This window comes from Xanthomonas hortorum (genome assembly GCF_024339125.1).
GTDB lineage: Bacteria > Pseudomonadota > Gammaproteobacteria > Xanthomonadales > Xanthomonadaceae > Xanthomonas > Xanthomonas hortorum.
Genome location: NZ_CP101417.1, coordinates 1494177 through 1550815, shown reverse-complemented (window position 1 = coordinate 1550815; position 56639 = coordinate 1494177). Strand labels below are relative to the sequence as shown.

Genomic DNA, 56639 nt, shown 5'->3' with positions numbered 1-56639 from the left:
GTCCCAGTCGCGCTCCACCAGGGTGTGCGCGGCCAGCTGCCGTTCCTGGTCCTGCTCGCGCTGCTTGCGCAGCGCGGCCACGTCGGCATCGCAGCCGGCGATGCGCTGGGCCAGCGTCTGCGCCTCGCGCTCGAACACCTTGAGCTTGTCGCGGTTGTCGTGACCCAGCAACCAGCGTTTGCGGTCGTTGACCGCATGGCGGTCGTCCTTTTCGTAGCGATCGCCGGGATGCTTGACCTGCCCCTCGCGAGTGATGGCGCGGTCGGCATTGCGCAGCGCGGCGGCGTTGTCGACGCATTCGTAATCGAAGCGACGCATCAACTCGTTGCGCAGCCACTCGGTGAAGGCATGCTCGCGCAGTTGCAGCTTGCCCGGCAATGCGCGCGCATCCGGCGTGCGCGCATGCAGCGCGTCGTTGCGGCGTACCCGGAAATACACCAGCCGCGTGCCGATGTGGGTGCGGTTGACCCATTCGCTGACCTGCGCGTAATGCCGCTCGTCCACCAGCAGCGACTGCGCAAAACCGCTCAGCACGCGCTCGATCGCGCCGCGCCAGGCCGCCTGATCCTCGCGCACCTGCACCAGTTCGCCAACGAACGGCAGCGCGGCTTCGGCAATACCGGTGTCCTCGCACAGGCGCGCACGCAAGGCCTGCATCGGTGCCGGCATGCTCGACGGGGCGCGCTTCAACGCATCCAGTTCGGCGCGGATCTCGGCAAAGCGCCGCTCATCGTCGCGGCGCGCACCCATGCGCTCGGCGATCGCCTCATCCAGCGCGCTGGCGTCGTGCTTGCCGTTCTCCAGCACGGTCTGGGCATGCGCGATCTGCTCGGCAAAGCCGCTGGCGCCTGCGGCCAGGGCGGTGCCGAGCTGGCGGCAGGCCTGTTCGATCTGCACGCGACGCCGCAGACGCTCGTCGCGCTCGCGCTCGACCCGGGCGCGCTCGCGTTCGAGCTCCTCGATCTGTTCGCCACCGGCGGCGCGTTGTTCGCGTTCCAGCCCGGCGAGTTTCTGTTCCTGATTGTCCAGCGACTCACGCCGCTGGCCTTCTTCGCCGGCCAGCCCGCGGTCCTGGCTGTCGAGCTCGTGCAGGCGCGTCTCCAGCAAGGCCAGACGCTGCTGTTCGCGATAGCTGTCCACGCCCAGCTGCAGCTCGCGCAACTCGCCGACGCTGTGGCGCAGAGCCATCAGCGCCGCATGGTGTTCACGTGCCGGGCTCAGCGTTTCCACCTGGCGGCGTGCGGTGACCACCGCATGATGGGCGCCGTCGAGTTCGGCGAAGTCTTCCACCAGCCGGTCGGCCGCTTCGAACGTGCGCGGCTCGTCCAGCATGAAGCCGCGCAGGAACACATTGAGATCGCCCAGATTCTTGGCCGACTGGGTCTTGTGCAACAACCGCAACGCCATCTCGTTGCCGATGCCCAGCACATGCCGGAAGCGCTCTGCGTAGCCGGCAAAGCCATCGAAATGCGCGACCTCCTCGCCGAGACGCGCCTTGAGCTTGCGCAGATCCAGATCGAAGCCATCCAGCTCGCTGGCCACATCGAAGCTGCGCGGCGCGACCATGTAATGGCGGCGCACATCGGCCGCGGCATTGCCGCTGCCGGCGATCCAGAACAGGCGAATCAGACTGACCGTCTCGCCATGCGCGTTGCGGTATTCCAGCACCAGCGCAGACCAGGTGGCACCCTTGCGCAGGTATTGGGTGGCGATTTCGCCCGAGGCGCTGTCCTGCTGATCGGCCCAGGCCCCACGCACATACGACACCAGGCTGCGATCGCGCCCACTGCGCTCGGCCTCGCGTGCGGCGGCATTGAAGTCGACGATGCTGGGCGGGGTCAGCAGTGCCGACATCGCATCCAGCAAGGTCGACTTGCCGGACCCGGAGCGGCCGACGAACAGGAAGCCTTTCTCCGCGATCGGCACCTCGGTCAAGCCGTTGAACGTGCCCCAGTTGTGCACCTGCAACCGCCGCATGCGGAACTGCTGCGCGCGCTGCTCGGCAAGCGAATCAGTGAACAGGGACGCGCCCGGCTGCGCCGGCGACAGGTTGGACTGGGAATTCATGGCTCACTCACCAAAACGGGATGACAGGTAACGCTGAAGACGAATCACATCACGCATGTTTGAAGCAGGGGGGCGTGTTGCGATCGGCCGTCCCCTCATCCGCCCTTCGGGCACCTTCTTCCGATGGGAGAAGGCACTCAGTCGAGCGCAACGTCTCCCTCGCGCAAGCCGCGATACGCCACCACCAAGGCCTGCATGTCCTCTGCCGAGAACAACAACTTCAGCACCGGCGAGACCTCATACCGCTCCTCGCTGCCGCGCAACCGCGACAGCAACTGGTTCTCGCGCATCTTGCCGATCGCCGTCATCACCCGTCGCGCGAATCCCGCGCGGTCGGTGGACACGTTCTTCTCGTAGACCGACAAGGCCTCCACCAACTGCGCCTCGTCCACCACCGCACGCTCGCCGCGCGTATCGGCTTCGGCCAGTTGCTGACGCAGGAACAGCAGCAACACCGACTCGATAAATGTCAGTGGCGCGCTGCGCAGCAGGGTTGGCGATTCCAGCTCGGCGGTATCGGCCTGACGAGTGAAGGCCACCCCGCCCTCGCGGTCCAGCACCAGCTCCAGGAACAGCTCGCACAACACCTGGCGGATCGCCGCTTCGTTGCGCAACAGCGCAGGCCACAACGCACCGTGGCGTTGCGCGTCGATGCTGGGGCCGGCCAGCAGCTGGCACAGCGCACGCCGCGCGTCGAATGGCAGCGTGCCGGTGTCGCCCAGAAACAGTTCGCCACGCGGTTGTGCAGGCGATGTCTCCGTCAGCGGCATGCGGCCGGCATCGGCCGACGCGCCGGTGTCCTCATCCGCATCCAGGCGGGTGTCCTCAGACCAGTTCATTGCGTTTCTCCCGGGTGAACCACACCAGCGGAATGCGTGCGCGCCGCAGGGCGCCGTCGCCGCCTTCCCATTGCACCGTTTCCATCTGTCCATCGATCACCACGCCGTGGCGCGTGCCCAGCGACAGGTAACCGATCACGCTGCCCAGGCCCTGCGCGGCCGGGCGCTGCTGCAGCGCATCGCCGATGGTCAGGCGCGGGCGCTGGCCGAGCAGCTCGTGCAGATCGCGGCGCAGGCTGCGCACGTCGATCTCCGATTGCGCGACCAGATCGCCCACGCTGTCGAGCGAGATGTCTGCCGCATCGGCGGCCTGCACGCGGCCATCGACCTGGGTCAGGCGCGGGTCGTGCAGGCGCCATTGCGACAGCGAACGCAGGCGGGCAGCGCTCAACGCCTGGGTGTAACCGGTGGCGGTGGTGGCGTGCAGGCTGTCGCGCAGCTGCAAGGCTTCGCCCTGCGCCTGCTTGAGCAATTGATTGAGCCGGCGCTGTTCCAGATAGCCGCGGCTCTGCACGAAACCGCGCAGGCTGCGCGCGAAGTGCTGCATCACCGTGTGCACCTCGCCGCCGCGCTCCAGCAGCGTGCCGGTCAACCCGCGCAGGAAGGCGCGTTCGCGACGATCGAGCTTGCGGGCGAAGCCGCGTGCCAGCAGCGCATCCAGTGCCTGATCGAGCTGGCTGCTCTGCTGGGTGTCGTTGAGCAGGCTCCAGAACGCCTCGAAGGTGCGCCCGGCCTCGCTGTCGGCGATCACGTCCACGCCGTTGAACAGCTGCTCCAGCACATCGCCGCGCGCGCCTTCGTCGTCGATGATGCGCTCGCGGAACTGGCGGTTGAGCTGTTCGAAATCATCGCGCACGCGATGGAAATCCTCGGCCAGCTCGTCGGAGAGATGGATCAGGTCTCGGGCGCGCTCCAGTGCGCGCTTGCCATCCAGCGCGGCCACGCGCCCGGAGGCCACGCGCTCGATCTCGGCATCGATGCGCGCGCGTTCTTCGCGCAGGGCGGCCAGACGCAGCTCCGGGTCGGCTTCGGTCTGGCCAGCCAATTGCACCAGCTGCTGGATCACCAGCGACAGCCGGCTTTCGGTGGCGCTGCTGCTGCTCTCGCGCAGGCCGACGATGAAACGGATGGCCTGGGTGGCCGCACGCGACAGTTCGTACTCTTCTTCGGCCGCGCCTTCGGGCAGGCGGCGTTCCAGCCAGCCCTGCGCCAGCCAATGCGCCAGATAGGCCTGCGCAGTGCGCGGCAACTCGCGCGAGAGTTCGTCGGCGCGCAGCACATCGAGCTGGCGCTGCAGACGCTCATGCAGCACGGCCGAGGGCAGGCGGCGTTCGCCATCCATCAATACCGTCTGCAGCAGGCCGATCAGCTCCGGCGCGTGGTCGGCGGCGAGCAGTTTCCACACCGGCTGCTCGCGCAATTGGCGATAGCCGGCGATGCGTGCCTGGTGCTTCATGGCGACGGCAACGGCTGCCTCAACGCTTGCCGCCCACTTCGATGAACTGCAGGAATTCGGCGCGGGTGCGGGCGTCTTCGCGGAAGCTGCCGAGCATCTTGGAGGTCACCATGCTGACGCCGCGCTTGTGGATGCCGCGGGTGGTCATGCACTCGTGCGAGCCTTCCACCACCACGCCCACGCCGCGCGGTTGCAGCACGTCCTGGATGCACTGGGCGATCTGCGCGGTCATCTTTTCCTGCACCTGGAAGCGGCGCGCGTAGCTTTCCACCACGCGGGCGAGCTTGCTGATGCCGACCACCTTGCCGCGCGGCAGATAGCCCACGTGCACCTTGCCGATGATCGGCGCCATGTGGTGCTCGCAATGGCTTTCGTAGGAGATGTCGCGCAGCACGATCAGCTCGTCGTAGCCGGCCACCTCTTCGAAGGTGCGCTCCAGGTACGCGCGCGGTTCTTCGCGGTAGCCGCTGAACCAGTCGCCATAGGCCTCGGCGACCCGGCGCGGGGTGTCGAGCAGGCCCTCGCGGGCCGGGTCTTCGCCGGCCCAGCGCAGCAGGGTGCGCACGGCTTCTTCGGCCTGGGCCTGGGTGACGGAGGAATCGGGCTGGTCGGACTGGCTCATGCGCAGGTGCACCCAAAGGGGGCGAGCATGGTACCCGAGGACAGGCCAGCCGCCCCAGTGGCGGTTGCGCCGGCTTGGACGGGTTCAGCAGCTATTGATTCATTATTGAATTGATAGCATCCTATCTATTATGACGAATCCCCCTCTGTCCTCCCGTGCGCAGCTCAGTTCCGGGCTGCTGGTCGCCGCCCGTCAATGGCAGCGGCTGGCCGACCAGGCACTTGGCGAATTTGGCCTGTCCAGCGCCTGCACCGGGCCGTTGCTGATGATCGGCCGCTCCGGCGGCGGTATCCGCCAGGTGACGCTGGCTCAGCAACTGGGCATGGAAGGCCCCTCCCTGGTACGGCTGCTGGACAAGCTGTGCGCGCAGACGCTGGTGCGCCGCGAGGCCGACAGCAGCGACCGTCGCGCCAATCAGTTGTGGCTCACCGACGCAGGCCAGGCGCTGGTCGGTCGCATCGAACTCCGCCTGGATGCGCTGCGCGCCGAGGTGTTCGGCACGCTCAGCGAGGCGCAGGTGCAGGTAGTGCTGACCTTGTGGGAGCAGATCGCTCAGGCGCATGCGCGGCTGGGCCAGCCCGACTAAGCCCCATGCGCGGCCCATGCGGCGCGCGATGACAGTGCAGATGGCCGGCGCGCGCCATGCCGCGGGGCGTCTTTTTCTCTTCAGGAAGTAAGCGATGTACGGCGAATTCAGTCTCTACGGTGTGTTCGTACCCACCCTGCTGGCGTTGATGACGCTGGCCTACCTGCTCAACAGCGCCATCGGCGCGCTGCTGACCCGCGCCGGTGCGTACCGGCATGTCTGGCACCCGGCGCTGTTCAACCTGGCGCTGTACATCGCGCTGCTGGGCGGCCTGTTTTTCCTTACCCGTTGGATGCAATCGTGAACAAGCTGATCAAAAGTGCGGGGCCGGCGCTGCTGACCCTGGCGATGGTGGTGGTGGCCGCGTTGATGCTGCAGCACCTGTGGCGTTACTACATGGAGGCGCCGTGGACGCGCGATGCGCACGTGGGCGCCGATGTGGTGCAGGTGGCGCCGGATGTGTCCGGGCTGGTGGAATCGGTGGCGGTGGCCGACAACCAGGCGGTCAAGCGCGGCCAGCTGCTGTTTGTGGTGGACCGCGCGCGCTATGCGATCGCGCTGGAACAGGCGCGCGCCGCGCTGGCCGAGCGCCAGGCCACGTTGAGCCAGCTGCGCCGCGAAATTGCGCGCGACCGCAGCCTGCAGGACCTGGTCGCCGCCGAGGATGCCGAGGTGCGCCGCTCCAATGTGCTCAAGGCGCAGGCCGCCGTGGCCACCGCGCAATCGGCGGTGGACCTGGCCCAGCTCAATCTGGACCGCACGCAGGTGCGCAGCCCCGCCGATGGCCATGTCAGCGACCGCACCGTGCGTGTGGGCGATTACGTCAGCGCCGGGCGCCCGGTGGTGGCGGTGCTGGATACCGGCTCGTTCCGTGTCGATGGCTATTTCGAAGAAACCCGCCTGCACGGCGTGCATGCCGGCCAGCGCGTAGACGTGCGCCTGATGGGCGAGCCGGTGACCTTGCATGGGCATGTGCAGAGCATCGCTGCCGGTATCGAAGACCGTTACCGCAGCGGCAGCGCCGGCGCGTTGCCCAACGTCACCCCGGCGTTCGACTGGGTGCGGCTGGCGCAGCGCATCCCGGTACGTATCGTGCTGGATCAGGTGCCCAAGCACGTGCAGCTGATTGCCGGGCGCACCGCCACCGTGACCATCCTGCCGGATGCCATGCGCGACGCCGCCGCCACCGCGCCCGCCCGCGTGCAGGCCGAGGCCGCGCCATGAACCGCGCCGTATTGCGTCCCCTGGGACTGGCCACGCTGCTGGCCGCATTGAGCGCATGCACCACGGTCGGCCCGAACTACGCCGTGCCGGACGATTCGGCCTACCAGCGCCCGGCCGCCAATGCCGCGTTTCTCGACACCGGCAACGACCAGGTGCACCCCGGGGCACCGCTGCCGGCACGCTGGTGGGCGCTGTATCAGGACCCGATGCTGGACGAAATGATCGAACAGGCGCTGCGCGACAACGTCGAGTTGAAGGTCGCAGGTGCCAACCTGCGCCGCGCCGCTGCGGTCTACGAACAGGCGCTGGACGCGGGCGGCTTCGATTACGAAGTGGAAGCCGGCGTCAGCCGCGCGCAGGTCTCGGCCGAAGCCTTCCTGCAGCAGGAAAAGCTGCCGGTGTTCAACCTGGCCGACGGCAAGTTCGGGGTGTCGTACCAGTTCGATCTGTTCGGCAAGCTGCAACGCGGTGCCGAGGCCGCGCAGGCCGATACGCAAGTCGCCCAGGCCGCGATCGATCTGGCGCGCGTCAACGTGGCCGCGCAGGTCGCCGGCAGTTATGTGGAGATCTGCCACGCCAATCACGAGCTGCACGTGGCCGAGCATTCGCTGCAATTGCAACAGCGCAGCCGCGACATTACCCAACGCCTGATCGATGCCGGCCGTGGCACACCGCCCGATCTGGCCCGCGCCACCGCGCAGGTGGCGATGCTGGAAGCGGCGCTGCCGCCGCTGCGCGCGCGCCGCCAGGCGGCCGGTTACCAACTGGCCGCGCTGCTCGGCAAGACGCCTGGCGAAGTGCCTGCCGGTGTGGACCGCTGCGCGGATGCGCCGGCTTTGCAGCAACCCATTCCGATTGGCGATGGCCGCGCGCTGCTGGCGCGTCGCCCGGACGTGCGCCAGGCCGAGCGCCGGCTGGCGGCGGCCACTGCGCGCATCGGCGTGGCCACTGCCGAGCTGTATCCGGATATCCGCCTGGGTGGCTCGATCGGCGCCACCGGCCTGCTGGCCGACTTCGGTGAGCCGGCCACACATGCCTGGTCGTTTGGCCCGCTGATTTCCTGGACGCTGCCGTCCAGCGGTGCGCGAGCCCGCATCCGCGCCACCGAAGCCGGCGCGGACGCGGCGCTGGCGCAGTTCGACAACACCGTGCTGCAGGCGCTGCGCGAGGTGCAGACCACGCTGTCGCGCTACGCGCAGGATCTTGACCGCCTGCATCTGCTCGAACAGGCGCAGCAACAGGCCGAACTGGCCTCGTCGCAGAACCGGCGCTTGTATCAGGGCGGGCGCACGCCGTATCTGTCCAGCCTGGATGCCGAGCGCACGCTGGCCACCGCCGACATGACGCTGGCCAATGCGCAGGCGCAAGTCTCGCAGGATCAACTGCAGCTGTTCCTGGCGCTGGGCGGCGGTTGGGAAACCACCGCCGGCCACACCGATACGACGGCCGCACGATGAAGGCGCTGCTGCGCGATCGCCAGGCCTGGCTGTTTTCGGCCAAGACCTTCGCCGCCTCGATCGCGGCGTTGTATGTGGGGCTGGCCGGCAATCTGTCGCGGCCGTACTGGGCAATGGCCACGGTCTACATCGTCTCCCAACCGCTGCTCGGCCCCACCCGCGCCAAGGGCGTGTACCGCGTGCTCGGTACCTTGCTGGCCGGCGCGGCGACCCTGGTGATGTTGCCGAACCTGGTGGAGACGCCATTGCTGCTCAGCGCGGCGATGGCGTTGTGGCTGTCGGCCTGCTTGTTCTTGGCGCTGCTCAATCGCGGCCCGCGCGGTTATGCGTTCCTGCTGGCCGGCTATACCACCGCGTTCATCGGCTTCCCTGCGGTGACATCGCCGGAAGGCATCTTCGACACCGTGGTGGCACGCAGCGAGGAGATCATCCTGGGCACGGTGATGGCGGTGCTGTTCGCGTCGCTGGTGTTTCCCGCCTCGGTGCGACCGATGCTCACCGCGCGCATCGGCAACTGGATGCAGGACGCCGCGCAATGGTGCCGGCAGGTGCTGCAGCGCGGCCCATCGCAGGCGCCGCGCAATCGCCTGGCTGCAGACCTGGTGCAGTTCGAGGCCTTGATCGCCTTCGTGCGCCACGACGACCCGCGCCATGCCGGTGCCGCGCCCACGCTGGAACACCTGCGCGCACGCATGCTGTTGTTGCTGCCGGTGCTGTCGTCGATCGCCGACCGCCTGGATGCGGTGCAGCGCGACGGGTCTGCGTTGTCGCCCGATATCGCTGCGCTACTGGACGACGTCGCTGCCTGGGTGGATCAGGGTGACCGAGCGCGCAACGAAGATGATGTTGCCGCATTACGCGCACGTATCGCCGCGCACCACCCGGTGGTGGATCAGGACATCGAACATTTACTGCTGGCGAGCTTGCTGCTGCGGCTGGAAGAACTGCTAGACCTGTGGCAGGACTGCCGCGCGCTGGAGCATTCACTCTTACAAGGCACTGCGACTCCTGTGCTGCGTGCAACGCCCAGTGCGGCGAGACACCCTGCAACGGCGGAATCATCCAACCGGGCTGACACTGCGCAAAGCGATCCCCCTGTGCGTTCTCGCACGCGGCCTTCGTTGCTGCAGATTCTGGGCTGGTCGCGACGCCATGCTGTAACGACTGAATCAACCGAACGGGCTCAGGCTGCGCAAAGCGAAACCGCCGCGCGTTCGCGCATGCAGTCTTCGTTGCTACAGCGCCTGGGCTGGTCACGGCGCAATGCTGCAACCGCAGTTCCTCCAGAGCAGGCTGAGGCTGCATTGCTCGGGCACACTGGGCAGCTACGTCAGCGCTCCTCACTAGTGCAGCGACTTACCGGGTCACCGCGCGACACAGCCGATGCACCGGCACCTGCCAGCACCGCACGCCATATCGATTTCGGCATGGCCGCATTCTCCGCATTGAGCGCGGGCTTCGCATTGATGGCGTACTGCGTGCTATGGATCGGCATCGGGTGGGAAGGCGGCGGCAACGGCGCGATGATGGCCGCGGTCACAGCCGCGTTCTTCGCCGCACAGGACGACCCTGCGCCGAGCATGCTGTCGTTCCTGACCTGGGCGGTAGTGGCCAGCGTGGTCGCCGGCATCTATCTGTTCGGCATCTTCCCAGCCATCCACGATTTCCCCATGCTGGTGCTGGTGCTGGCGGCGGTGTTCCTGCCGATCGGCGCGTTGCTGCATCGCCCCAAGAGCATGTTGATCGCACTGCCGCTGGTGGTGAATCTCACCGCGTTGCTGAGTTTGCAGAACACCTATAACGCCAACATCCAGAGCTTCGTCAACGCGGCGGTGGCGATGGTGTTGGGCATTGGATTTGCCGTGGTGCTGACGCGGTTGTTTCGCTCGGTGGGTGCGGAATGGAGCGCGCGCCGCCTGGTGCGCCAGGGCTGGCGCACGCTGGCCGAGGCTGCGGAAGGCCACGGTGCACAAGACCGGCAACAGTTCGCCTCCCGCATGCTGGACTTGCTTGGCTTGCTCGCACCACGCTTGGCACTGACGCCGGAAGGCAGCGATCTGGCCTCGGTGGATATGCTCAACGAAGTGCGTGTGGGCTTGAACATCCTGCAGCTGCGCAGCGCGCGGCATGGTTTGCCGCAGCCGAGCATTGATGCTGTGGACGCGATCCTGGCCGAGGTTGCGGCGCACTACCGGCAGCAGGTTGCACACAAGCAGCCATTGCCTGGGCCGGATGCGCTACGCGATCGCCTGGATGCGTCGCTGGCGCGCGTCGGCAAAGTACCGGTGGGTACGCATCGCGATGAAGCGCTGCTGGGTTTGATTGGGCTGCGTTACAGCGTGTTTGCAAAGACAGTACAGCAGCCCAAAGAGATCACACAAAAACGGCCTGCTTTAGCCCCTCTCCCCTCGGGGCGATAAGGCACTGCTTGCGCGCCACTGGCGCGCGTGCCTTGGAGCGCCCGCGCCGCAAGCGCGGGCCGGGGCGCGGAGCGGGGGTTGGGGTGAGGGTACGGGGCGAAGTCACTGGCAATAGATCACACGAGGCTTCGCACGTACCCTCATCCGCCCTTCGGGCACCTTCTCCCGACGGGAGAAGGGAGCTAGCTATCAAGCTTGCGGTTGCATCAACACATCAGCGCTTGCGCTGATGCATCGCCGCTTCGTCGTCCAGCCAGTTGCTGCCCTTGTTGGTCAGGAAGAACATGTACACCACCAACGACACTGCGATCACCGCGGTTGCATAAATCACGAACTCGCTCACGTGGCCCGTCTTCAACGAGGCCTGATACAGCAACGGCGCAGTGCCGCCAAACGCAGAGTTCGCCAGCGCATAGCCCAGGCCGACGCCCAGCGCGCGCACGTGGGTCGGGAACAATTCCGCCTTCACCACCGCATTGATCGAGGTGTAGCCGGTCAGGATCACAAAGCCCACGGTGAGGATGGCGAACGCGGTCAACCAGTCGGTCTGCTTGGGCAGCTCCATCACCAGGAACCAGGTGTAGAGCACCCCACCGATGCCGAAGAACACCAGCAGGCTCTTGCGCCCGACGATGTCGGACAACCAACCGCCAATGGGCTGCATCAGCATCAACACCGTCAGCGCGACCAGGTTGATGATGGTGCCGGCCATCACGTCGCCACCGGCAAACGCGGTCTGGATCATCTTCGGCCCGGTCACCGAGTAGGTGTAGAACGCGATCGTGCCGCCGGCAGTGATCAGGAAGCACAGCAGCAGCGGACGCCACTGATTGACGAACAGCTCGCGCATCGAACCGGAGGCCTTGGCCTTGCCGGTGCGCGAATCGGCGATGGATTCGGAGCTCAGCGACTCGTCCATGCTCTGGCGCAGCCAGAACACCACCAACGCACCGATGCCACCCAGGCCGAACGCCACGCGCCAGCCCCACTCGGACACCTGCGGCACATCGAAGAAATGCAGCATCACCAGCAACGTGGTCTGCGCCAACACGTGGCCGCCAACCAGCGTCACGTAATGGAACGACGACAGAAACCCGCGCCGGCCCGGAATCGCCGCCTCGGACATATAGGTCGCGCTGGTGCCGTACTCGCCACCGGTGGCAAAGCCCTGCAGCAGACGCGCCAGTAGCAGGATGATCGGCGCGGCGATGCCGATCGTGGACACCGTCGGGGTGATCGCGATGACGAACGAGCACAGCGCCATCATCGACACCGAAATCGTCAACGCCAGGCGCCGGCCGTAACGGTCGGCAAAGCGGCCGAAGTACCACGCGCCGATCGGGCGCATCAGGAAGGTCATCGCAAAGATCGCCCACACGAACATCGTGGCGTTCTTGTCTTCCTTGGAGAAGAACTGCGATTCGAAATAGACCGCAAACACCGAATAGACGTAAACGTCGTACCACTCGACCAGATTGCCGGCCGAGCCCTTGAGCGTGTTGGACACCGAACGGCGAAGGCTACCGGGAGCTGCGCCAGAACCGGCGGCAATCGGGGACGTTGGGGGTGCGCTCATGCAGTCAGAACCTTGTGGGTGGGACACCCGGCAGTATAGGTGCGCGCTTGTGTGACGCATGTAAGCATTTCGGCGCATAGGCAGGCGCCACGCAAGCGGCTAGTGCGTCCGGTTTGCGAGCGGGCGGCAGCCAACGCGGAGCGTGCGCTTGTGTCGTTCCATAACGACGTCCACTAGTTGCGCTTATAGCGCTTCAGCCCGCTTTCGGCGTCGGCGCAGCAAGCGATTTGCCGCTTGGATACCGATCGATGACTAGGGCAACACCTGCTTGAGCGTATCGATAAACGCACGCAGGCCCGGTGGAATCTGGCGATGTCCCGGGTAATACAGCACCAGTCCCGGAATGGCCGGGCACCACTGCTCCAGCACGCGCACCAGCGTGCCGCGCGCCAGTGCAGGCATCGCCGCATGCTCGGGCACATAGGCGATGCCAAGGCCGGCCTCGGCCGCCTCGCCCATCATCAGAATCTGGTCCAGCGTCAGCCGTCCCGGCACATCGATCGCCACCTCCTGACCGCGCCGCTCGAACTCCCAGCGATACAGCCTGCCGCTGGGCATGCGATGACGAATGCACGCATGACGATGCAGATCGTCCGGCGTGTCCGGGCTACCGGCGCGCTGCAGATACGCAGGCGCAGCCACCGCGATGAAACGCGTCTGCCCGCCGAACGGAACCGCAATCATGTCCTGCGGCACCGACTCGCTCAGGCGAATGCCAGCGTCGAACCCGGCCGCCACGATATCCACCAGGCGGCCTTCGCTCACCAGGTCCACCGACAGCGCCGGATACCGCGCCAGCACCTCCGGCACCACCTGCTGCAGCAACAGCCGCACCACCACTTCGGGCGCGTTGATGCGCACCGTGCCGGTGGGCCCGCTACGGAAGGCGTCCAGTTCGCTCAACGCCTGCTCCACATCCTGCAGCGCCGGCACCAGCTTTGCGTACAGGCGCTCGCCCGCTTCGGTCAGCGAGACGCTGCGCGTGGTCCGATGCAGCAGGCGCACGCCAAGGTTGCGTTCCAACGCGCTGATCAGGTGGCTGAGCGAGGACGGCGCCAGCCCCAGCTCGGTGGCTGCACGCCGGAAGCTGCGGTGCACGGCCACACTGGTGAACGCGGCCAGGTCATTGAAGGTGGGCTTGGGCATTAGTGGTCAAAACGCATCAACGCATTCGAATTCTATGGCATAGACCCATCAGTTCCCCGCGCCTAGGGTGGTGTTCCTTCCCCACGCAAAGGCAATGCCCATGTCCAGGACCTGGCTTATCACAGGCGCATCTTCCGGCTTCGGCCGCGGCTTGGTCGAAACACTGCTGGCACGCGGCGAGCGCGTCGCGGCCACGGTGCGGCGCGCGGATGCGCTGGCCGATCTGCAGACACTGCACGGCGAGGCATTGCACGTGTTTCAGCTCGATCTGCGCGACAGCGCAGCAGTGCGCAACGTCGTGGCCCAGGCCTTTCAGATCCTGGGCAGGATCGACGTGATGATCAGCAACGCCGGCTACGGCACGCTCGGTGCGGCCGAGGCCGCCACCGATGCGCAGGTGCGCGCGGTCATCGACACCAACCTCATCGGCTCCATCACGCTGATCCAGGCCGCGCTACCGCACCTGCGTCGTCAAGGTGGCGGGCACGTGGTGCAGGTGTCCTCCGAAGGCGGCCAGATCGCCTATCCCGGTTTCAGCCTGTATCACGCCAGCAAATGGGGCATCGAAGGCTTTGTCGAAGCCGTCGCGCAGGAAGTGGCCGGCTTCGGGATCCACTTCACCCTGGCCGAACCCGGCCCGGCACGCACCAACTTCGGCGCTTCGCTGGTCAGAACCGACATCCCGTCCGACTACGCCGGCACACCGGTCGAGGCACTCAGCCGCGCACTGGACGACGGCAGCTGGGTCATCGTCGGCGACCCGGAGCGCATGGTCGCGGCGATGATCGCCTGCACCGAGCAATCGCCACCGCCGTTTCGCCTGGTCATGGGCGGCAGCGCGTACCACGCCATCCGCGATGCGTTGACCACGCGGCTGGCCGCGCTCGAAAACCAGCGCGACATCGCGTTTTCCACCGACTATCCGGAAGCAGTCGACTGATTCAAGGCCGACCCCGTCAGCGAGTTACCACCGGATCATTGGCACCGGTTCGCTAGAGCATGCCTCAGCCCTGCCCATCACAGGTTTCCACATGACGAGCGCTGACGGCAGCTGGACAGCTCAGCCTGTTGCGCAGGCAGCGGCCCACCGGGTCATTCGCACTGATGTTAGCCGCGGAGCCAATGCAAGAACCCTTTGGGCGATGGCTTATCGAGGCGCTTTGCTTGTCGCGCGACTCGTTGCTTGTTCACCTCGATCTCTACTGCCTCTTCGTATCGCGCCCGGGTGTTCTCCTGAAAACGATCCGACGTTGCCGATGTTGACCCGTTGGCGAACTCAAAATGCTCGAGATCTGGTGACGCCCGAGTTGACGCGTCCCGAAAATAATCCGGTGTTGGCGGAGCTGATATCGGCAAGCCCTCAGGCGACTCCGAACCTGACGCAGCAAGCCTTGACGCTTCTTGAAACCGGGACATGAGCGCCTTCAACGACGCAGACGGTTCCGGCGCCTTGCGAAGCTTGCGCAGATCGTGAGCCTGATAACGCTGCAACAAGTGACGCTCCATCTCTTCCAAGAATTCTATTTTCTTCAGAAAGTCTCTTCTTTCTGGGCTGACATCGACGTTGTGCTTTTCAGGATCTTGACTGACCGTTTCGCTAGCGCCTGAATTTTCATCATGCTCCATGCCCTGGATCTTTTCATAAAGTACGATGCCTTCCATGTCGTTGTTATCGGAAAATAAATTGAAGATATCCTGTTTGTGGGATTCATCGATTTTCTGCCAGAAAAGGTTTTTTGGGTTGGCGTCATGCGCCCAGGGTATCGAAAGCTCATTGTCTGGCTTGACGATGTCGTCTTGTTCTGCCTCGCTCAATCCTTCGTTGATTTTTTCCTCGATGGCCACACGTCCTTCTGGCGCAGCCGCGTTTTTTCTCGGCTCTTCGAGCTCTTCGATTTCGCTGTGCGTGCTGGTGCCGCCGACGTTTAGGAGATGCGCTTGAACGGATGAAGCGGGCTTGTTCATGGCATCGCTAAAAACACCAAGTGGCGCCTCAGCTTCGTGCATCTCTTTAGTTTCTTTGAAAAGTTGTGCCAGCGTTTTGCCTCTTCTGGGCACGTGCGCGGCTCTGACCGGGGCTTGGCCAAGCGTTGCCTGCGTAGCTGGCGCTTCCGCAGGCATTTCACTCGTCGGTCGGGATGCACTGACGCCAGCGGTGGGACTGGCGTCAGGCGATAGCCTGCCACCAGGCGTGAGGCTGTTTTTGCGTGATGTGCTTGCCCCAGAAGTGAAACACAATGTCTGAAGTAAATTTTTCTCGGAATTGACGCTGGGTTTCTGCGATGTCTTCCGACTGGGCGGCCTGCGCGCAAGCGGACTGCCGGGGTCAGGAGCTCGATTGCCCGGCGGCTGGTGCGCGTCCACTCTTGTGTCGCTCGGACCTTGGGCAGCAGATTGCGGCTGCTGTTTATGAAATTTTGGTATGGACAGCAATCTCAAGGGAGGACCTCATCCGATATAAGCGGCCCGCACTGTAGGTGCCTGTGCATTGACCAACGTTGCGGGCAGTCATCGGGGCAGATGTCGTGACTGAATCTATTGCTCAGGTCTGCGCGCGAACGCGTCATGGCTCCTGCAAATTGTTCTGACAAATCTATCGTTGCTCCAACGTCCCATGACCGCACCTCCAGTTCACGATAGAAGACGAAATACTAGAGCTTTGGGCGAACAATCCAGCGCCACATGCCAAGGAGTTAACACTAACTTTACGATTGGTTTGGAGCGGCTATTAAAAGGACTGCGCTTACCGCCAGGCGGGCGCGGCCGGTGTTTGGAATCGGCATGTGCCATTCGTACACTGCGGTTTTTCCGCGCTGTCCAGACCCACTGCATGGGGTCGCGTCAAACGCATTGAGATGATGACCGGACAATGCGCCTGCCCCAGCGCAGAACGACGCTGAGGGCAAAGGCGATATCCGATGGACAAGTCATGGCAATAAACCGCTTGGCATGCAGGATGCCCTGTCGATTCCCCGTAAAATTGATCCATCCATAACTAGAGGTCTCCGGGCACACTAGCCCCCAAGGAGACCAACGATACGCAAGAGCAAATTCACCGAGAGCCAGATCGTCGCCACGCTGAAGCAGGTTGAGGGCGGCCGCCAGGTCAAGGATGTGTGCCGTGAGCTGGTTATTTCCGACGCGACGTACTACGTCTGGAAGTCTAAGTACGGTGGCATGGAGGCAGCCGATGTGCAGCGCCTTCGCGACCTGGAGACCGAGCACAGCAAGCTCAAACGCATGTATGCCGAGCTCGCGATGGAAAACCATGCACTCAAGGATGTCATCGCAAAAAAGCTGTAGACCCGGCGCACAAGCGCCCGCTTCTTGCCTGGCTCGTCGAGCAGCATGGCTGGAGCGAGCGCCGGGCCTGTGCGGTCGTTGGCGTTGCTCGCTCGACAGCGCGCTATCGGCGTCGTCCCGATCGCGACGAGGAGGTCATTGCGCTGTTGTCCGAATTGGCCGAGCGTTTTCCCGAGCGTGGTTTTGGAAAGCTCTTTCAGATCATCCGCCGTCGCGGACATGTGTGGAATCACAAGAGGGTCTGGCGCGTGTATTGCCTGATGAAGCTTAATCAGCGTCGTCGCAGCAGGCGCCGGGTCCCGACGCGTCATCCACAACCGCTGACATGCGGAGCACGCCCCAATGCTGGATGGTCGATCGACTTTATGTCCGATGCGCTGTGGGATGGTCGACGCTTCCGCACGTTCAATGTCATCGACGACTTCAGCCGTGAAGCCTTGGCGATCGAAGTGGACTTGAATCTTCCGGCCGCCCGCGTCATCCGCACCTTGGAACGCATCGCAGCCTGGCGCGGCTATCCCGTCAAGCTTCGCTTGGACAATGGCCCGGAGTTTGTCGCATTAGCCTTGGCCGAGTGGGCCGAGCGCAAAGGCATCGCATTGGATTTCATTGAGCCGGGACGGCCGATGCAAAACGGTTTTATCGAACGCTTCAACGGCAGCTACCGGCGCGGCGTGCTGGACATGCACATCTTCCGCACGCTGAGCGAGGTTCGCGAACAGACCGAACACTGGCTGGCCGACTACAACCAGCAGATCCCGCACGACAGCCTGGGCGGGCTAACGCCCGCCGAGTTCCGTGATCAACATCAACCGCAGACCTCTAATTTTAGCTGGCATTGAATTACGGGGAGTCGACAGCCCACGTCGCGGCGGGTTACTCATGCCTCTTCATAATTCCCCTTCACAACCTGCATGACGCCAGCCTTGCCAGAATGCTGGCCGCTTGAGGCCGCGACGGCAGGGGAACGGGAGTTGGATGCATGACATGGATCATCGTGGCCGCAGTCGTCACCACCTTGCTGGTGGGGCTGCTGTTGCTCAACTTCGCCACGCCTGAGAAGAAGCTCGAGCACATTCCGAGCCATTGCTACGACGTGTCCGACCCGCAGTTCAAGCGCGAGATGTCGGTGTTGCTGGGCCCGGCGATCCTGCCCGGCAACAAGATCCAGGTGCTGCACAACGGGAGCGAGATCTTCCCGGCGATGCTGGCAACCATCCGCAGCGCGCAGTGCACCATCACCTTCGAAACCTATATCTACTGGTCGGGCGAGATCGGCCGCGAGTTCAGCCAGGCGCTGGCCGAGCGCGCCCGCGCCGGGGTCAAGGTGCGCGTCACCATCGACTGGGGCGGCAGCCTGAAGATGGATGCCGCGCTGGTCGATGACATGACCGACGCTGGGGTGGAGGTGCATCGCTACCGCCCGCTCACCTGGTACAACCTGCACCGCGTCAATAACCGCACCCATCGCAAGCTGCTGGTGATCGATGGCCGTATCGGCTTCACCGGTGGCGTGGGCGTGGCCGACCAGTGGATGGGCGATGCGCAGGACCCGGAGCACTGGCGCGATTCGCATTACCGCATCGAAGGCCCGGTGGTGGCGCAGGTGCAGGCCGCCTTCAACGACAACTGGATCAAGACCACCGGCCGCGTGCTCAACGGCGCCGAGTACTACCCCGAATTGGCGCCGGCCGGCGACAGCGACGCGCAGTTGTTCGTGGCCTCGCCGGCGGGCGGCAGCGAGAGCATGCATCTGATGTATCTGATCGCCATCGCTGCGGCGCGTACGTCGATCGATCTGGCCGCGGCGTATTTCGTGCCGGATGCGCTGATCACCCGCTCGCTGCTGGAAGCGCGCGCGCGCGGCGTGCGCATCCGCGTGCTGCTGCCCGGCAAACATATCGATGCCGTGTCCGTGCGGCTGGCATCCAAGGCCAGTTGGGAGCCGCTGCTGCAGGCCGGCATCGCCATCCACGAATTCCTGCCCACCATGCTGCATACCAAGCTGCTGATCATCGACAGCCTGCTGGTCTCGGTGGGCTCGACCAACTTCGACATCCGCTCGTTCCGCCTCAACGACGAGGCCAGCCTGAATGTCTACGACCGTGACCTGGCCGCGCAGATGACCGAGGTGTTCGAGCGCGACCTGCAACGGGCCGAGCTGTACACGCTGGAGCGCTGGCGCAAGCGGCCGCTGCGGCAGAAGCTGGGCGAGAAGCTGGTCATCCCGTTTCGCTCGCAGGTGTAGGCAACTGCCGCCTCCCGCCTGGTACTGAGCGCACCCGCGCTCAGCGCCGCACACTCGCGCAGGCGGTCACGCCTGCAAGCGAAGCTGCTGCAGCCGCCACCACAGCCCGCCAACGTGGACCAGCGAATACAGCACCAGCGCCGCGGCAATCCCCAACGTCAACGGGCTGGCCTGCGAGCCGGCCGCCGCCGCGCCCGCGCTGAAGGCGCCATCGGCCCAGCGCCAGGCCAGCCGCCCGAGCAGCACCAGCGTGAGCCCGCCGCCGATCCACGGATTGGGCGTGTACCAGCCACGGCCCTCTACCCATTCGGCATGCGTATAACGCAGCGACAGCGCGCCCAGCCCGATGCCCACCAGCGTTCCCACGGCGATCCCTGGCCGCACCTGCGGCAAGCCATAGACCGCGTACGCCAGCGCCGCCGTCGCAATGACCAGCACCACGGTCCGCACCGCCGTGCTCACCGGCTTCCATTGCTGGCGGCCGAAGCTGCGCCGGATGCGCCGGTAGTAGAGAAAGGCGATGGCCGCCATCGAGAGATACGGGGTCAGCGGTGCGATGGCAGCAGCGGGCATGGCGATTCCTTTCCAGGTGAGATGCAGGTGAGGTGACCGCCGCAGAATGAAACCAGCTGCCAACGCGAACAAGGTGCCAAGTGTCACTTTCTGCGCGCACAGGCGGGTTGCCCGGGCGGCCACCGCCGCGCACGGCAATGGCGACAGACAACCGACCTTCGCGCAGGACCGGCCTGCCTGCCACCGCCGGTGAACGCCCCAGCCGCGCGCCAGCCATTGCCACACGCGAACCAGAGCCGCACGGGTAGACTTGCCGGCAGAGCTCCCCCACCGCAGTGCCATGTCCGCCATCAAGCAAGAAGCCCACACGCTGATCGACACGCTGCCCGAGACGGCAGGATGGGACGACGTGGTCCGCGTCGTGGACACCGCCAGCTTCGAGGCCGCGGTGCTGGACGGCATTGCCGCAGCAGATCGGGGCGCCTTTACTGCGCCGGCACAGGTCACGGCACTGTTCGCCAAATGGGGCGTTGATGTTGCGGCGTGACTGGACCGTCCCGGCCGCCAAGCAACTTGCATACGCCCAGGATCACTACCACGCGCTCAACCCGACCGCCGCCGCCGCGATGGCGCGGCAGGTGCTGGAAGCCACCCGAACCCTAGCCGAGCAACCGGGCCGTGGCCGCGCCGGCCGGGTCGCCGGCACCCGCGAATGGGTGGTCAAGCAAACGCCCTACGTGCTGGTCTACCGCGTGCGCGACGACGCGCTGCAGCTGCTGCACGTTCAAGTCGACGCCAAAGACTGGCTGCCACGCACCGAGCCGAAAGGCGAACGCCTGGACCCGTGGATCGCCTCGCTGGTCAGCGCCCTGCTGCACGTGCTGATGCTGCTGATCCTGCTGTCGGCCTCCACCCCCACCATGACCCCGCCGCAGGGCTCGGCCAGCGGCGGCCGCACCAAGGTGGATTTCGTCGGCGACACCTCCACGCCCGACCAGCCGGTTCCGTCCCCGACGCCCACCCCGCCGTCGCCAACGCCGGCGCCCGTGCAGCCACCGCCGGCCGCCTCGCCGGTGCAGTCCACCCTGGTCAAGACCGCCAAGAATCCGATCCCGCCCGCAGGCAACACCCGCCGCGGTGGCCTGGTCGAGCAACGCCAGGCACAACCGGTGCAGCGCCCCACCCCGCCGCAACCGCCGGCAGAACCGTCATCGTCGCCGCAGCGCCGCCCCCAGACCTGGACCGGCCGCCCACCGGGCATGCTCGAAGAAGAAGCCGATGCCGCCGAAGACGGCATGTCCAACACGCCCACCATCAGCGAAGGCCGCCGCCGCGACCGCAACAACGCCCAACCCAGCATGGATGTGGGTGGCTACCAGGTGTATTACGAAGTGCGCAGCGAAACCCAGCTGCGCAACTGGCGCGACCAGGGCATGAAGGAAGTGGCCATCATCCTGCCCGGCACCCAGTACCGCATGGTCTGCCCGCTGGAGGTCGCGCTCAAACGCGGCTCGAGCAAATGCCGCCTGCTACCGCCGGACTCCCCCGAGCTGAAAGACATCGGCGATGCCCGCGAGGTCATCAACATGATGGAGGTCTACAAGCAGGGCGAGCCGGTATGGCGCGGGCCTGGGCCGTATCGGTGAGTGGTGGGCTAGGTCGGGCCCGGATTCTACTTACCTGCTAATGCGGAAATGACTGCATTCGATACCGTGCGTGGTGACGTTGCCTGAGTGCTTGCACTTCTCTAAAGTGCAAGCAACCTGATGTCACCGGGAGGGCCATATGCCTTCTTTCACCGTCCGCAATATCCCAGACGACGTGCATCGCGCGATCCGCGCGCGGGCTGCACGCCACGGCCGCAGCACCGAAGCGGAGATCCGCGCAATCCTTGAGTCGGCGGCCAAACCCGCAGACCGGGTCAAACTCGGCTCCCTGCTGGTGGACATCGGCCGCGACGCCGGCCTGACAGCAAAACAGGCCGACGCCTTCGACAAGCTGCGCGACAAGGCCGCGATCAAGCCAATCGATCTGACGTGATCCTGCTCGATACCAATGTCATCTCCGAGCTTTGGCGGCCTCGGCCCAACCCGCAGGTCGTCGCCTGGATCGATGCGCAGGCGGTTGAAACACTGTTCCTGTCGGTCGTGACGGTGGCTGAATTGCGTTTCGGCATTGCCGTGATGCCCGAGGGCCGCAAGCGATCCACGTTGCATGCTCGGTTGGAAGGCGAGGTATTGCCACTGTTCGACGGGCGCCTGCTCGCATTCGACCTGGACGCATCGCACGCATTTGCCACACTTGCATCGAAAGCCAGAACCGCAGGACTCACACTCGGGCGCGCCGATGCCTACATCGCTGCAACGGCAGCCGCGCAAGGCTTGGCCGTTGCCACTCGCGACACGGCACCCTTCGAGGCGATGGCGTTGGACGTCATTAACCCGTGGAGTTGATCTGGAGCGTGCGGTGATAAACCGCCATCTCGGCGCCGATCTCTAAAGCGCTGTTTTGCAAGCAGCAGCCGAACGAGCCGAAGATATCTTCAGCTCGTTCGGCGACTACGCGGCGGTCGCAGACATCAGCCGCCTTGGTCTTGTCCCAGCTTCGTGCTCAGTGCTCCTTTGAACGGCGCCGGATTGCTGGTCACCAGACAGTTGTAGTTTTTGTCGCTGTTGAGAACCAGCACGGACGACTGCGGCCCCTTGAAATCCAGCCCGACCGAGAACAGCACATAAGTGTTGGGCAGCGCGCTCGGGCGAAATGCACCGAAGCCATACTCCCCAGACAAGCCCAACGGCGCCAGCGGCACCGTGAGCATCAGCGGCTGTGTGGCCACAGGAGAGGGCAGCGACGAGGAAGCAGACATGATCTTGGACTGCACGTCGATGGAATACTTGGAGGTGACCACCACTCCCAGATACTTGGAACTCGGTGCCGACACCTGCTTGCGACACGCCGCGATGTCTTCGGGGTTCTGATCCTGCTGACCGTTCTGCAGCGTGGCAAAGACCTGCGTCAGCGTGACTCTTTCCGTTTTGGCGACGGGCGCGGCAACGGCCACTTCCATGCAGAACGCGCCGATCATGAGTGAGAGGCCGCACGCCGCAAGCGCACCGCGATAGCTGGTTTTACGTTTCATTTCGATCATTCCTTGGTGGGTGATGCAAGGTTTCGGCAGCGGCTGTTCGCGCGGCGGCGGCTTGCGCCTTGAATGGATAGTCGCAACGGCACCTGTGCATAACGCCACGCGGCAGATGATCAATTGCGTTCGATGACGACATGCGTCTGTGTAGAAGCACCACACCTACGCCACCCAGCTGGCCACGCCGCTGGTGTGTTCATCGTTGAAGACCAACGCCTTGCAAACCCGGCAAATCGTCTCAATGACTTCGTTGCGTGATGCAGTTTGAATTTCTGAAGCAAACACGGCGATGTCCACCGCTCACATCAAACATCGGTCGAGTCAGCGACTATACGAAGTGCTTGGGGGCTTGCAATTTCCAGTAATGCCACCGAAGTTTGGTCGCCTACTTGAATTGCAGGAATATCCCAATGCACACATTTTTGGACGTGGCGTAAAATGGTTATTGCCATGGCAGCACTGATGATCCAGCTCACCTATTCATCAACCATCAAGAGCTTGTAGTACGCTGGCATCGTCCGCATGGAAAGAGTGTTGATGTCCTAGTCTGCCTGGGAAAGCTCAAGACCTCGCGGACATTCTATTCAAGTGATTGGTTGTATCAGGAGATCGCCATGCCACGCATCGTGCTAAACGGTTGGGCTGCAACGCTCGTACTTACCGGGCTTGCCGTGCTCCCGCTTTCGTCCTGTGCTAATGCAGATACCGCGCGCACCGCTTCGACGCAGGAAGACCCCATGACTTCAGGAGCCAGCCCCATGCTTGACGAGATCTATGCGTCCAAAAAACCTGTTCGATTCGAACAGATCGATGTGAGCAGCATCGTTTCTAAATACGTTCCTTTGGGTACGCCGAAGGTGGCCGTGCTGGAGACATTCAGCAAATCGCCAACGTCAAAGATTGTTGAAGACACCACAGGCAAGGTGGTCGTCAGGGACAATAAGGGGCAGGCAATGCTTGATCCAGATGCACGTTCCGTCGTGATGACTTTTTCTTTGGATGCCGACGGCAAGGTGACACATGTCGACGCCGTCCACATCAAGAATCAGTAAGCCAACGGAGAATGTCATGGACGAGAAGATTGAGGTTGGATATCGCAATATTGGGGCTGCGCTGGGCAAGGAATATCATCACAAATTCCTTCTCTACACAGATAAAGAGGGCAACCAGCACACCATCAGCGGCTGGACCGGCGATGAGCAACCTGGATTGCCGTATGGCCGGATGCACGTTGAGACTAACCTGCCCTACAACCGGGCCAACCCCGATCATCGCGACAATCCGAATGCGGTTGGACAAAAGCAATATCGCGAAGAGATCACACACGGTGCGGACTTGTCGGGAACCTGGGCACGCATGGTCGCCAATGCCAAGAGTAAGGATGACAAGTATCCCTACGATCCCCAGTTGCAAAACTCCAACACACTGGCCGATAGCGTTCTGCGGGATGTACGCCTTCCGGAACCAAAGAACGATGGCGTTTTCGGCCACTGGGCGCCTGCATCGGGACGACAGCTCGACGAATCGATCCAGCCCTCGGTGCCAGGATTAGGTAACTCGGGACGTACCTTCAGTGCAGGTGGAGCCCCCCTCGATCCGCATCACGAAGCGCGGCTGCGCGACGACCCATTGTTCAAGCAAGCCTTGGCCGGGCTGGACAAGCTAGGCCCGGATGCAGGCGTCTACACCAACCAGCAAGACAAGGAACGCATTGCCGGTGCCCTGGCGGTCCAGGCCAAACTCAATCGCCCGCCGCTGCCTGAGATCCAGGACGTTATTCCCAATCACACAAACGGCAATATTTTCGCGACGTACAAGAATCCAGGAAATGACATGGATGTGTTGCGCACGCACGTGGATAAGGCCGAGGCCGTCAAGCAGCCCTTGGCCGAGAACCTGCAGAAACTCGAAGTTGCCAATCAACAGACCGTGCAGGCGTCTACGCAGGAGGCATCACGCGCAGTGGACCAACCAAGTCATGGTGCGCTTGGAATGCGGTGAACAGCAATTGGGAATACAGTCGTATCGCCTTGCTCCCGCAGCTCGCTGACACGACGCTGTTCCAGCCACAGTTTCAGGTTACGTGACGTGCCGGCGCTGGTTATTTGAGTCGCTTGTCCACCGGGGCAGGCAGCTCCAGCGGCAGGTCTAGCTGGACCGGGATGCCCAATTGCCGCAGCAGCTCGAACACCCGGCCCAGTTGCACGGTGTCCTTGCCGCGCTCGACATTGCCCAGCACCACATGGCTGGTGCCGGCCAGGGTGGCCAGGTCGCCCCGCCGCAAGCATTGCGGACTACGCGGACATAGGCGCCGAAGCAGACATTAGATTGGCTATTTCCCAGGTATACGCCAGGCCGAAACTAAAGCTGACTTTAGTTTTCGACTATCAAGCATTTGCTGTCGTGCAGGGCGGAAAAGCAGCCCGCGACCTGCTCAGTTGAATTGCCACACGACGCGAGATGCCTTGAACTGCCTCGACTGCACGTTGATCACTTGCGCTGCTCGCACCGCCCGCCGGAGATCCCACGGCAGGCAGATCGGATACGGTGACCAGACCTCGCGATTGCAGCACGCGACCAATCGGAACTGGCTACAGTCTGCGCAGGGCCATGCGCCCGCCTCATCCACCTGCGCTCCAAAGGATCTGAATGTCTCTGCATCGTCTTGCCCCCCGCCTGGGTCTGGCCGTTGGCCTGCTGTGCGTCTGCGCCGCACACGCCGCCGCACCGGCAGCCGCACATCGTCTGCTGCGTGTCACGCTGGACGGGGCGAGCGATCAGCCCGTGTCCGGGCGCCTGCTGGTCTTCGCCACCCTGGCCAAGGACGCCCAGGCCGCGGCCCAGGACGGAAAGGACGGCAAAGCCGGCAAGGTGGAAGAGGTGGACGTCAGCCCGTTCCGCCCAACGGCGGTGGCCGTGGCGGCGCAGGAGGTCACCGCGCTCGCGCCCGGTGCCAGTGTCGAGATCGACCTGGACAACATCGCCTTCCCCAGTGCGTTTTCCGCGCTGCCGGCCGGCGAGTATCTGTTCCAGGCCGTGCTGGATACGGACCACAGTTACAGCTATGGCGGCCGCGATGGCGGCGATCTGTTGAGCGCCGTCACCGCGGTGACGCCGGGCAAGGGCAAGCCGTTGCCCACGCTGAGGCTCAGCAAGCAGGTGCCGGTGTCGGACGACCCCTGGCAGGTGTCGCCGCGTGCACCGCAGGCAATCCGCGACGCTGTCCCGGAGGCCAAGCTGCATAGCGCGGATGCCTCGATGGTGAGCCCGTCGCTGAGCGCCTTCTGGGGCCGGCCGGTGTCGCTGCGCGCCCGCGTGCTCACCCCGCCCGGCTACGACGCCAAGGCCGCCACCCGCTATCCCACCGTGTATGTCACCCATGGCTTCGGCGGCAACTACAACCGCTTTGCCGGCAGCTTGGCCGCCACCTGGAGCGCGATGGCGGCCAAGCAGATGCCGCCGATGATCTGGGTGTTCCTGGACCAGGCCACGCCCACCGGCACCCACGAGTTCGCCGACTCGGTCAACAACGGCCCCTGGGGCACCGCGCTAACTGAAGAGCTGATCCCCGCGCTGGAACGGCAATACAAGATGGACGGCAAGGCCAGCGGCCGGTTCTTGAACGGGCATTCCTCCGGCGGCTGGGCCACGCTGTGGCTGCAGACGCGCTACCCCAAGCTGTTCGGCGGCACCTGGTCCACCTCGCCCGACTCGAGCGACTTCCGCGACTTCACCGGGCCGGATCTGTACGCGCCCAATGCCAATGTGTACCGGCGCACGGACGGCAGCCAGTTCCCGTTGATCCGCGACCAGGGCAAGGTGGTGGCCGATCTGGAAACCTTCGCCAAGCTCGAGCGCGTGCTGGGTCCTTATGGCGGCCAGATGACCTCGTTCGACTGGGTGTTCTCCCCGCGCGGGCCCGACGGCCGCCCGGTGCCGATGTTCGACCGCGACACCGGCAAGGTCGACCCGGCCGTAGTGGCCTACTGGCGCACGCACTACGACATTTCCGCACGGGTGGCCGCGCAGTGGCCCACGCTCAAGCCGGATCTGGACGGCAAGATCCACCTGATCGTCGGCACCGCCGACACGTTCTACCTGGATGGGGCCGCGCATAAATTCCAGGCGGTGCTGGACGGCCTGGGCGCCAGGAGCGACTTCCGCTACCTGGAAGGCCGCACCCACTTCGATCTGTACAAGGAGGGCGAGGACAGCAACGCCCTGATGAAGAAGATCGCCTGGGAGATGTACGCCGTGGCGCGACCGAAGCGGTAAGCGCGCCCACGCACGGACGGCGCCGTCGATCGGCGGGCCGGCCATGCACACGCCAGAGCGCGGCGGCCGGCAGTGCCGCTACTCAGGCCGAGCGCTTGGGCAACTCCCACTCCAGCTGCTGCCTGAGCACCAGCAGCAGCACCTGCAGGCGGCCGCCGCGCACCAGGGCGGCGGGCGTCTGCCCGTCCAGCGCGTTCATGGGCTTGCGGAACCAGCCGATCAGCGCCTCGTCATTGCCACCGTTCAAGGCCCAGGCGTGGCAGACGATCTCGCCCAGGGCCTCGATGCCGGCGCTGCCCAGTAGCCTGAGGTGCTCAGGCGTGAAGGCGAACAGCGACAGCACCAGCTCGGCGTCGGCGGCCTTGCCGTGATCCACCTCCATCTGCTGGCTGTGCGCGGTGCTGTAGATCGACGCCTGCGCACGGAAATCTTCGGCACGCCGCATGCCGGTGAGCAGTGATGCAATGAGGTCGGCACGTTCCATAAAGCAGTCCAACGATGTGATAGCGCGCACGCTATCTGCCCCGCCCTCGCCGCTCAATCAGGAGTCTCCTGACAGCCGATGTGAGCGTCAGCAGCCGTTACATTCCGCACCGGCCGGATGTGCGGCGTTGCTGACCTGGCGACGGCTTCGACAGCCGGTTGCTGGTGGGGTGCGCCTGCCGAAGGGCGGCGCCACTGTTCGCAGTGTTTAACGCCCGGATTGCTAGCATCCGGGCGCGTCACTGGCAGCAGCCCGCCCGCAGGGCTGCAGTATTGGAGTGTCACCTCATGAGGAGTTGTCAGATGCCCTGGAAATCCGCTCTCACCGTGCTTGCCCTGTCCACCGCCGCCCTGCCGGCCCTGGCCCAACCCGACCGCCAGGTGGTCGAAGACATGCTCACCCGCTCGGCCAATGTCTGCCCCGGCCACAGCACCGACCGCACCTCGCCCACCGTCAAGGCCGTGCCCGTTGGCGCGCTGCGGGTGATGCTGGAACGCGGCCTGGTCATGTGCCCCGACCGCCGCCTCGATGCCGCCGCGCCGGCAGTGTTCTACGGCCGCCTGGGCGTGTTCGCCTGGAACCCGGAGGTGGCCGCCAGCTCGGCGGTGATCGTCCAGCAGATCGGCAACATGACCCGCAACGAGGACTATCCTGTCGAGACCCTGGTGTGGGACGCCAAGGGCACCGCGCTCAAGCAGCAGACCGTGCCGATGTTCGAGCCCAGGCCGGGTGCGGCGGTGTTGTACAAGGTGCGTTGAGGCTGACGCGCGATAGCGGTACCGATTCGCCCGGCTGCACGCAATGTAGTTGCGTCGCTTGCAGTCCGGGCTCTGCCTATACTCAACTCCAGCATGCTGCGCAGGAGGATGCATGAGACACCCACTGGCCTTGGCCGGGCTTGCATGCATGGCACTGGGCTTCTCCGTTCCGGGCTGCAGCGCAACGCAAACAGGCGCCAACACCATGACCAACGAACAAGGATGCGTCCGGCAACGTGGCGGCCCGCAAGACCCCGGCACCAGCCCGCCACCGGTCATGGAGGCGTGCCTGGGTCCGTACAAGTTGGAGATTCCCGCCAACTATTTCGACGACCAGATGGGGCCGAACTTCGATGGCAGCTTCGGGCTGTATCTGGAATACCCGGAGTTGAACGCATTCGCTCCTGGCGAGCGTGCCCACCTGAAGCTGGATGTGGCCACCCGCACCGTCAATATCGGCTATCGCTACCTCGACCGCGTGGACTCCGATGCATTTCTTCGGCGGCAGTACACGCCGGACGGCGCAACACAGGACACCCCAGAAGCGGATATCAACACGCGCATCAAGGGAGAAGAAAAAGACGGGCTCACGCCGTACTACGCCAACGTCGCTGCGTACCGCGAGCACTATCTGGCGCAAGGGCTGAAACCGTCCAATTCCATCATGGAGGCAAGCTACTACAAGGACTGGTATGTCAGCCGCGACGCAAAAGGGAACATCGACACCATCATCAAGTGCACGTCCCGCGAGGTCGAACCGTCGGGCGTGGAGTTCCGCGAGGGCACGCTTGTGCGCAGCAAAGAGCGGGAACTTCCCACCTGCGCGCACGTGTTCGTCATTCCGGAGATGAAGGTCGCAGTGGAAATCAACTATGTGCGCGTTGCATTGAAGGACTGGAAGAAGATCCAGGACCGCGCGCGGAGTGTATTGAAAGACTTCATGCCGGCGCCCGCCGGCACCTGACCGCTTGCCAGCGACAAGGAGGTGATGCATGCCAGAACTGACACAAGACGATCTTCGGATTCTTTCTGCCTATGCGCGGCAGGAGAATCGCGAGTTGTATTGGAACTACCTCGCCCACAAGGCTTGATCACCCGAAATGGATGTTCTACCTTCGCCCGCAGGCTGGCCTTGGTGTGCTCCCAGCGCTTGGTCCACTGCAACTGGGGCGCGTTCTTGATCTGCTTGAGCTTGGACGGCTTCTCTGCAATCAGGTAGCGCGACTTGCGCTTTCGCGCCATCTCCGCACGCTTCTCCAGACCCGTGTAACCGCTATCTCCGCTGAGCGTGTCTTCCTTGCCATGCAGCAGCTTGTGCGCCTGCGTGATATCGGCGACGTTGGCCGCCGTGCATCCCACGTGGTGCACCAACCCGGACACATCGTCCACACCGATATGCGCTTTCATCCCGAAGTATACCGATTGCCCTTCTTGGTCTGGTGCATCTCCCGGTCGCGCTTGCCGTCCTGGTTCTTGGTCGAACCGGGCGCTGAAATGATCGTGGCGTCTACGATCTTCCCGCCGCGCAGGCTCTGCCCTTTGCGCGACAGGTGCGTGTTGACCCGGTTAAACAGCTTGCGCGCCAAATCGTGTTGCTCCAGCAACTGGCGGAAGTGAGAATCGTGGTCTCGTCCGGCACCTCATCCAGGCCGCCGATCTTCGCGAAACGGCGCATCGACACCGTGTCGTACAGGGCTTCTTCCGCCGATGGATCGCTCAATGCGTACCACTGCTGCAGAAAGTGGATGCGCAGCATCATCTCCAGCCGATACGGCTGTCGCCCCGGCTGCCCCGACTTGGGATAATGCGGTTCGATCAGCGCCAGCAGGTCCTTCCACGGCACCACCTGATCCATCTCGGCCAGAAACACCTCGCGCCGCGTCTGCTTGCGCTTGCCGTGGTACTCCGCGTCGCCGAAGGTCAGCTGCATCGAAATCGTCCGCTCGGTTCGTTGATCGATTGTCGCAGATCAGACTGCTTTGTTCAGACCTTCCCTAAACGCTCGACGATGCAAGCCATTGGCAACAAACGTGAGCGTGCTCGAGAAGCGCGTTGGGAACACTTCAAAGCCAGCGTACGCGCCAAGGTGGAACATCCGTTCCGGGTGATCAAGCGGCAGTTTGGTTACACCAAGGTCCGCTATCACGGCCTGGCCAAGAACGCGGCGCAGGTGCTGACGTTGTTTGCGCTGTCTAACCTGTGGATGGTGCGCTGGCAATTGCTGCCTGCCAGGGGGGGAATACTGCCTGGCGGCAGCCAAAGCCGCCAGAACGTTGCAGCAATCGCATCGTACGCAGCATTTTGCGCGCCTCTGACATGCGTGAAACTGGAATTTGGGAGGTCTGATCTGTTGTTCAGACCTTCCTAACTCTCAGAAGCGTCAGTCGCTTGTTCCTTGGGGGGATACACTGGAATAGACGGGAGGAAATCGCGGTTTGTTGGATCGTTGTGGACGAGCAGTTCGCGGGTCTTCCACATCTGAGCCGCTTTGTAGAGACTGACTCCGTTGATCGGAGAATCCTTGTTGAAGGTGCCAAGATGCGAATTAACAAATGCTTTACGTTCGCCCGCGTGAAGCCGGTCAGACGCCTTCCAAGGATTCGGAATGGAACTTTTTTGCAGACTATTTGCTAAATCGATGAGCTTGTCCTTAAACACCTTGTCGCTGCTTTCTTTGAGCATTTGTTGGATCCCATCCACTGCGCCAAGGACGATGGGAGTTCCCTCCTCAAGCTTTTCTGGAATGAAATACGGAGCGTTCTCGACGAAAGGATTCCTGTCTTCGTCGATCGCTGCGAACAGAGCGTAAACGGTATCTTCGATCGCCTGACGCGCTTGCATGATTGCCGGATCGTCGTGTCTGGGCCTGGCCGCGGAGGACAAGGCGCCGGCAACCTGGGGAGTGGAAGGGCCCGCGCGCCGTCGGAGTTGGTCAAGTCGGAGTTGGTCAAGTCGGAGTTGGTCAAGTGAAGCTTGCAAATGTGCTGGCGCACGGATCGTGCAATAGGCAGGCAGCCGGGAAATGCTGGGCGGCAGTTCGCGCAGGTTGTTGCAGCCGCGCAGGTCGAGCTCTTGCAGATTCGTCAGTTCGTTAATATTCGACGGCAGCGTTTGCAGAGAGCTGCAGTCCTGCAGGCTGAGTTTCTTAAGCGACCACTGCTGTCGCGAAATCGGAGGGTAATGGCGTAACTCCGTGCAGCCGCGCAGATCAACCTCTTCCAGCAGGGGTAGGCTATGAATGTCCATGTTGAGTACGGCAAGTGGCGAGTAGTTGATTTTTAGGTGGGTCAGGTCTTTCAGGTATCTGAGCGATGACGGGAGAGAGCGGATTCCTGTGCGCGACAGCTTCAGCTTCCGCAGCTTGACCAATCCTTCGCGCTGGCCAGCAGTGTTGCGAATTGCAAGATGTTCGGGGAGTTCGGTCAGGTTGGGGCAGCTGAAGATGGTGAGCTTTTGCAATTCCCCCAGCCTGGAAATGGACGCAGGCAACGCGCCAATCGGATTTTGACTCAACGTCAAGGTCCGCAAGTTCGCCAGGTCACTGATGGATTCGGGAAGTTCCAACAAGCCCGCGCCGGCGATGCTCATGTTTTGAAGATGCCCAAAGCGGAAAGTCTGCTCCGGGAATCGTGGCAGTGGAAGGCATAAGAGATTCAACGATGCAACGTTGTGCGACGCTGCACTCGCTAGATGTGCCGCGCTTATTTCCAGTGCGGATTCAAGATTTAACTCCGCGCCGGTCACGCGTTCGTTGGCGGAAATCCAGGCCTCGCGCCATTGGTCGGCGTTTGCCGCGCATTGGTCGCGCCACTCCAAGAGCACACTTTCGTAAGAGCGAAGCCGCGTAGTGCGTTGCAGGACCCGGCCGCCCGCTGACACAAGCTGCGCAGACGCGCTCGTATCAACATTGAACCGCCTGCGTTCGCTGGGATCCAGCTGCGGTATTTCGGACGACTCCAACGATGCACCAAGCTCATCAAATTCAAGCACATCCGCAGCGAGTCGCGGCCTGGATGTCTCGCTTCGTGCCCCCGCGTTAGGCTGGCGTCGAGACAGGCCGCTGAGCGGGCCAGGCGCGCGCTGCGTTTGGTCTGCCGGCGGTGTCCGCTCGTTCCTGACTGCGCCGACAGGCGATTGGGCACGTTGCGGATTGTCCACTGGCGTTTGTCGCGTGAAAAAGCTTGTGATCCGAGGCATGCCAGTCCTGATTAGATGCAGTGATGACACGCACCATTATCGAGCCAGGGCGCATTGCATCACAGGCGTAGCGCGAAGACTTCATCGGTATGGCGAAGTCCCGGCACGCACGACAGGTGTTTAGGGAAGCTCTGAACAACGCACCACAGATACGCGACACTATCACCTCTGTTTGATCCCAGGTTTTGATGGTGCATTATTTTCCCTCGAATGGAAGGAAGCACGATGGGCCAGGTTCTGCATGGGAGCGCCACCACGACCGTGTTGTCCGTTGCGGATGAGGCAGCGATTGTCGCTTTCCGCAAGCACACGTTGCTGCCGCTGGACGACTGTCTCTACGCACTGCAGCCGAGCATCCCGCGTGGACCACCGGGCAGGTTGAGCGGATGAATCGGACGATCAAGGAAGCCACTGTCAACGCTTCCATTACGACGATCACGCACAACTGCAAGAGCATTTGGCCAACTTCATCGACGCCTACAACTACGGTCGCAGGCTCAAAGCCCTGAAGGGTCTGACACCGTACGAATTCATCTGCAAGCAGTGGACATCCGAACCCGTGCGGTTCAAGGTGGATCCGATCCATCTAATGCCGGGACTGAACACCTAGGCATGCCCAACCCGACGGTGCACCCATGCCTGCTTGCGCCAGCGTTGCGTGGCGAACTGCAACGTGCCCAGGGCGATGCCAGCGGCACCGCCACCCAGGTGGCACCACATCCAGCCGCGCCGGGTCAGGAACATGGCGTATGCCGGCGACTCCAGCGCGGCGTACTTCAGGTACACGTGGCGCACGAACTCGGCCGCGAACGCGGCCAGCGCAAGCCACAGCAGCCCCCACGCCACTCGGGCAAACGGCCTGCTACCCGCTACCTCGACACCTTCGCGCATCGGATCGACCCGCATGCCCCGCTCCTTCGGCCAGCCTGCTCTCGGCAGCGGAACGCTAGCATGGACATGCAGCAGGAGCGTGGGCGCGATCGTAGGTGCGGCGCGGGGGGAAGACTTACGCCTGGCGCTGCATTGCGTGCGACACCGGATCAACACCGTCGCTACCGAGCCGCTGCTCGTAGATCTCGTCGACCACGCCGCGTACCGCGCGGGCGGCGTTGAAGATGCTCTCGCCCAGAACCGACAGGCTGGTGGCGTCCAGCGGCTTGCCGCTGCACACCGCCACCATGTCGCTCTGCGCAGTGATCGTGCGCAGCAGCGTATGGAACTGGTCGATCTGCTGCAGGGTGACGCCGAAGGTGAAGGGCTCTTCGTGCGTTTGCAGCTTGGTCGCTGGCGTGGCGCGTCGCCGAGCGGTAGTCGAAAAGGCTTTCGAAGCAGTCATGGCGTCCGTCCTCGACGTAAGCGGACGGGATGTCCGCAAAGCCAGCGTAATGCTCTCTTTCGGATATCTGAAAACCAGATATTTCACCCGATTTTTTAGCGAAGTAGAGGTTAGCGCCTCAAGTCGATTTTGTCGGTTCGACCGTCGCGGTAAAGCGCCGAGGCTCACCAGTGATCGGGTCATCAAACGCCAGCGTATGCGCGAATAACTGCAGCGGCCGTTCCGGATCATCAGGCCGCTGCTCTTCCAGCTCTGGATAAAAGCGGTCATACAGGATCGGCGCCCCTAGGGAACCTCTGAACAACGCACCACAGATACGCGACACTACCCGCCTGATGTTGAGGAGTGATCCATGCAACTGACGTTCGGTGACGCTGAGGGCCTGGGCAAGCGCAAGCAGACCCGGCGCGAGATCTTTCTGGCCGAGATGGAGCAGGTGGTTCCGTGGCAGCAACTGCTCGGTCTGATCGCGCCGCACTATCCGGTATCGGGCCGGCCAGGTCGGCAGCCGTACGCACTGGCGACGATGTTGCGGATTCATCTGCTGCAGCAGTGGTATGCGCTGAGCGATCCGGCGATGGAAGAAGCACTGCACGAGATCCCGACCTTGCGGCGGTTTGCCCAGCTCGGTGGCTTGGACAACGTTCCGGACGAGACCACGATTCTCAACTTTCGGCGCCTGCTGGAGACCCATGGCCTTGCCGCGCGGATGCTGGAAGCGGTCAACGCGCATCTGGCGCGCAAGGGCCAGAGCCTGCGGTCGGGCACGATCGTCGATGCGACGCTGATCGCGGCGCCCAGTTCGACCAAGAATGCCGACAACGCGCGCGACCCTGAGATGCATCAGACCAAGAAGGGCAATCAGTGGTATTTCGGGATGAAGGCGCACATCGGCGTGGATGAATTTTCCGGGTTGGTGCACCACGTCCATTGCACAGCCGCCAACGTCGCCGATGTCACGGTGATGCACACGTTGCTGCATGGCAAAGAAGACAGCGTGTTCGGCGATAGCGGCTACACCGGTGCGGACAAACGCGAAGAACTGCAGGCCTGCAAGGCTGCATTCTTCATCGCCGCCAGGCCCTCGACGATGCAAGCCCTCGGCAACAAACGCGAGCGTGCTCGGGAAAGACGTTGGGAACACTTCAAGGCCAGCGTGCGCGCGAAGGTGGAGCATCCATTCCGGGTGATCAAGCGCCAGTTCGGCTACACCAAGGTCCGCTATCGCGGCCTGGCCAAGAACACCGCGCAGGTGCTGACCTTGTTTGCGCTATCGAACCTGTGGATGAAGCGAAAGCAGTTACTGCCGACGATGGGGAACGTGCGCCTGTAACCCGGGCAACACCCTGCAAACGCGCCGGAAACGGCAAAAAAATCGAGGATCTGAGCGCCGTCAGCCTGGTCGATGTGGTTAGGCTCATCCTCCGATGCCGTTGATCAGACCATCCCTAGTGCGGTCATATGCACACGCAACTGGTGCTTGCGGCCGGTGACCGGCTCCAGCCGATAGGTCCACATGTCTGCGCCGCGCGCCACCACATCGATCACCGTCTCGCTGTTCGGCTCACCCACGCCCTCGCGCATGCGGAAGAACGGCTCGCCCGGCTCCAGCCGGCTGCGATGCACATACGGAAACGTCAGTCCCGGCAGCGGCGGTGCGGCCGCCAGATAGTGTTTGCGGATGCGTCGCTCGCGGAATAACGCTTGGTAGATCCCGCGTGTTGCAGCGTTAGCAGAAAACAAAACCAGCCCCGCAGTATCGCGATCAATGCGGTGCAGCGGCACCAACGCGGGATTATCGAAGCGGCGCACCAAACGGGCCAACAGCGTCTGGTGCACGTACGCACCGGCTGGGACCACGGGTAGGAAATGCGGCTTGCAGGCCACGACAATATGCGCGTCTGCATGCAACACCGTTTCCGTTGCCGTGATGATCGGCTCATCCGCTACTTCGCGGAAGTAATAGATCTCCGCACCAAGCCGATACGGTGCGGCGATATCCAATGCCTGCTGCTGCGCATCCAGTACGCGCCCACGCGCGAAGCGGCCATGCCAAGTGGCAGCATCCACCCCAGGAAAACACGCGCATAGCGCCTCCAACACCGTGCGCCACGGGCCGGACGGGAGCTGGAACTGGCTGGCAGGAGTGCCATCGAGGGTCGGGCGAGGAGCAGACATGGCGACAGCAGAAAGCGTACTCAAGCAGATTGGCTGGGATCGTACCTTGTCGCGTCGATTCTCTCCGCAGTGATGTATCGGCACTTCACTCCGAGAAAGAGACTTTCGAGCGCTACGCATTGCATGCATAACTGGGAAGCGTACACAGCGAACACTACCGCAGCCCGCTTCATCGCGTTGATTGGCAAGCAGCTGCACTAAAGGACGCGCAAGCGAACTCAAGCGTCGGCACGAAGATCACACCTCTTTGCATGCGCACGCGTCGTGCCGAGTGTTGATGAGGCATTGATCGCAACGGCGCGCATGGTCTGCTGACAAAACCCTTTTCAACGGCTATGTTCAAACTGGGAACGGGGTTCTGGCATGGGACGCAGAAAGAAACAGGGTGGATTCGAAGCGTTGGCCGCATTGCCGTGGCCGGTCGGTTTCGTTATGGGAATCGCTGCGTATCTGCTGGTGCGCTACGGCATCGGCTGGTGGTTCTCTCACCAGGGCGGAATGCTGTCGCAAGGCTTCGCACAGCAATCGAGTGGAATGTTCGCGCCATTGGCGTGGACGCTGCTCGGCGTCTGCTGGCTTGCTGCGCTGCTCTCCTATCTGGGCACACGCAGCCGGCGGCGCTTTCTGGAAACACGCACAAGCCTGGAGAGCCTGGCCGCCGGCGGCTGGCGCCAGTTCGAACTGTTGGTGGGCGAAGCCTTTCGCCGCCAGGGCTACAGCGTCGAAGAAACAGGCCTGGGCGGCGCCGACGGCGGCATCGACCTGATCCTGCGCAAGGACGGCCGCCGCACGCTGGTGCAATGCAAACAGTGGAAACGCCAGCAAGTTGGCGTCAGCGTCGTGCGTGAAATGTTCGGTCTGCTCGCCCATCACCAGGCTCACGCGGTCAAGATCGCCTGCATCGGCACCTACACGAAGGACGCAGAGCGCTTCGCCCAAGGCAAGCCGATTGAACTGATCGGCGGTGAACAGCTCTTGGAAATGATACGAGCGATGCAACAACAGGCGACTACACAATCGACACAACCAGCAGCGCGCGTCGAACCTGTTTTTGCTTCGGCTGAGTCCACAGCCTCTGCAAACATCACCACCCCAAGCTGCCCGCGTTGCGGCAGTGCGCTTGTGCGGAGAAGAAATCGGGGCACTAGCCAAGAATTCCTAGGCTGCAGCCAATTCCCTAAGTGCAGAGGGACTGCGTAAGTGAACCTGACCTTGCTTCTTCTTAAAATGATCACTGACATAAAAATAGGCGACGCGAATCATGTCATTTAAAAAAATCGCTCTTTTTAACAACAAGGGCGGCGTTGGAAAAACAACAATAACGATTAATCTCGCCACTGCTATCGCAAAGGCAGGCGCGAAGGTCCTTATGGTTGATGCTGATCCACAGTGCAATCTCTCGGCCTTCTGCCTAGAAGAAAGCGAGCTCGATAGTTATCTCCGCAAAAGTGAAGAAGACAAAGGATCAACCACAATTTGGGATGGAATCAAGCCTATTGTGCTTGGCCGAGGTGATATCGCAGACATAGACGTGCTGGAAATATATAAAAATGTCTTACTCCTCGCCGGAGATGTTTTGATATCGCAATATGAGGAAGAGCTTCCGGCTGCGTGGACGGATTCTTTTGCACGAAAGAGTCGCGGGTACGATGTAATGGGGGCACTATCCAGGCTGGTCAACAAAGTTGCTACTGATTATGGCGCTGATTACGTCCTCTTTGATGTGGGCCCAAACGTGGGCCCATTAAATAGGGCGATACTTCTTGATTCCGATTATTTTCTAGCCCCGGTGGGATCTGATCTTTTCTCACTTCGAGCACTAGGCGCAGTTGGAAAGTCACTTCACAGGTGGATTTCAGATTGGAATACCGTTAAGTCGCTCGCGTCCGACTCATCTAAAGCAACCTTATTGCAAGGACGACCGAAGTTCTTGGGCTATGTGGCCTCCGCTTACAAAGTAAAAACAGGAGGGAAAAGTGCAAAGCCCCATGAACATTGGGAATCAAAAATTGGTCCTCGTGTAAAGCAACGGGTCGTAGATGTTCTGGCCACTTTAGGTGAGGATTTCCACATCAACCCTCCTTATAAATTTGGCGAAATAAAACACTTTCAGTCTCTTGCCGCTGATGCACAAAAATTAAAGCTTCCTTTTAGCGAATTAAAAGGAAAGGTCAATCCAGGGCATAATTCTCAGATTGTAAAGGCTGGCCAAGTCTTCGACAAAATAGCCCATGAAGTCATGACTCGAACGGGAGGGAAAAAATGATTTCAAAAGCACACAAATCGGCATTAAAAGCATTTAGGGAACCTCTGAACAACGCACCACAGATACGCGACACTACCCGCCTGATGTTGAGGAGTGATCCATGCAACTGACGTTCGGTGACGCTGAGGGCCTGGGCAAGCGCAAGCAGACCCGGCGCGAGATCTTTCTGGCCGAGATGGAGCAGGTGGTTCCGTGGCAGCAACTGCTCGGTCTGATCGCGCCGCACTATCCGGTATCGGGCCGGCCAGGTCGGCAGCCGTACGCACTGGCGACGATGTTGCGGATTCATCTGCTGCAGCAGTGGTATGCGCTGAGCGATCCGGCGATGGAAGAAGCACTGCACGAGATCCCGACCTTGCGGCGGTTTGCCCAGCTCGGTGGCTTGGACAACGTTCCGGACGAGACCACGATTCTCAACTTTCGGCGCCTGCTGGAGACCCATGGCCTTGCCGCGCGGATGCTGGAAGCGGTCAACGCGCATCTGGCGCGCAAGGGCCAGAGCCTGCGGTCGGGCACGATCGTCGATGCGACGCTGATCGCGGCGCCCAGTTCGACCAAGAATGCCGACAACGCGCGCGACCCTGAGATGCATCAGACCAAGAAGGGCAATCAGTGGTATTTCGGGATGAAGGCGCACATCGGCGTGGATGAATTTTCCGGGTTGGTGCACCACGTCCATTGCACAGCCGCCAACGTCGCCGATGTCACGGTGATGCACACGTTGCTGCATGGCAAAGAAGACAGCGTGTTCGGCGATAGCGGCTACACCGGTGCGGACAAACGCGAAGAACTGCAGGCCTGCAAGGCTGCATTCTTCATCGCCGCCAGGCCCTCGACGATGCAAGCCCTCGGCAACAAACGCGAGCGTGCTCGGGAAAGACGTTGGGAACACTTCAAGGCCAGTGTGCGCGCGAAGGTGGAGCATCCATTCCGGGTGATCAAGCGCCAGTTCGGCTACACCAAGGTCCGCTATCGCGGCCTGGCCAAGAACACCGCGCAGGTGCTGACCTTGTTTGCGCTATCGAACCTGTGGATGAAGCGAAAGCAGTTACTGCCGACGATGGGGAACGTGCGCCTGTAACCCGGGCAACACCCTGCAAACGCGCCGGAAACGGCAAAAAAATCGAGGATCTGAGCGCCGTCAGCCTGGTCGATGTGGTTAGGCTCATCCTCCGATGCCGTTGATCAGACCATCCTTAGCGATCAAGAACATCGAATTAAACTATTCGCCAACACTGTTCTTCAGTTTTTCGTCTCCCATCCGACTTTATCGACGGACGTTCATTCAGTCAAGTTGAGAGTTAAGGGTAGAGACAACCTTCTCGGAAAATTAAAAAGGAAGAAGGATTTAGGGGTTACAGTCTCTGGGGAAAACATATTTGAGCTTATTACGGACCTTGCTGGAGTACGTGTTTTTCATATCCACGCAGCCCAATTTAAGCCGATCCATGATGCGATTATGACGCAGGTCAAGTCGGGCGATTGGGTATTAGGAGAAGACCCAAAGGTTTTCAGCTGGGATCCAGAGGCCGACGAATTTTTTCGAGGATTGGGTTTCGATCCGGAAATTAGACCTACCTTTTACACATCAGTCCACTATCTAGTTCGCCCCAGCGCAGAATCGGATCTTTGTTGCGAGATCCAAGTTCGAACCCTTTTTGAAGAAATTTGGGGTGAAGTAGACCACTCTATGAATTACCCACGACCCGTACAGAGTATTGCTTGTAGAGAACAGCTACGCGCTTTATCGAAGCTCGTTGGAACGGGCGGGCGGTTGGTTGATTCCATCATTCGATCGCGAGAGGAAGCCGACACTTTAAATGCTAGTTTGAGCGTTGTAGCTGGAGCTTCATCGATACCCACTAATAGTCGCAAGGCTTTATCTTCCGCATCAAAATAGGCATATAAATTAAGTTAGTGCATAGCTCCCGAACACTTGCGCCGTTCGATCTATTTCTTGAGATCTTGACCTTCCATACATCCCCCACCCGCCATCCTCGCCGCAGCCTCAACTGGAGAACACACAATGATGAAGTGGATGGGCACCGCGCTGGCCGCGGCACTGCTGGTGAGCGGTTGCGCCAAGGTGGAGGGCGAGAAGTTCGTCGGCCACTGGGTCAACGTGCAGACGCAGGAAGAGACGATGGACATCGAGCGCAATGGCGAGACCTTCATGGTCCGCAGCACCACGCCGAAGTTCTTCAGCCGCAAGCCCAAGACCGAGAGCTACCCGGCGATCTACAAGGACGGGGCGCTGCAGGTCAGCAACGATGGCGAGACGGTGAACTTCGCCATCGACGAGGCCAACGGCCACCTCAACACCGGTGGCGAGCAGTACCAGCGCGTGCCGGCCAAGTAAGGCCACCGCTGTCGCCAGCGCCCGCGTGCCGACCTTCACCGTCGCACGCGGGCGTTTTGCGTTTGTGGCTCTGCCGGTTTGTCAATATCTTTGCAAGCACGTCCGCGAACACTCTCAACGCGTCATCGTTGGCCCAAGCGGAGTGACTGTCTGTTGCGATTGCTCAAGCGCTTGCTGCTGCTCTCTCACCTGCGATTGAGCTTGATTGATCGATTGCACGCGCTCAAACGATTGGTTTTCAGGTGTTTGCACCGCCTGCATCGTGGCCATGTCGGCACGAAGGTGCGCTGGGTCGCTCTGAATACCCTGCACCAGAAACACCTTTTCTCCGGCCGCAAGCTTGTCTGTTGGGCTATTGAGCAGCACATGGTCCACACGCGTCAGGCCTTCTTCCTTTGCTAGCACGAGCAGGCTGGCCGTCATGCGCTGACTTGATGCATCCCACTCCCGGCCATGCTGCGAATCGAGCTTTTCCACGCCACCTTTGATTTGTTGGTATAGCGCGTGATCTGCGTGATCCTGCTGCGTTGGCAGAGATGGCCTTGCCGACAATGGCGCTTGTGAATCACGGCTCGGCAAGTCCTGTTTCACATCGTTGACGAGGCTATCCGTACCAGACCCTGGCTCCGGCCTACCGTTTTTGCGCTGCAGTGGTGCAACGTGCTTGTCGTAATAGTCGCCGTAATACTGCTCGTACGTCTTACTCGGCCCAACGGAAGGCTGCTCAGTCTTGAATACCTGGGCAATCTGATTCAACGCTGCATCACGCGTGATTTGGCCTGCCATCTGCTGATCAGCAATTGCTTCATACTGCTTTGGTCTCGTACCGCTACCAGCGATACCGATATCGGGGCCTTGATGATTCAGAATCTCACGCCGGACCAACGCATTACTGAGTGTTGCGGCAGCTTCGCCGCGCAGCATGTTGGTGACATACGCATGTTTGGAGGAATGATCAGGCTGCTCGGTAAACCGATGGTGTCCAATTTCATGGGAGAGCGAACGGGCGATGCGCGCACCTTGCCCGATTGCATTTTCGTCAATAACCACTTGCGTGCGGGGAACCAGATAAGTTCCGGCACCAGCGGCTCCCCAAACAACACCGACATTATCCCGATTGAGCTGCGCAATACCTGCTTGAAGTGTCGGCGACTGTTGCAGGAAAGGTATCACCGCGGGATCTGATAGGGGCGAGGGCGGCTTCACGGCCGCGGCCGATGGCGTGGATTGCTGTGGCTGGGGATATTTCGACTCGTCGGTGTTTTCCATCATGCACTCCTTTGCAGGGGTCCAGCTAAGCAACTTACTGCTTGCTGATTGTAATAAAGCTTAGGTTGGCCTGATCTTTAGTCAGCCCAAGGATGACGGTGACCTGTCCCCTCTGAAGCGACCAATAGGCGCTCGAACCCGCTGCGTCTGGCCGCGGCGGGTAGAGCAGCGCATCTGGCCAAGGCACATCCTCAAGCGCCGGGCCAGGCGCAGAAAAGTCGAGCACCAGCGTCGCATGCGAAGGGGCGTCCTGCGTGCTACGGAGCTCGATACGCTGCAAGGCCGCACCGGCCAGCACACCACCCTCACCGACCCGCACCACCATCGCTTCTTGCGATTGACGAGGGCCAAATTGTGTTTGAAGCTGGGCACTGAGTGCTGCGACATCTTGGAAATCGGTGCCGATCAAACGATCCACATCTTGCTTGAGGCGTTCCGTCACGTCTTTGCTCCTGGTTTCAATGGGGGGCTTGGTAGCTGCTACAGCTGAGTGACTGCGTGGAGTGCTAGAAACACATCCCGAATGGAGGGTGCACGCCAGTAGCCCAAGCGGCAACAAGATTGCTCGCGGGAAGGCGGCATGTCCCCAGCCAAATGGCAGACCATGTGATCCCCGAATGCGAAGGGCCATTTCTTTATCCCGCGCTAGAACTGTCGTGGAAATCTAGCACGGCAATATCCACCTGGAATAACCAAAGCGCTGCCGCCAACGGCGACAGCATGTCGGGAGGCCCGAACTTTTTATGGTCTGCAGACGTTGCACGGTATCGTTTGTATCGGCAGCTCCAACGCCCAACGGCGAAATGATCCTCGCTTGCGCGAATCGCGTTACCGGCCGTCGATGGCGCTTGCACTCGGCTTCATGGGGTGGGATGCGCCGGATCAGGCTGAGCATTCGTGCCGGATCAGCTCACTTTTGATCCGTCACCGATACGCCTTAACCCTTTCTACAGCCCCCACCCGCCATCCTCGCCGCAGACTCAACTGGAGAACACACGATGATGAAGTGGATGGGCACCGCGCTGGCCGCGGCACTGCTGGTGAGCGGTTGCGCCAAGGTGGAGGGCGAGAAGTTCGTCGGCCACTGGGTCAACGTGCAGACGCAGGAAGAGACGATGGACATCGAGCGCAATGGCGAGACCTTCATGGTCCGCAGCACCACGCCGAAGTTCTTCAGCCGCAAGCCCAAGACCGAGAGCTACCCGGCGGTCTACAAGGACGGGGCGCTGCAGGTCACCAACGATGGCGAGACGGTGAACTTCGCCATCGACGAGGCTAACGGCCACCTCAACACCGGCGGCGAGCAGTACCAGCGCGTGCCGGCCAAGTAAGGCCGCCGCTGCCGCCAGCGCCCGCGTGCCGACCTTCACCGTCGCACGCGGGCGTTTTGCGTTTGTGGCTCTGCCGGCGGCGCCGATCGGCCGGCGCCTGCCTCCAAAGAACGCCAAGCCTGAGGCACCACCCGTCGCTCCGCCCGCTCTCCCCTGCCATCCAGCGCGCGCAAGCCTTACAGTGCGCAGGCACGCCAGGGTCATGGCGCTGCCCGACCGATCAATCCAGCAACTACGAGGGTGTCATGAGCAAGGGGATGGACCAGAAAAAGAGCCAGAAGAAAGAGCCGGCCAAGACGCTGAAGGAAAAGCGCGCGGCCAAGCAGGAAAAGAAGGCCAAGTAAGCCGCCCGGCCTGCCAGACGGCGAACGGGGTCAGGCGGATCGCCTGACCTCGGGTTTTTAAGATCACACCAAGCATCAGCGTGCGCGTTCCTGCCTGTGCACGCTCACGCTGCGCTGCTCGGCGATCGACAGGCCTTACAGCGGGCTCTGTTGTCAGTGTGACGTGCGAGAAACCCTTCCTCTCAAGCAGCCAGCCGCTTGATCCGTGACGGCAGATCGCCCAGCGCGCGATGGGCTTGTTCCAGCTCGTAATCGGCCTGCAGGCCCAACCAGAAGCGCTCGGTCGTGCCCAATGCGGCAGCCAGGCGCACGGCGGTGTCGGCGGTGATGCCGCGCTTGCCCAGCACGATCTCATTGATGCGGCGCGGCGGTACATCAGTAGCCCGCGCCAGTGCGTTCTGGCTGATGCCCATCGGCTCGAGAAACTCTTCGAGCAGAATTTCGCCGGGGTGGATGTTGGGTAGGACTGTCATGGACAGATGCCTCTTGCTCAGTGGTAATCGACGATTTCGACCTCGGCGACATCGCCCTCCATCCATCGGAAGCAGATGCGCCATTGGTCGTTGATCCGGATGCTGTACTGCCCGCGCCGCTCGCCCTTCAACGCTTCCAGCCGGTTGGCAGGCGGAATGCGTAGATCGTCGAGGTGCGCGGCAGCGTTGAGCATGCGCAACTTGCGGCGCGCGACCGGCTGGATGTCGGCCGGCAACCGGCGGGAGCGCTCGCCCTGCCAGATCTTTTCGGCTTCCTTGTCGACAAAGCTCCTGATCATGTGCCGACCATAACGCGATCCGTTATATGACGCAAGCCGTCATAGCTGCGAGATCGCCCCCGCGCCGGGCTGCTGAAGCCTTACGGGGGTTCAGCCGACATACGTGTAAAAATGACTCGCAGAATCCGATTTCTTTTGTGAAAACATGAAGTTGCCAGATAAAACGGCGCTTCCATCGGCTCATCCACTACCTCGTCCCTTTCGAGGTTCGACACGCTGCAACTGTCTTGCGGCGACTGTGCGAGACCGGTCGGTCGCAGGGTGGGTCATAGACGGATGCCGCCGGCTTCACAGCAGAGCACGCAAGAACTATTCGGGAGTACACGCAGCCGGGATTGAGGGCCGGCAGGAATCTGTGAAAAAATTCTTTACTAACAGCAAGTTATCCCACTTTTGGCTGTTTTTTGCACGAATCCCTGCCGACCCTCTGGTATTCATGGCGACGTCGAATCAGCCTTACGGGTTGATGTGCTGCAGACGTTCCCTTTGAACTGGGTGTAGCACGCTAGCAATGGCATTGCGAGCAGGGTGCCAGCGCCGACCGCTCAGGTGCGGCTTGGCCGTCCCAACGCCCCGCCACAGGTAGCTGTTAGCTCTCGCAGCCCATCCGGTGCACTGCGCGTAGTGCGCGAAACCCTTCCCGCAGCAGCGAAGCCCAGATGACCCGGTGCGTAGCTGCAGCGCCAAATCAGAAACTCCCGCATCCCGCCTACCGGCGCATATCGACAATCAGAGCGTCATCCCGCATCGCCCAGAGACGCTATGAACGACTACGGTTCTTATCGCTACCTACCTGCCGATGGTTGGTACGCCACCTATTCACAAGCTGCCGAGGCCGATGAGCCACGTGTCTTCCAGCGCGTGGCCCTATGGCGGGTGGCCCCGCATGGAACGATCGTTGGGCTGATCTCTTCGCCCGACCATAGCCAGAACGAGAGCGAATCGCAGCTTCTGAGCGCACCGCGCGGTCTAGGCGTCCACTACATCCACATTGATGATCTGACCGCAGAGGAACGCGAGCAGATCCGCCGCAGACGTTTCAGTTGATCGCCTTTGCGAGGTCTAATCCCTGCGGACTCATTTGGAATCTGACGAGATGCGCACTGCTTCAATGTCTTTGCTAAGTCTTCCGCACGCGAAGACTGTCGTCGCCGACGTCGGTGCGCCTGTGTCCGTTACCGCTTCCCCCTGTCAGGTGCGCGACAGCGCGGGGACGTTCGCCGGCATCAATGCTGCGCCGGTCAAACGCATACGCAAGACGCTGCAATCGATCGTGGCAAAGGCAGAGCGATCATGTCACGTGCCTCTGCTGCAGATAGATGCCCAAACCTCCGATCTCGCCAGTGCGATTGCACAGGTGGATGGTGCATCGGCACAGTCGTCCAGGCAGGATGAGCAATGGGAGATGCACTGCCGTGTTGTCCTCGAATGCATGCGCGCATGCGCGGGCGAATCCTACACGGCCGATCTGGCGACAGTGGCCGACATCGGCGGGCTCCATCTTGATGCGCCGATGTCCACGCCGCGGTTGAAATTGTGGGAGGGTGCGACGGACGACGCGATTGTGGTGGTGCTGGGTTTCTCCGGCACTCGCTTGGATGCGACCAACGATCTGCTGTGCGACATGAGAAGCCAGATCGCCCAGCCGCACGTCAACATATTGGACGAACGCCTTCCCACGTTGGGCAAGGTGGGCGCAGGCTGGCAGGAATGGTGGCACTCCGAAGCTCAGCTGCCGCGCGCCGAAGGAGCCATCATGAAGGACGTGCTGATACGCTACTCGAACCTGGCGCGGGACAGCGGCAAGGCATTATTGATGTCATTGACGGGACATAGCTTGGGCGCGTCAGGGGCCATGGTCGCCGGCTTCGATATCGCGCACTTTCTGCGTGCGGCCGGGGCCAGTGGCAAGGTCAGCGTGTATGCCTTCAACCCGCCACGGCTGGGGCAAGCGGGCATCGTGAGGCGCTACAGGGACAACCTGACATCGGAGCGCAGCGCATTGCACTTCACGCTGCGCCAGTTCACTCGCACGCTGGATCCGATCCAGTCCATGCCCTTTTTCATGCATCACCCGCACTGGAATCAAGACAGGGCAGCCACTGGCGAGCGCGCCGGCAGCGCCAGCGGCGATCGCTTCGCGCAATTCGTCACCATTACAGACCAGCCGGCGAGCAGGATCAATCTGGCGGACAACCACGAATTGACGGTGTGGGGCCCTTATTTCCTGTCCAAGATCGAGCAGGCCAAGTTGCAGCGCATCTTCTCTCCCGTGGAGGTGTCAGAAGGGACATCCGGAGACTCGCGTCTTTCCCGAAGGCAACTGTTCGTCTCCTTTAAAAATTCTCTAAGGAACCTCTGAACAACGCACCACAGATACGCGACACTACCCGCCTCATGTTGAGGAGTGATCCATGCAACTGACGTTCGGTGACGCTGAAGGCCTGGGCAAGCGTAAGCAGACCCGCCGGGAGATCTTCCTGGCCGAGATGGAGCAGGTCGTTCCGTGGCAGCACTTGCTCGGTCTGATCGAACCGCACTATCCGGTGTCGGGGCGCCCTGGTCGACAGCCATACGCACTGGCGACGATGTTGCGGATTCATTTGCTGCAGCAGTGGTATGCGTTGAGCGATCCGGCGATGGAAGAAGCGTTGCACGAGATCCCGATCTTGCGGAGGTTTGCCCAGCTCGGTGGCTTGGACAACGTTCCGGACGAGACCACGATTTTGAACTTTCGGCGCCTGCTGGAGACCCATGGCCTTGCCGCGCGGATGCTGGACGCGGTCAATGCGCATCTGGCGCGCAAGGGTCAGAGCCTGCGGTCGGGCACGATCGTCGATGCGACACTGATCGCTGCGCCCAGTTCGACCAAGAATGCCGATCACGCGCGCGACCCTGAAATGCATCAGACCAGGAAGGGCAATCAGTGGTATTTCGGGATGAAGGCGCACATCGGCGTGGATGAGTTTTCCGGGTTGGTGCACCACGTCCATTGCACAGCGGCTAATGTCGCCGACGTCACGGTGACGCACACGTTGCTGCATGGCAACGAAGACAGCGTGTTCGGCGACAGCGGCTACACCGGCGCGGACAAACGCGACGAACTGCAGACCTGCAAGGCAGCATTCTTCATCGCCGCCAGGCCCTCGACGACGCAAGCCATCGGCAACAACCGCGAGCGTGCTCGGGAACAGCGTTGGGAACACTTCAAGGCCAGCGTGCGCGCGAAGGTGGAGCATCCATTCCGGGTGATCAAGCGCCAATTCGGTTACACCAAGGTCCGCTATCGCGGCCTGGCCAAGAACACCGCGCAGGTGCTGACGTTGTTTGCGCTGTCAAACCTGTGGATGAAGCGAAAGCAGTTACTGCCTGCTATGGGGAGCGTGCGCCTGTAACCCGGGGAATTCCCAAGGAAAGTGCCAGAAATAGCGGAAGATCCGAAGATCCAAACGCGACTCTCCGGACCGACGCGACATCCCGCACTCTCAGGCCGCGTTATTCAGACCTTAAGTGAGCTAACTCGCGGTCATCAAAGAAGTTTTTCACAACCGCCTGCCGGCCCTCCATACGGGTCCGGGATCGCCGCCACGTCTGCGCCTCAACCCCGGTCGTCGAGGGTTGCCAGGATCACCCGAAGTTGTGTGCTGCCATGCGGATTCGGAAGAAGTGTAGGGACCAGAGACCTTTAGTCTTGAGGCGACCATGTTTTCTGTAAAGAGGTATGCCTGATGGATCCCATTCGTTCGCGCACGCCAATTCCTGCCCGCGAACTTCTGCCCGGACCCCAACCGGATAGGGTTCAGCCGACTGCAGATCGGGGGGTGTCTCCGCCTGCTGGCGGCCCCCTGGATGGCTTGCCGGCTCGGCGGACGATGTCTCAGACCCGGCTGCCGCCCCCCCCTGCGCCCATGCCTGCATTCTCAGCGGGCAGCTTCAGCGATCTGCTACGTCAGTTCGATCCGTCGCTTCTTGATTCGGTGTCTGCCTTCGGCGCTCCTCATACAGAGGCTGCCCCAGGAGAGTTGGATGAGGTGCAATCGGTTCTGCGTGCAGCCGATGACCCGCAACCCTCCGACGCTTCGTCGGCCGCGCAGGTGGATCTACGCACGCTCGGCTACAGTCAGCAGCAGCAAGAAAAGATCAAATCGGAGGCTCGTTCGACAGTAGAGCAGCACCACAAGGCACTGGTCGGCCATGGGTTTACACACGCGCACATCGTTGAGCTCAGCAAACACCCGGCAGCGTTAGGGACCGTCGCTGTCAAGTATCAGGCCATGATCGCGGCGTTGCCAGAGGCGACACACGAAGACGTCGTTGGCGTCGGCAAACAGTGGTCCGGCGCACGCGCTCTGGAGGCATTGCTCACGGTGGCGGGAGAGTTGAGAAGTCCACCATTACAGTTGGACACAGGCCAACTTTTCAAGATTGCAAAACGTGGCGGCGTGACCGCGGTGAAGGCAGTGCATGCATGGCGCAATGCACTGACTGGTGCCCCCCTGAACCTGACCCCGAAGCAGGTGGTGGCCATCGCCAGCCACGATGGCGGCAAGCAGGCGCTGGAGACGGTGCAGCGGCTGTTGCCGGTGCTGTGCCAGGCCCCCCATGACCTGACCCGGGAGCAGGTGGTGGCCATCGCCAGCAATGGCGGCGGCAAGCAGGCGCTGGAGACGGTGCAGCGGCTGTTGCCGGTGCTGCGCCAGGCCCCCCATGACCTGACCCGGGCGCAGGTGGTGGCCATCGCCAGCCACGATGGCGGCAAGCAGGCGCTGGAGACGGTGCAGCGGCTGTTGCCGGTGCTGTGCCAGGCCCCCCATGACCTGACCCGGGAGCAGGTGGTGGCCATCGCCAGCCACGATGGCGGCAAGCAGGCGCTGGAGACGGTGCAGGCGCTGTTGCCGGTGCTGCGCCAGGCCCATGGCCTGACCCCGGCGCAGGTGGTGGCCATCGCCAGCAATATTGGCGGCAAGCAGGCGCTGGAGACGGTGCAGCGGCTGTTGCCGGTGCTGTGCCAGGCCCCCCATGACCTGACCCCGGCGCAGGTGGTGGCCATCGCCAGCAATAACGGCGGCAAGCAGGCGCTGGAGACGGTGCAGGCGCTGTTGCCGGTGCTGTGCCAGGCCCCCCATGACCTGACCCCGAAGCAGGTGGTGGCCATCGCCAGCAATGGCGGCGGCAAGCAGGCGCTGGAGACGGTGCAGGCGCTGTTGCCGGTGCTGTGCCAGGCCCCCCATGACCTGCCCCCGGAGCAGGTGGTGGCCATCGCCAGCAATGGCGGCGGCAAGCAGGCGCTGGAGACGGTGCAGCGGCTGTTGCCGGTGCTGTGCCAGGCCCCCCATGACCTGACCCCGAAGCAGGTGGTGGCCATCGCCAGCAATGGCGGCGGCAAGCAGGCGCTGGAGACGGTGCAGGCGCTGTTGCCGGTGCTGCGCCAGGCCCATGGCCTGACCCCGGCGCAGGTGGTGGCCATCGCCAGCAATATTGGCGGCAAGCAGGCGCTGGAGACGGTGCAGCGGCTGTTGCCGGTGCTGTGCCAGGCCCCCCATGACCTGACCCCGGCGCAGGTGGTGGCCATCGCCAGCAATAACGGCGGCAAGCAGGCGCTGGAGACGGTGCAGGCGCTGTTGCCGGTGCTGTGCCAGGCCCCCCATGACCTGACCCCGAAGCAGGTGGTGGCCATCGCCAGCAATGGCGGCGGCAAGCAGGCGCTGGAGACGGTGCAGGCGCTGTTGCCGGTGCTGTGCCAGGCCCCCCATGACCTGACCCCGAAGCAGGTGGTGGCCATCGCCAGCAATGGCGGCGGCAAGCAGGCGCTGGAGACGGTGCAGGCGCTGTTGCCGGTGCTGTGCCAGGCCCCCCATGACCTGACCCCGAAGCAGGTGGTGGCCATCGCCAGCAATGGCGGCGGCAAGCAGGCGCTGGAGACGGTGCAGGCGCTGTTGCCAGTGCTGCGCCAGGCCCCCCATGGCCTGACCCGGGAGCAGGTGGTGGCCATCGCCAGCCACGATGGCGGCAAGCAGGCGCTGGAGACGGTGCAGGCGCTGTTGCCGGTGCTGTGCCAGGCCCCCCATGGCCTGACCCCGGCGCAGGTGGTGGCCATCGCCAGCAATAACGGCGGCAAGCAGGCGCTGGAGACGGTGCAGGCGCTGTTGCCGGTGCTGCGCCAGGCCCATGGCCTGACCCCGAAGCAGGTGGTGGCCATCGCCAGCCACGATGGCGGCAAGCAGGCGCTGGAGACGGTGCAGGCGCTGTTGCCGGTGCTGTGCCAGGCCCATGGCCTGACCCCGAAGCAGGTGGTGGCCATCGCCAGCAATGGCGGCGGCAAGCAGGCGCTGGAGACGGTGCAGGCGCTGTTGCCGGTGCTGTGCCAGGCCCCCCATGACCTGACCCGGGAGCAGGTGGTGGCCATCGCCAGCCACGATGGCGGCAAGCAGGCGCTGGAGACGGTGCAGGCGCTGTTGCCGGTGCTGTGCCAGGCCCCCCATGGCCTGACCCGGGAGCAGGTGGTGGCCATCGCCAGCAATGGCGGCGGCAAGCAGGCGCTGAAGAGCATTTTTGCACAGTTATCTCGCCCTGATCCGGCGTTGGCCGCGTTGACCAACGACCGCCTCGTCGCCTTGGCCTGCATCGGCGGACGCTCTGCGCTGAATGCAGTGAAAGACGGATTGCCGAATGCGCTGACATTGATCAGAAGAGCCAAAAGCCGTATTCCCGAACGCACATCGCATCTCGTTGCCGACCAAACGCAAGTTGTTCGCGTGCTGGGTTTTTTCCAGTGCCACTCCCATCCAGCGCAAGCATTTGATGAAGCCATGACGCAGTTCGGGATGAGCAGGCACGGGTTGTTACAGCTATTTCGCAGGGTGGGCGTCACCGAACTCGAAGCCCGCAGTGGAACGCTCCCTCCAGCCTCGCAGCGTTGGGGTCGTATTCTCCAAGCATTAGGGATGAAAAGGGCGAAACCGTCCTCTGCTTCGGCTCAAACGCCGGACCAGGAGTCTTTGCATGCATTCGCCGATTCGCTGGAGCGTGAGCTGGATGCGCCCAGCCCAATGGACCAGGCAGGCCAGGCGCTGGCAAGCAGCCGCCGCAAACGGTCCCGATCGGATCGTTCTGTCACCGGCTCCTCCGCACAGCAAGCTGTCGAGGTGCTCGTTCCCGAACAGCGCGATGCGTTGTCCCTCCTCAGCTGGGGTGTAAAACGCCCGCGTACCAGGATCGGCGGCCTGCCGGATCCTGGCACGCCCATGGATGCCGACCTGGTAGCGTCCAGCACCGTGGTTTGGGAACAAGATGCGGACCCCTTCGCAGGGACAGCGGATGATTTCCCGGCATTCAACGAAGAGGAGCTCGCATGGTTGATGGAGCTATTGCCTCATTGAGGCTCAGTCGGGGACTACCTGAACGGACCCGAATACATCAGCGGAGCACTGCTGGGGTGGGCGCAACGCAACGGCATCCGCATCGAACACATCCAGCCGGGCAAGCCACAACAGAACGCCTACGTTGAACGTTACAACCGCACGGTCCGCTACGCCTTTCTGGCCCGCACCCTGTTCGACACCATCGAGCAGGTGCAGGACAAAGCCACGCGCTGGCTATGGACTTACAACCATGAGCGCCCGAACATGGCGCTAGGCGGCATCACGCCAGCGATGAAACTGGCGATGGCTGCATAACTCCACTTCTGGAGTCCGCTACAAATGGGGGGATTACCCATCGAGCTGGTCGCCAGAAAACCGTACCCCAACAAGTGCTATCGGGTGGCGTGCCGCAAGGTCGGCCAGAAAGCCATGCAGGGCATCTTGATCGAGACGGCCGGGCGCGTGGGCGAGTTCACCACGCTGACGCGTTGGGCTGTCGGCGGTGATCGCGTCGTCAATCATCAGGTGCAGTATGTCGTCCTCGATGACGAGCTGGACGCCATCACCGAGGCAATGGTGCTGTGGTATGGCATGTCACCCAGCCTTGGCGGGTTTTCCCAGCGCTGGCCATCGGTCGCCGAAAACTGGACACCGGCAGCCGCGCAACCACGCATGGAGTTGGTCAGCCGCGAACGCCAAGGGTACTACGCCGACAGCCTCGACTCGGCAGGGCGCATCGTGGAGCGTGCCGAGGTATTCAAAGTGCATACCGTCGAGCGCGAGCGCGTTCTTTTCGGCAGCAAGTCCGACAGTTACGACCGTATTCCGACCGCCGATATGGCGTTCCGGGGTTCAGCCGACATACGTGTAAAAATGACTCACAAGCTCGGATTTCACCCATTGCATCAGTGAGTTAGCGGATATTTCTGGGTAACAAAACTCCACTACCAACAGCGATTAGCTCACTTTTGGCTGTTTTTTACACGAATCCCTGCCGCCCCTTATCTTCGCGGCCAGTCGACGGAATTCGTTCATGCTCATGTCCGTCACAAAAGGCGCGTTGATTGCCCTTGCGCTGTGAGAAGTACCACCGCCTTCTTATCGAAGGAAACGAAGGTTTCCCCGCCAAGCCAGTTGCCTTCGTAGGCAATGACGCCATCGGCAAAGTCTCCGCCCGCGTCGAGCACCAGCAAGCCAGCCTCCACGGCAGGCCGGTTCACTTCCACATTCGCGGCGGCCAGTAGTGCCCGGATCGCGCTGGCCGCGTCGGCTTGCTGGAAGCCGTAGACACGCAGCAGCACCCAAACAAATTCGCATAGGCACGGCAACGCGACCGCGATCAACTCGGCGTCGGTCAAGACTGCGGCGGCAACGTCCGCTTGTGCGGGATCGTCACGCACAACCGCACGCACAAGGACGTTGGTATCGACTGCGACCTTCATTGCTTACCTGCCCAGCCTTGCGCCGCCGCCTCGTTGATTTCTTCGATGGTGGCAACCTTCTGCGTCCTGCCCGCGAGCAGGCCGACAAAGCTGGCTATCGTCCCTGCGGGCCGGGCCGCCTTGAGCACGCCCCGACCATCTGGCAGCAAGTTCAGCTCGATCTTGTCGCCTGGCCTAATGCCGAGGTGTTGCAGTACGTCCTTCCGAAACGTCACTTGTCCCCGTGCGGTAACGGTCAATGTGGTCATGGTGGTTTGCCTCGCAATCCAAGGTTGATGCTTTGCATTGTAATGCAAAAATGCCTTACTTTCGATGTCCGTCAAACGATCATTAGGCGGTCATGCCGGACAATGTCCGGCAATGCGCTTGTTTAATGGGTTGTCGGACAGTATGATAAACGGACGGAAAGACGGACAAAAGGGGCGGTAATGGTACTGATCGGCTATGCGCGGGTATCGACGGCGGAACAGGACACCGCTTTGCAGACGGATGCGCTACGCAAGGCAGGCTGCGCGCGCGTTTTTGAGGACACGGCTTCTGGGGCCAAGGCCGACAGGCCCGGCTTGGCTGATGCGCTGGCCTACCTGCGCGCCGGCGACGTGCTGGCCGTCTGGCGTCTGGATCGGCTCGGGCGCTCGATGCCACACCTCATTGAGACAATCGCCGCGCTGGAAGCGCGTGGCGTCGGCTTCCGGTCGCTGACCGAAAGCATCGACACCACCACGCCGGGCGGACGGCTCATCTTCCACGTCTTCGGCGCACTGGGCCAGTTCGAGCGCGATTTGATCCGCGAGCGCACCAAGGCCGGGCTGACCGCTGCCGCCGCACGCGGGCGGAAGGGCGGGCGAAAGCCGGTTGTCACCGCCGACAAGTTGCAGCGAGCGCGGGAGCACATCGCCAACGGGCTTAATGCCCGAGAGGCCGCTACACGGCTCAAGGTGAGCAAGACGGCTCTATACGCCGCGCTGCAATCCACTAGGGAACCTCTGAACAACGCACCATAGATACGCGACACTACCCGCCTCATGTTGAGGAGTGATCCATGCAACTGACGTTCGGTGACGCTGAAGGCCTGGGCAAGCGTAAGCAGACCCGCCGGGAGATCTTCCTGGCCGAGATGGAGCAGGTCGTTCCGTGGCAGCACTTGCTCGGTCTGATCGAACCGCACTATCCGGTGTCGGGGCGCCCTGGTCGACAGCCATACGCACTGGCGACGATGTTGCGGATTCATTTGCTGCAGCAGTGGTATGCGTTGAGCGATCCGGCGATGGAAGAAGCGTTGCACGAGATCCCGATCTTGCGGAGGTTTGCCCAGCTCGGTGGCTTGGACAACGTTCCGGACGAGACCACGATTTTGAACTTTCGGCGCCTGCTGGAGACCCATGGCCTTGCCGCGCGGATGCTGGACGCGGTCAATGCGCATCTGGCGCGCAAGGGTCAGAGCCTGCGGTCGGGCACGATCGTCGATGCGACACTGATCGCTGCGCCCAGTTCGACCAAGAATGCCGATCACGCGCGCGACCCTGAAATGCATCAGACCAGGAAGGGCAATCAGTGGTATTTCGGGATGAAGGCGCACATCGGCGTGGATGAGTTTTCCGGGTTGGTGCACCACGTCCATTGCACAGCGGCTAATGTCGCCGACGTCACGGTGACGCACACGTTGCTGCATGGCAACGAAGACAGCGTGTTCGGCGACAGCGGCTACACCGGCGCGGACAAACGCGACGAACTGCAGACCTGCAAGGCAGCATTCTTCATCGCCGCCAGGCCCTCGACGACGCAAGCCATCGGCAACAACCGCGAGCGTGCTCGGGAACAGCGTTGGGAACACTTCAAGGCCAGCGTGCGCGCGAAGGTGGAGCATCCATTCCGGGTGATCAAGCGCCAATTCGGTTACACCAAGGTCCGCTATCGCGGCCTGGCCAAGAACACCGCGCAGGTGCTGACGTTGTTTGCGCTGTCAAACCTGTGGATGAAGCGAAAGCAGTTACTTCCTGCTATGGGGAGCGTGCGCCTGTAACCCGGGGAATTCCCACGGAAAGCGCCAGAAATGGCCAAACTCCGAAGATCCAAACGCGACTCTCCGCAACGACGCGACATTCCGCGCTCTCAGGCCGCGTTATTCAGACCTTCCCTAACAGGGTTGTAAGCCGGAAGACGGTCGGCAGGAATCCGTAAAAAATTTCTTGGCTGGCAGGGTAATCCCCCCATTTGTAGCAGTCGCCCAAAGTGGAGCTATGCAGCAAGTGCCAACTTTTGCATGGGGGGTGATGCCGCCGAGCGCCATGTTGGGACGCTCGTGGTTGTAGGTCCATAGCCATCGTGTGGCTTTGTCTTGCACCTGCTCGATTGAGTCGAACATGGTTCGGGCCAACCATCCATAGCGTACCGTCCGGTTGTAGCGTTCAACGTAGGCGTTCTGCTGCGGCTTGCCAGGCTGGATGTGCTCGATCCGGATGCCGCGTTGTTCAGCCCAGCCCAGTAGCGCACCACTGATGTATTCAGGCCCATTGTCGCAGCGAATCACGCGCGGCTTGCCGCGCCACTGGATGATCTGTTCCAGTGCCCGAATCACACGAGCCGAGGGCAAGGACAGGTCGACCTCGATCCCCAGCCCTTGGCGGTTGAAGTCGTCAATCACGTTGAACAATCGGAAGCTGCGCCCATCACTGAGCTGGTCGTGCATGAAGTCCATCGACCAGACCTGGTTGATCGACTCGGGCACAGCCAGCGGCTCTGGGCGTTCTCGCACAAGCCGCTTCCTTGGCTTGATCCGCAGGTTCAACTCCAGCTCCCGGTAGATGCGATACACGCGCTTGTGGTTCCAGCCAAAGCCCTTGACGTTGCGCAGGTGCAGGAAGCACAAGCCGAAGCCCCAGTCGCGGTAAGCGGTGGTCAATCGGATCAACCAGTCGGCGATCAGCGCGTTCTCATCCGATGCCTTGGCCTGGTAGCGGTAGCAGGTCTGACTGACCGTAAACGCCATGCAGGCTGACCGGATACTCATCGCCTTGTTGTTCACCGCCCATCGGGCCATCTCTCGGCGTTGAGATGGCCTCACCATTTTTTTGCCATGGCCTCCCGAAGCACCTCGGATGTCATCTGCGACTCGGCATACATCTTCTTCAGGCGCCGGTTCTCCTCCTGCAGCTCCTTGAGCTGGGACACCATCGATGCGTCCATACCGCCGAACTTGCTACGCCACTTGTAGAAGGTTGCCGAGCTGATGCCGTGCTCACGGCATAGCTCTGGCACAGGCGTGCCGGCCTCGGCCTGCTTGAGTACCGCGATGATCTGACTGTCGGTGAATCGTGATGTCTTCATGGAAATCTCCTCAGGAAAGGTTACGAGAAAATTCCACTTCTGGCTCCTGCTGATCTGAGGGGGATTACCCCCCGACTCTCAAATCCCAGAGCTCTTCAACCGCTTTTTCTGACGCTTGGCCAGCGCGGTTTTTGACACGAATTCCCCCGTTTTCGGGTCGACCACCTTCTGACGACTGGACAGCGTGTTTCTTGACACGAATTCCCCCGTTTTCGGGTCGAACACCTTCTCACGCCCGTACAGCGCGGCTTTTGACACGAGTTTCCCCGTTTTCGGGTCGAACACCTTCTGATGCCGGTACTGCGCGGCTTTTGACACGGTTTCCCCCGTTTCCGGGTCGA

The 56639-nt window shown here is 62.3% G+C and carries 50 protein-coding genes and 11 pseudogenes (2 of these 61 cut by a window edge); 34 read left to right on the top strand and 27 right to left on the bottom strand.

Translation table 11 applies throughout. The features are described 5' to 3' along the window. The 4 genes and pseudogenes from NMB96_RS06585 to folE form a co-directional block, all read right to left on the bottom strand. Positions 1–2067 (bottom strand): annotated as a pseudogene (locus NMB96_RS06585) (ATP-binding protein); its annotated part reaches 1333 nt to the left of the window's first position; the annotation flags it as partial. Positions 2068–2204: 137 nt separating this feature from the next. After that, positions 2205–2906, bottom strand: coding sequence for a DUF4194 domain-containing protein (locus NMB96_RS06580; RefSeq protein WP_255086529.1), 702 nt, complete (start codon positions 2904–2906; stop codon positions 2205–2207). After that, entirely contained in the window at positions 2893–4362 is a 1470-nt protein-coding gene (locus NMB96_RS06575) for a DUF3375 domain-containing protein (protein WP_255086528.1), read from the bottom strand. Before NMB96_RS06575 ends, NMB96_RS06580 begins: the two co-directional genes overlap by 14 nt. Before the next feature lie 19 nt (positions 4363–4381). After that, entirely contained in the window at positions 4382–4984 is a 603-nt protein-coding gene (gene folE / locus NMB96_RS06570; RefSeq protein ID WP_043889569.1) for a GTP cyclohydrolase I FolE, read from the bottom strand. Between the two features lie 130 nt (positions 4985–5114). On the opposite strand from folE, the gene NMB96_RS06565 reads away from it, so the two are divergent. The 5 genes from NMB96_RS06565 (at position 5115) to NMB96_RS06545 (ending at position 10671) form a co-directional block, all read left to right on the top strand. Then, positions 5115–5570, top strand: a complete 456-nt coding sequence (locus tag NMB96_RS06565) for a MarR family winged helix-turn-helix transcriptional regulator (protein WP_255086527.1) — start codon at positions 5115–5117, stop codon at positions 5568–5570. Positions 5571–5664: 94 nt separating this feature from the next. After that, the gene (locus tag NMB96_RS06560; RefSeq protein WP_005996740.1) at positions 5665–5874 is read left to right on the top strand and encodes a DUF1656 domain-containing protein; all 210 of its coding nucleotides are present in this window, start codon (positions 5665–5667) and stop codon (positions 5872–5874) included. Continuing rightward, on the top strand, positions 5871–6794 hold the full coding sequence (locus NMB96_RS06555; RefSeq protein ID WP_255086526.1) for an efflux RND transporter periplasmic adaptor subunit: 924 nt from the start codon (positions 5871–5873) through the stop codon (positions 6792–6794). The genes NMB96_RS06560 and NMB96_RS06555 overlap by 4 nt, the downstream gene beginning before the upstream one ends. Further along, positions 6791–8251 carry an efflux transporter outer membrane subunit gene (locus NMB96_RS06550; RefSeq protein ID WP_255086525.1) on the top strand — a complete coding sequence of 487 codons (1461 nt, stop codon included), beginning with the start codon at positions 6791–6793 and terminating at the stop codon, positions 8249–8251. The genes NMB96_RS06555 and NMB96_RS06550 overlap by 4 nt, the downstream gene beginning before the upstream one ends. Continuing rightward, entirely contained in the window at positions 8248–10671 is a 2424-nt protein-coding gene (locus NMB96_RS06545) for an FUSC family protein (RefSeq protein ID WP_255086524.1), read from the top strand. The genes NMB96_RS06550 and NMB96_RS06545 overlap by 4 nt, the downstream gene beginning before the upstream one ends. A gap of 214 nt (positions 10672–10885) precedes the next feature. On the opposite strand, the gene NMB96_RS06540 is transcribed toward NMB96_RS06545, so the two are convergent. Then, positions 10886–12247, bottom strand: coding sequence for an MFS transporter (locus tag NMB96_RS06540; protein ID WP_043889570.1), 1362 nt, complete (start codon positions 12245–12247; stop codon positions 10886–10888). 252 nt (positions 12248–12499) lie between these two features. After that, positions 12500–13393, bottom strand: coding sequence for a LysR family transcriptional regulator (locus NMB96_RS06535; RefSeq protein WP_255086523.1), 894 nt, complete (start codon positions 13391–13393; stop codon positions 12500–12502). A gap of 100 nt (positions 13394–13493) precedes the next feature. Between NMB96_RS06535 and NMB96_RS06530 the strand changes: the two genes are divergently transcribed. Further along, positions 13494–14333: an SDR family oxidoreductase gene (locus NMB96_RS06530; protein WP_255086522.1), complete on the top strand. Its 840-nt coding sequence runs from the start codon at positions 13494–13496 to the stop codon at positions 14331–14333. A gap of 167 nt (positions 14334–14500) precedes the next feature. On the opposite strand, the gene NMB96_RS06525 is transcribed toward NMB96_RS06530, so the two are convergent. Continuing rightward, the gene (locus NMB96_RS06525) at positions 14501–15514 is read right to left on the bottom strand and encodes a hypothetical protein (protein ID WP_043889594.1); all 1014 of its coding nucleotides are present in this window, start codon (positions 15512–15514) and stop codon (positions 14501–14503) included. Between the two features lie 915 nt (positions 15515–16429). Between NMB96_RS06525 and NMB96_RS06520 the strand changes: the two genes are divergently transcribed. Further along, positions 16430–17538 (top strand): IS3 family transposase gene (locus NMB96_RS06520; protein ID WP_183086964.1). Its coding sequence is split into 2 segments (ribosomal slippage): positions 16430–16691 and positions 16691–17538, totalling 1110 coding nucleotides; the frame shifts between segments, so codons are not numbered across the junction. Positions 17539–17678: 140 nt separating this feature from the next. Further along, positions 17679–18944, top strand: coding sequence for a phospholipase D-like domain-containing protein (locus tag NMB96_RS06515; protein WP_023905785.1), 1266 nt, complete (start codon positions 17679–17681; stop codon positions 18942–18944). A gap of 66 nt (positions 18945–19010) precedes the next feature. On the opposite strand, the gene NMB96_RS06510 is transcribed toward NMB96_RS06515, so the two are convergent. Next, on the bottom strand, positions 19011–19517 hold the full coding sequence (locus NMB96_RS06510; RefSeq protein WP_043889571.1) for a CcdC protein domain-containing protein: 507 nt from the start codon (positions 19515–19517) through the stop codon (positions 19011–19013). Positions 19518–19797: 280 nt separating this feature from the next. Here NMB96_RS06510 and NMB96_RS06505 point away from each other — a divergent pair, with 280 nt between their 5' ends. The 4 genes from NMB96_RS06505 (at position 19798) to NMB96_RS06490 (ending at position 21910) form a co-directional block, all read left to right on the top strand. Continuing rightward, a complete protein-coding gene (locus NMB96_RS06505) occupies positions 19798–20004 on the top strand; it encodes a hypothetical protein (RefSeq protein ID WP_023905787.1) in 207 nt (68 codons plus the stop codon). After that, positions 19991–21103: a type II toxin-antitoxin system RelE/ParE family toxin gene (locus tag NMB96_RS06500; RefSeq protein WP_255086521.1), complete on the top strand. Its 1113-nt coding sequence runs from the start codon at positions 19991–19993 to the stop codon at positions 21101–21103. The genes NMB96_RS06505 and NMB96_RS06500 overlap by 14 nt, the downstream gene beginning before the upstream one ends. Before the next feature lie 139 nt (positions 21104–21242). After that, entirely contained in the window at positions 21243–21497 is a 255-nt protein-coding gene (locus NMB96_RS06495) for a FitA-like ribbon-helix-helix domain-containing protein (protein WP_255086520.1), read from the top strand. Then, positions 21494–21910, top strand: coding sequence for a type II toxin-antitoxin system VapC family toxin (locus tag NMB96_RS06490; RefSeq protein WP_255086519.1), 417 nt, complete (start codon positions 21494–21496; stop codon positions 21908–21910). Before NMB96_RS06495 ends, NMB96_RS06490 begins: the two co-directional genes overlap by 4 nt. 125 nt (positions 21911–22035) lie before the next feature. On the opposite strand, the gene NMB96_RS06485 is transcribed toward NMB96_RS06490, so the two are convergent. Together NMB96_RS06485 and NMB96_RS06480 are read right to left on the bottom strand one after the other, a co-directional pair. Continuing rightward, positions 22036–22542: a hypothetical protein gene (locus NMB96_RS06485; protein WP_043889943.1), complete on the bottom strand. Its 507-nt coding sequence runs from the start codon at positions 22540–22542 to the stop codon at positions 22036–22038. Positions 22543–22904: 362 nt separating this feature from the next. Continuing rightward, positions 22905–23075 carry a hypothetical protein gene (locus NMB96_RS06480; protein ID WP_192824376.1) on the bottom strand — a complete coding sequence of 57 codons (171 nt, stop codon included), beginning with the start codon at positions 23073–23075 and terminating at the stop codon, positions 22905–22907. A gap of 138 nt (positions 23076–23213) precedes the next feature. On the opposite strand from NMB96_RS06480, the gene NMB96_RS06475 reads away from it, so the two are divergent. Next, positions 23214–23651 carry a DUF6393 family protein gene (locus NMB96_RS06475; RefSeq protein ID WP_023905887.1) on the top strand — a complete coding sequence of 146 codons (438 nt, stop codon included), beginning with the start codon at positions 23214–23216 and terminating at the stop codon, positions 23649–23651. Between the two features lie 496 nt (positions 23652–24147). Here the strand turns inward: NMB96_RS06475 and NMB96_RS06465 are convergent. Continuing rightward, positions 24148–24333, bottom strand: a pseudogene (locus NMB96_RS06465) (hypothetical protein). Here NMB96_RS06465 and NMB96_RS23365 point away from each other — a divergent pair. Continuing rightward, positions 24268–24600, top strand: a pseudogene (locus tag NMB96_RS23365) (XVIPCD domain-containing protein); the annotation flags it as partial. The pseudogenes NMB96_RS06465 and NMB96_RS23365 sit on opposite strands and share 66 nt — an antisense overlap. 100 nt (positions 24601–24700) lie before the next feature. Here NMB96_RS23365 and NMB96_RS06460 read toward each other — a convergent pair. Further along, the gene (locus tag NMB96_RS06460; RefSeq protein ID WP_006448384.1) at positions 24701–24883 is read right to left on the bottom strand and encodes a helix-turn-helix domain-containing protein; all 183 of its coding nucleotides are present in this window, start codon (positions 24881–24883) and stop codon (positions 24701–24703) included. A 365-nt stretch (positions 24884–25248) separates the two neighbouring features. Here NMB96_RS06460 and NMB96_RS06455 point away from each other — a divergent pair, with 365 nt between their 5' ends. Beyond that, a complete protein-coding gene (locus tag NMB96_RS06455) occupies positions 25249–26874 on the top strand; it encodes an alpha/beta hydrolase (RefSeq protein ID WP_255086518.1) in 1626 nt (541 codons plus the stop codon). 82 nt (positions 26875–26956) lie between these two features. Here NMB96_RS06455 and NMB96_RS06450 read toward each other — a convergent pair whose 3' ends face one another. Beyond that, entirely contained in the window at positions 26957–27358 is a 402-nt protein-coding gene (locus tag NMB96_RS06450; RefSeq protein WP_255086517.1) for an antitoxin Xre/MbcA/ParS toxin-binding domain-containing protein, read from the bottom strand. Positions 27359–27660: 302 nt separating this feature from the next. On the opposite strand from NMB96_RS06450, the gene NMB96_RS06445 reads away from it, so the two are divergent. Then, on the top strand, positions 27661–28116 hold the full coding sequence (locus NMB96_RS06445) for a hypothetical protein (protein ID WP_255086516.1): 456 nt from the start codon (positions 27661–27663) through the stop codon (positions 28114–28116). 205 nt (positions 28117–28321) lie between these two features. Continuing rightward, on the top strand, positions 28322–29080 hold the full coding sequence (locus NMB96_RS06440; protein WP_343237631.1) for a hypothetical protein: 759 nt from the start codon (positions 28322–28324) through the stop codon (positions 29078–29080). 122 nt (positions 29081–29202) lie between these two features. Here NMB96_RS06440 and NMB96_RS06435 read toward each other — a convergent pair. Next, positions 29203–30046: pseudogene (locus NMB96_RS06435) on the bottom strand (IS5 family transposase); the annotation flags it as partial. Positions 30047–30112: 66 nt separating this feature from the next. Here NMB96_RS06435 and NMB96_RS06430 point away from each other — a divergent pair. Next, positions 30113–30352, top strand: a pseudogene (locus tag NMB96_RS06430) (transposase); the annotation flags it as partial. 128 nt (positions 30353–30480) lie between these two features. Here the strand turns inward: NMB96_RS06430 and xopL are convergent. Next, positions 30481–32106: a type III secretion system leucine-rich repeat domain-containing effector XopL gene (xopL, locus tag NMB96_RS06425; RefSeq protein WP_183086948.1), complete on the bottom strand. Its 1626-nt coding sequence runs from the start codon at positions 32104–32106 to the stop codon at positions 30481–30483. Positions 32107–32654: 548 nt separating this feature from the next. On the opposite strand from xopL, the pseudogene NMB96_RS06420 reads away from it, so the two are divergent. Then, positions 32655–32923: pseudogene (locus NMB96_RS06420) on the top strand (integrase core domain-containing protein); the annotation flags it as partial. Here the strand turns inward: NMB96_RS06420 and NMB96_RS06415 are convergent. From NMB96_RS06415 to NMB96_RS06405, 3 genes and pseudogenes are all read right to left on the bottom strand, one after another. Beyond that, a pseudogene (locus NMB96_RS06415) lies at positions 32923–33204 on the bottom strand (DUF2306 domain-containing protein); the annotation flags it as partial. The pseudogenes NMB96_RS06420 and NMB96_RS06415 sit on opposite strands and share 1 nt — an antisense overlap. 115 nt (positions 33205–33319) lie before the next feature. After that, positions 33320–33649 (bottom strand): hypothetical protein, encoded by a 330-nt coding sequence (locus tag NMB96_RS06410; protein WP_023905802.1) that lies wholly within the window; start codon positions 33647–33649, stop codon positions 33320–33322. A gap of 118 nt (positions 33650–33767) precedes the next feature. Next, positions 33768–33941, bottom strand: a pseudogene (locus tag NMB96_RS06405) (pseudouridylate synthase); the annotation flags it as partial. 60 nt (positions 33942–34001) lie between these two features. Here NMB96_RS06405 and NMB96_RS06400 point away from each other — a divergent pair. After that, positions 34002–34982, top strand: a complete 981-nt coding sequence (locus NMB96_RS06400; protein ID WP_183086593.1) for an IS5 family transposase — start codon at positions 34002–34004, stop codon at positions 34980–34982. Between the two features lie 113 nt (positions 34983–35095). Here the strand turns inward: NMB96_RS06400 and NMB96_RS06395 are convergent. Then, positions 35096–35827: pseudogene (locus tag NMB96_RS06395) on the bottom strand (pseudouridine synthase); the annotation flags it as partial. 363 nt (positions 35828–36190) lie between these two features. Between NMB96_RS06395 and NMB96_RS06390 the strand changes: the two are divergent. The 5 genes from NMB96_RS06390 to NMB96_RS06370 all read left to right on the top strand — a co-directional run bounded on the left by NMB96_RS06390 (position 36191) and on the right by NMB96_RS06370 (position 40452). Further along, positions 36191–37027 carry a restriction endonuclease gene (locus tag NMB96_RS06390; RefSeq protein ID WP_255086514.1) on the top strand — a complete coding sequence of 279 codons (837 nt, stop codon included), beginning with the start codon at positions 36191–36193 and terminating at the stop codon, positions 37025–37027. 61 nt (positions 37028–37088) lie between these two features. After that, complete coding sequence (locus NMB96_RS06385) at positions 37089–38093, top strand: ParA family protein (protein ID WP_084217961.1); 1005 nt, start codon at positions 37089–37091, stop codon at positions 38091–38093. Positions 38094–38193: 100 nt separating this feature from the next. Next, positions 38194–39174 (top strand): IS5 family transposase, encoded by a 981-nt coding sequence (locus tag NMB96_RS06380; RefSeq protein ID WP_183086593.1) that lies wholly within the window; start codon positions 38194–38196, stop codon positions 39172–39174. Positions 39175–39246: 72 nt separating this feature from the next. Next, positions 39247–39993: a RelA/SpoT domain-containing protein gene (locus NMB96_RS06375; protein ID WP_255086513.1), complete on the top strand. Its 747-nt coding sequence runs from the start codon at positions 39247–39249 to the stop codon at positions 39991–39993. Between the two features lie 126 nt (positions 39994–40119). Continuing rightward, positions 40120–40452: a hypothetical protein gene (locus NMB96_RS06370; protein ID WP_255086512.1), complete on the top strand. Its 333-nt coding sequence runs from the start codon at positions 40120–40122 to the stop codon at positions 40450–40452. Positions 40453–40566: 114 nt separating this feature from the next. On the opposite strand, the gene NMB96_RS06365 is transcribed toward NMB96_RS06370, so the two are convergent. Further along, positions 40567–41721, bottom strand: a complete 1155-nt coding sequence (locus NMB96_RS06365) for an XVIPCD domain-containing protein (RefSeq protein ID WP_023905258.1) — start codon at positions 41719–41721, stop codon at positions 40567–40569. Positions 41722–41755: 34 nt separating this feature from the next. Beyond that, positions 41756–42163, bottom strand: coding sequence for a hypothetical protein (locus tag NMB96_RS06360; protein ID WP_104592032.1), 408 nt, complete (start codon positions 42161–42163; stop codon positions 41756–41758). A gap of 556 nt (positions 42164–42719) precedes the next feature. On the opposite strand from NMB96_RS06360, the gene NMB96_RS06355 reads away from it, so the two are divergent. Continuing rightward, entirely contained in the window at positions 42720–43052 is a 333-nt protein-coding gene (locus NMB96_RS06355; protein ID WP_183086954.1) for a hypothetical protein, read from the top strand. A 526-nt stretch (positions 43053–43578) separates the two neighbouring features. Here the strand turns inward: NMB96_RS06355 and NMB96_RS06345 are convergent. Both NMB96_RS06345 and NMB96_RS06340 read right to left on the bottom strand, forming a co-directional pair. Continuing rightward, positions 43579–43869 (bottom strand): HigA family addiction module antitoxin, encoded by a 291-nt coding sequence (locus NMB96_RS06345; protein WP_006449989.1) that lies wholly within the window; start codon positions 43867–43869, stop codon positions 43579–43581. A 17-nt stretch (positions 43870–43886) separates the two neighbouring features. After that, positions 43887–44168, bottom strand: coding sequence for a type II toxin-antitoxin system RelE/ParE family toxin (locus NMB96_RS06340; RefSeq protein WP_023905806.1), 282 nt, complete (start codon positions 44166–44168; stop codon positions 43887–43889). A gap of 762 nt (positions 44169–44930) precedes the next feature. Between NMB96_RS06340 and NMB96_RS06335 the strand changes: the two genes are divergently transcribed. From NMB96_RS06335 to NMB96_RS06310, 6 genes and pseudogenes are all read left to right on the top strand, one after another. Further along, on the top strand, positions 44931–45215 hold the full coding sequence (locus NMB96_RS06335) for a hypothetical protein (protein WP_104552355.1): 285 nt from the start codon (positions 44931–44933) through the stop codon (positions 45213–45215). 49 nt (positions 45216–45264) lie between these two features. After that, complete coding sequence (gene xopAP, locus NMB96_RS06330) at positions 45265–46530, top strand: XopAP family type III secretion system effector (RefSeq protein WP_023904055.1); 1266 nt, start codon at positions 45265–45267, stop codon at positions 46528–46530. 52 nt (positions 46531–46582) lie between these two features. Next, on the top strand, positions 46583–47563 hold the full coding sequence (locus NMB96_RS06325) for an IS5 family transposase (RefSeq protein ID WP_183086757.1): 981 nt from the start codon (positions 46583–46585) through the stop codon (positions 47561–47563). A 333-nt stretch (positions 47564–47896) separates the two neighbouring features. Further along, on the top strand, positions 47897–51547 hold the full coding sequence (gene avrBs3, locus NMB96_RS06320; RefSeq protein ID WP_255086511.1) for a type III secretion system effector avirulence protein AvrBs3: 3651 nt from the start codon (positions 47897–47899) through the stop codon (positions 51545–51547). A 21-nt stretch (positions 51548–51568) separates the two neighbouring features. After that, positions 51569–51844 (top strand): annotated as a pseudogene (locus NMB96_RS06315) (transposase); the annotation flags it as partial. A 24-nt stretch (positions 51845–51868) separates the two neighbouring features. Beyond that, entirely contained in the window at positions 51869–52441 is a 573-nt protein-coding gene (locus NMB96_RS06310; protein WP_255086510.1) for a DUF6012 family protein, read from the top strand. 134 nt (positions 52442–52575) lie between these two features. Here NMB96_RS06310 and NMB96_RS06305 read toward each other — a convergent pair whose 3' ends face one another. After that, positions 52576–52971, bottom strand: coding sequence for a type II toxin-antitoxin system VapC family toxin (locus NMB96_RS06305; RefSeq protein WP_009602864.1), 396 nt, complete (start codon positions 52969–52971; stop codon positions 52576–52578). After that, positions 52968–53219 carry an AbrB/MazE/SpoVT family DNA-binding domain-containing protein gene (locus NMB96_RS06300; protein WP_002804328.1) on the bottom strand — a complete coding sequence of 84 codons (252 nt, stop codon included), beginning with the start codon at positions 53217–53219 and terminating at the stop codon, positions 52968–52970. Before NMB96_RS06300 ends, NMB96_RS06305 begins: the two co-directional genes overlap by 4 nt. 180 nt (positions 53220–53399) lie before the next feature. Here NMB96_RS06300 and NMB96_RS06295 point away from each other — a divergent pair, with 180 nt between their 5' ends. Next, complete coding sequence (locus NMB96_RS06295) at positions 53400–53975, top strand: recombinase family protein (RefSeq protein ID WP_183086756.1); 576 nt, start codon at positions 53400–53402, stop codon at positions 53973–53975. A 38-nt stretch (positions 53976–54013) separates the two neighbouring features. Further along, positions 54014–54994, top strand: a complete 981-nt coding sequence (locus tag NMB96_RS06290) for an IS5 family transposase (protein WP_183086757.1) — start codon at positions 54014–54016, stop codon at positions 54992–54994. A gap of 231 nt (positions 54995–55225) precedes the next feature. Here the strand turns inward: NMB96_RS06290 and NMB96_RS06285 are convergent. Together NMB96_RS06285 and NMB96_RS06280 are read right to left on the bottom strand one after the other, a co-directional pair. Beyond that, positions 55226–56298: pseudogene (locus NMB96_RS06285) on the bottom strand (IS3 family transposase); the annotation flags it as partial. A gap of 78 nt (positions 56299–56376) precedes the next feature. Next, positions 56377–56639: the 3' portion of a hypothetical protein gene (locus NMB96_RS06280; protein WP_023905861.1), read on the bottom strand. 634 nt of this gene lie beyond the right edge of the window; the window shows 263 of its 897 coding nt (coding positions 635–897); its start codon lies beyond the right edge, outside the window — the gene reads right to left on this strand; its stop codon occupies positions 56377–56379.

Coding starts and splice junctions, on each gene's coding strand:
- NMB96_RS06310 (WP_255086510.1), top strand. CDS start 51,869: ATGGGGGGATTACCCATCGAGCTGGTCGCCAGAAAACCGTACCCCAAC.
- NMB96_RS06540 (WP_043889570.1), bottom strand. CDS start 12,247: ATGAGCGCACCCCCAACGTCCCCGATTGCCGCCGGTTCTGGCGCAGCT.
- NMB96_RS06440 (WP_343237631.1), top strand. CDS start 28,322: ATGACCAACGAACAAGGATGCGTCCGGCAACGTGGCGGCCCGCAAGAC.
- NMB96_RS06340 (WP_023905806.1), bottom strand. CDS start 44,168: ATGATCAGGAGCTTTGTCGACAAGGAAGCCGAAAAGATCTGGCAGGGC.
- NMB96_RS06560 (WP_005996740.1), top strand. CDS start 5,665: ATGTACGGCGAATTCAGTCTCTACGGTGTGTTCGTACCCACCCTGCTG.
- NMB96_RS06410 (WP_023905802.1), bottom strand. CDS start 33,649: ATGACTGCTTCGAAAGCCTTTTCGACTACCGCTCGGCGACGCGCCACG.
- NMB96_RS06355 (WP_183086954.1), top strand. CDS start 42,720: ATGATGAAGTGGATGGGCACCGCGCTGGCCGCGGCACTGCTGGTGAGC.
- NMB96_RS06475 (WP_023905887.1), top strand. CDS start 23,214: ATGCCACGCATCGTGCTAAACGGTTGGGCTGCAACGCTCGTACTTACC.
- NMB96_RS06495 (WP_255086520.1), top strand. CDS start 21,243: ATGCCTTCTTTCACCGTCCGCAATATCCCAGACGACGTGCATCGCGCG.
- NMB96_RS06510 (WP_043889571.1), bottom strand. CDS start 19,517: ATGCCCGCTGCTGCCATCGCACCGCTGACCCCGTATCTCTCGATGGCG.
- NMB96_RS06305 (WP_009602864.1), bottom strand. CDS start 52,971: ATGAAGGTCGCAGTCGATACCAACGTCCTTGTGCGTGCGGTTGTGCGT.
- NMB96_RS06325 (WP_183086757.1), top strand. CDS start 46,583: ATGCAACTGACGTTCGGTGACGCTGAAGGCCTGGGCAAGCGTAAGCAG.
- NMB96_RS06550 (WP_255086525.1), top strand. CDS start 6,791: ATGAACCGCGCCGTATTGCGTCCCCTGGGACTGGCCACGCTGCTGGCC.
- NMB96_RS06545 (WP_255086524.1), top strand. CDS start 8,248: ATGAAGGCGCTGCTGCGCGATCGCCAGGCCTGGCTGTTTTCGGCCAAG.
- NMB96_RS06345 (WP_006449989.1), bottom strand. CDS start 43,869: ATGACAGTCCTACCCAACATCCACCCCGGCGAAATTCTGCTCGAAGAG.
- NMB96_RS06380 (WP_183086593.1), top strand. CDS start 38,194: ATGCAACTGACGTTCGGTGACGCTGAGGGCCTGGGCAAGCGCAAGCAG.
- NMB96_RS06450 (WP_255086517.1), bottom strand. CDS start 27,358: ATGGAACGTGCCGACCTCATTGCATCACTGCTCACCGGCATGCGGCGT.
- NMB96_RS06500 (WP_255086521.1), top strand. CDS start 19,991: ATGTTGCGGCGTGACTGGACCGTCCCGGCCGCCAAGCAACTTGCATAC.
- NMB96_RS06290 (WP_183086757.1), top strand. CDS start 54,014: ATGCAACTGACGTTCGGTGACGCTGAAGGCCTGGGCAAGCGTAAGCAG.
- NMB96_RS06515 (WP_023905785.1), top strand. CDS start 17,679: ATGACATGGATCATCGTGGCCGCAGTCGTCACCACCTTGCTGGTGGGG.
- NMB96_RS06335 (WP_104552355.1), top strand. CDS start 44,931: ATGAACGACTACGGTTCTTATCGCTACCTACCTGCCGATGGTTGGTAC.
- NMB96_RS06365 (WP_023905258.1), bottom strand. CDS start 41,721: ATGGAAAACACCGACGAGTCGAAATATCCCCAGCCACAGCAATCCACG.
- NMB96_RS06580 (WP_255086529.1), bottom strand. CDS start 2,906: ATGAACTGGTCTGAGGACACCCGCCTGGATGCGGATGAGGACACCGGC.
- NMB96_RS06575 (WP_255086528.1), bottom strand. CDS start 4,362: ATGAAGCACCAGGCACGCATCGCCGGCTATCGCCAATTGCGCGAGCAG.
- NMB96_RS06525 (WP_043889594.1), bottom strand. CDS start 15,514: ATGCCTGCGGAAGCGCCAGCTACGCAGGCAACGCTTGGCCAAGCCCCG.
- NMB96_RS06400 (WP_183086593.1), top strand. CDS start 34,002: ATGCAACTGACGTTCGGTGACGCTGAGGGCCTGGGCAAGCGCAAGCAG.
- NMB96_RS06385 (WP_084217961.1), top strand. CDS start 37,089: ATGTCATTTAAAAAAATCGCTCTTTTTAACAACAAGGGCGGCGTTGGA.
- NMB96_RS06300 (WP_002804328.1), bottom strand. CDS start 53,219: ATGACCACATTGACCGTTACCGCACGGGGACAAGTGACGTTTCGGAAG.
- NMB96_RS06370 (WP_255086512.1), top strand. CDS start 40,120: ATGATGAAGTGGATGGGCACCGCGCTGGCCGCGGCACTGCTGGTGAGC.
- xopAP (WP_023904055.1), top strand. CDS start 45,265: ATGCGCACTGCTTCAATGTCTTTGCTAAGTCTTCCGCACGCGAAGACT.
- NMB96_RS06455 (WP_255086518.1), top strand. CDS start 25,249: ATGTCTCTGCATCGTCTTGCCCCCCGCCTGGGTCTGGCCGTTGGCCTG.
- NMB96_RS06565 (WP_255086527.1), top strand. CDS start 5,115: ATGACGAATCCCCCTCTGTCCTCCCGTGCGCAGCTCAGTTCCGGGCTG.
- NMB96_RS06485 (WP_043889943.1), bottom strand. CDS start 22,542: ATGATCGGCGCGTTCTGCATGGAAGTGGCCGTTGCCGCGCCCGTCGCC.
- folE (WP_043889569.1), bottom strand. CDS start 4,984: ATGAGCCAGTCCGACCAGCCCGATTCCTCCGTCACCCAGGCCCAGGCC.
- NMB96_RS06295 (WP_183086756.1), top strand. CDS start 53,400: ATGGTACTGATCGGCTATGCGCGGGTATCGACGGCGGAACAGGACACC.
- avrBs3 (WP_255086511.1), top strand. CDS start 47,897: ATGGATCCCATTCGTTCGCGCACGCCAATTCCTGCCCGCGAACTTCTG.
- NMB96_RS06445 (WP_255086516.1), top strand. CDS start 27,661: ATGCCCTGGAAATCCGCTCTCACCGTGCTTGCCCTGTCCACCGCCGCC.
- NMB96_RS06390 (WP_255086514.1), top strand. CDS start 36,191: ATGGGACGCAGAAAGAAACAGGGTGGATTCGAAGCGTTGGCCGCATTG.
- NMB96_RS06505 (WP_023905787.1), top strand. CDS start 19,798: ATGTCCGCCATCAAGCAAGAAGCCCACACGCTGATCGACACGCTGCCC.
- NMB96_RS06375 (WP_255086513.1), top strand. CDS start 39,247: ATGTGGTTAGGCTCATCCTCCGATGCCGTTGATCAGACCATCCTTAGC.
- NMB96_RS06530 (WP_255086522.1), top strand. CDS start 13,494: ATGTCCAGGACCTGGCTTATCACAGGCGCATCTTCCGGCTTCGGCCGC.
- NMB96_RS06535 (WP_255086523.1), bottom strand. CDS start 13,393: ATGCCCAAGCCCACCTTCAATGACCTGGCCGCGTTCACCAGTGTGGCC.